This window comes from Aromatoleum evansii, assembly GCF_012910805.1.
Taxonomy (GTDB): Bacteria; Pseudomonadota; Gammaproteobacteria; order Burkholderiales; family Rhodocyclaceae; genus Aromatoleum; species Aromatoleum evansii.
The window spans coordinates 1-55,416 of the sequence record NZ_WTVK01000017.1 but is presented as its reverse complement, the minus strand read 5'-3'; the positions used below and the strand labels follow the sequence as shown (position 1 = coordinate 55,416).

61 protein-coding genes, 1 pseudogene and 1 riboswitch (1 of these 63 only partly in view) are annotated in these 55,416 nt (G+C 66.4%); of the genes and pseudogenes, 19 read left to right on the top strand and 43 right to left on the bottom strand.

The window, feature by feature from the left end:
• From metH to GO615_RS10690, 8 genes are all read right to left on the bottom strand, one after another.
• Window positions 1–1,853: the 5' portion of a methionine synthase gene (gene metH, locus GO615_RS10725; protein ID WP_169127794.1), read on the bottom strand. Its footprint begins 1,882 nt before the window's first position; only the first 1,853 of its 3,735 coding nucleotides appear in the window; the start codon lies at window positions 1,851–1,853; its stop codon lies off the left edge, out of view.
• A gap of 88 nt (window positions 1,854–1,941) precedes the next feature.
• A riboswitch (S-adenosyl-L-homocysteine riboswitch) is annotated at window positions 1,942–2,012 on the bottom strand.
• 56 nt (window positions 2,013–2,068) lie between these two features.
• Complete coding sequence (locus GO615_RS10720) at window positions 2,069–5,260, bottom strand: pilus assembly protein (protein WP_169127784.1); 3,192 nt, start codon at window positions 5,258–5,260, stop codon at window positions 2,069–2,071.
• 31 nt (window positions 5,261–5,291) lie between these two features.
• Window positions 5,292–5,975: a hypothetical protein gene (locus GO615_RS10715; protein WP_169127782.1), complete on the bottom strand. Its 684-nt coding sequence runs from the start codon at window positions 5,973–5,975 to the stop codon at window positions 5,292–5,294.
• Window positions 5,963–7,216 carry a PilW family protein gene (locus GO615_RS10710; protein ID WP_169127780.1) on the bottom strand — a complete coding sequence of 418 codons (1,254 nt, stop codon included), beginning with the start codon at window positions 7,214–7,216 and terminating at the stop codon, window positions 5,963–5,965. The genes GO615_RS10715 and GO615_RS10710 overlap by 13 nt, the downstream gene beginning before the upstream one ends.
• A gap of 2 nt (window positions 7,217–7,218) precedes the next feature.
• Window positions 7,219–7,704, bottom strand: a complete 486-nt coding sequence (locus tag GO615_RS10705; protein ID WP_211167040.1) for a type IV pilus modification PilV family protein — start codon at window positions 7,702–7,704, stop codon at window positions 7,219–7,221.
• Entirely contained in the window at window positions 7,698–8,210 is a 513-nt protein-coding gene (locus GO615_RS10700) for a GspH/FimT family pseudopilin (protein ID WP_169127778.1), read from the bottom strand. Before GO615_RS10700 ends, GO615_RS10705 begins: the two co-directional genes overlap by 7 nt.
• Window positions 8,204–8,683, bottom strand: a complete 480-nt coding sequence (locus tag GO615_RS10695) for a type IV pilin protein (RefSeq protein ID WP_169127776.1) — start codon at window positions 8,681–8,683, stop codon at window positions 8,204–8,206. Before GO615_RS10695 ends, GO615_RS10700 begins: the two co-directional genes overlap by 7 nt.
• 302 nt (window positions 8,684–8,985) lie before the next feature.
• A complete protein-coding gene (locus GO615_RS10690) occupies window positions 8,986–10,071 on the bottom strand; it encodes a c-type cytochrome (protein WP_169127774.1) in 1,086 nt (361 codons plus the stop codon).
• A 394-nt stretch (window positions 10,072–10,465) separates the two neighbouring features.
• Here GO615_RS10690 and GO615_RS10685 point away from each other — a divergent pair, with 394 nt between their 5' ends.
• The gene (locus GO615_RS10685; protein WP_169127772.1) at window positions 10,466–10,834 is read left to right on the top strand and encodes a VOC family protein; all 369 of its coding nucleotides are present in this window, start codon (window positions 10,466–10,468) and stop codon (window positions 10,832–10,834) included.
• A 21-nt stretch (window positions 10,835–10,855) separates the two neighbouring features.
• On the opposite strand, the gene GO615_RS10680 is transcribed toward GO615_RS10685, so the two are convergent.
• The 3 genes from GO615_RS10680 to GO615_RS10670 form a co-directional block, all read right to left on the bottom strand.
• A complete protein-coding gene (locus tag GO615_RS10680; RefSeq protein WP_169127770.1) occupies window positions 10,856–11,692 on the bottom strand; it encodes an alpha/beta fold hydrolase in 837 nt (278 codons plus the stop codon).
• A gap of 73 nt (window positions 11,693–11,765) precedes the next feature.
• Window positions 11,766–12,362, bottom strand: a complete 597-nt coding sequence (gene bamE / locus GO615_RS10675; RefSeq protein ID WP_339380002.1) for an outer membrane protein assembly factor BamE domain-containing protein — start codon at window positions 12,360–12,362, stop codon at window positions 11,766–11,768.
• A 4-nt stretch (window positions 12,363–12,366) separates the two neighbouring features.
• Window positions 12,367–12,852 carry a hypothetical protein gene (locus GO615_RS10670; protein ID WP_169127768.1) on the bottom strand — a complete coding sequence of 162 codons (486 nt, stop codon included), beginning with the start codon at window positions 12,850–12,852 and terminating at the stop codon, window positions 12,367–12,369.
• 162 nt (window positions 12,853–13,014) lie between these two features.
• On the opposite strand from GO615_RS10670, the gene GO615_RS10665 reads away from it, so the two are divergent.
• The 4 genes and pseudogenes from GO615_RS10665 to GO615_RS10650 all read left to right on the top strand — a co-directional run.
• Entirely contained in the window at window positions 13,015–14,127 is a 1,113-nt protein-coding gene (locus GO615_RS10665) for a branched-chain amino acid ABC transporter substrate-binding protein (protein WP_169127766.1), read from the top strand.
• A 514-nt stretch (window positions 14,128–14,641) separates the two neighbouring features.
• A complete protein-coding gene (locus GO615_RS10660; protein ID WP_169127764.1) occupies window positions 14,642–15,757 on the top strand; it encodes a branched-chain amino acid ABC transporter substrate-binding protein in 1,116 nt (371 codons plus the stop codon).
• A gap of 274 nt (window positions 15,758–16,031) precedes the next feature.
• Complete coding sequence (locus GO615_RS10655; protein ID WP_169127762.1) at window positions 16,032–16,964, top strand: branched-chain amino acid ABC transporter permease; 933 nt, start codon at window positions 16,032–16,034, stop codon at window positions 16,962–16,964.
• An 18-nt stretch (window positions 16,965–16,982) separates the two neighbouring features.
• Window positions 16,983–17,870: pseudogene (locus GO615_RS10650) on the top strand (ABC transporter permease subunit); the annotation flags it as partial.
• Window positions 17,871–17,976: 106 nt separating this feature from the next.
• Here the strand turns inward: GO615_RS10650 and GO615_RS10645 are convergent.
• From GO615_RS10645 to GO615_RS10490, 32 genes are all read right to left on the bottom strand, one after another.
• Window positions 17,977–18,201 carry a hypothetical protein gene (locus GO615_RS10645; RefSeq protein WP_169127760.1) on the bottom strand — a complete coding sequence of 75 codons (225 nt, stop codon included), beginning with the start codon at window positions 18,199–18,201 and terminating at the stop codon, window positions 17,977–17,979.
• Entirely contained in the window at window positions 18,182–20,239 is a 2,058-nt protein-coding gene (locus GO615_RS10640; RefSeq protein WP_169127758.1) for a hypothetical protein, read from the bottom strand. The genes GO615_RS10645 and GO615_RS10640 overlap by 20 nt, the downstream gene beginning before the upstream one ends.
• Window positions 20,240–20,242: 3 nt before the next feature.
• A complete protein-coding gene (locus tag GO615_RS10635; RefSeq protein ID WP_169127756.1) occupies window positions 20,243–20,662 on the bottom strand; it encodes a hypothetical protein in 420 nt (139 codons plus the stop codon).
• A gap of 1 nt (window position 20,663) precedes the next feature.
• A complete protein-coding gene (locus GO615_RS10630; protein ID WP_169127754.1) occupies window positions 20,664–20,996 on the bottom strand; it encodes a hypothetical protein in 333 nt (110 codons plus the stop codon).
• The gene (locus GO615_RS10625) at window positions 20,993–22,123 is read right to left on the bottom strand and encodes a hypothetical protein (protein ID WP_169127753.1); all 1,131 of its coding nucleotides are present in this window, start codon (window positions 22,121–22,123) and stop codon (window positions 20,993–20,995) included. Before GO615_RS10625 ends, GO615_RS10630 begins: the two co-directional genes overlap by 4 nt.
• Window positions 22,124–22,138: 15 nt before the next feature.
• The gene (locus GO615_RS10620; RefSeq protein WP_169127751.1) at window positions 22,139–25,654 is read right to left on the bottom strand and encodes a hypothetical protein; all 3,516 of its coding nucleotides are present in this window, start codon (window positions 25,652–25,654) and stop codon (window positions 22,139–22,141) included.
• Window positions 25,655–25,660: 6 nt separating this feature from the next.
• Window positions 25,661–26,065, bottom strand: coding sequence for a hypothetical protein (locus GO615_RS10615; protein ID WP_169127749.1), 405 nt, complete (start codon window positions 26,063–26,065; stop codon window positions 25,661–25,663).
• The gene (locus GO615_RS10610) at window positions 26,062–28,848 is read right to left on the bottom strand and encodes a tape measure protein (RefSeq protein WP_169127748.1); all 2,787 of its coding nucleotides are present in this window, start codon (window positions 28,846–28,848) and stop codon (window positions 26,062–26,064) included. Before GO615_RS10610 ends, GO615_RS10615 begins: the two co-directional genes overlap by 4 nt.
• A gap of 66 nt (window positions 28,849–28,914) precedes the next feature.
• Complete coding sequence (locus GO615_RS10605; RefSeq protein ID WP_169127746.1) at window positions 28,915–29,667, bottom strand: phage tail tube protein; 753 nt, start codon at window positions 29,665–29,667, stop codon at window positions 28,915–28,917.
• Window positions 29,668–29,698: 31 nt separating this feature from the next.
• On the bottom strand, window positions 29,699–30,166 hold the full coding sequence (locus tag GO615_RS10600; protein WP_169127744.1) for a hypothetical protein: 468 nt from the start codon (window positions 30,164–30,166) through the stop codon (window positions 29,699–29,701).
• Window positions 30,163–30,660 (bottom strand): HK97 gp10 family phage protein, encoded by a 498-nt coding sequence (locus tag GO615_RS10595; protein WP_169127742.1) that lies wholly within the window; start codon window positions 30,658–30,660, stop codon window positions 30,163–30,165. The genes GO615_RS10600 and GO615_RS10595 overlap by 4 nt, the downstream gene beginning before the upstream one ends.
• 5 nt (window positions 30,661–30,665) lie before the next feature.
• Complete coding sequence (locus GO615_RS10590; protein ID WP_169127740.1) at window positions 30,666–31,349, bottom strand: hypothetical protein; 684 nt, start codon at window positions 31,347–31,349, stop codon at window positions 30,666–30,668.
• A gap of 185 nt (window positions 31,350–31,534) precedes the next feature.
• A complete protein-coding gene (locus GO615_RS10585; protein WP_169127738.1) occupies window positions 31,535–33,793 on the bottom strand; it encodes a phage major capsid protein in 2,259 nt (752 codons plus the stop codon).
• On the bottom strand, window positions 33,790–34,011 hold the full coding sequence (locus GO615_RS10580; RefSeq protein ID WP_169127736.1) for a hypothetical protein: 222 nt from the start codon (window positions 34,009–34,011) through the stop codon (window positions 33,790–33,792). The genes GO615_RS10585 and GO615_RS10580 overlap by 4 nt, the downstream gene beginning before the upstream one ends.
• Before the next feature lie 128 nt (window positions 34,012–34,139).
• On the bottom strand, window positions 34,140–34,769 hold the full coding sequence (locus tag GO615_RS10575; RefSeq protein ID WP_169127735.1) for a hypothetical protein: 630 nt from the start codon (window positions 34,767–34,769) through the stop codon (window positions 34,140–34,142).
• Window positions 34,770–34,799: 30 nt separating this feature from the next.
• Window positions 34,800–35,603 (bottom strand): putative phage head morphogenesis protein, encoded by an 804-nt coding sequence (locus tag GO615_RS10570; RefSeq protein WP_169127733.1) that lies wholly within the window; start codon window positions 35,601–35,603, stop codon window positions 34,800–34,802.
• Window positions 35,600–37,030 carry a hypothetical protein gene (locus tag GO615_RS10565; RefSeq protein WP_169127731.1) on the bottom strand — a complete coding sequence of 477 codons (1,431 nt, stop codon included), beginning with the start codon at window positions 37,028–37,030 and terminating at the stop codon, window positions 35,600–35,602. The genes GO615_RS10570 and GO615_RS10565 overlap by 4 nt, the downstream gene beginning before the upstream one ends.
• A gap of 135 nt (window positions 37,031–37,165) precedes the next feature.
• Entirely contained in the window at window positions 37,166–38,719 is a 1,554-nt protein-coding gene (locus tag GO615_RS10560; RefSeq protein ID WP_169127729.1) for a terminase large subunit domain-containing protein, read from the bottom strand.
• Window positions 38,706–39,014 (bottom strand): MazG nucleotide pyrophosphohydrolase domain-containing protein, encoded by a 309-nt coding sequence (locus tag GO615_RS10555; protein WP_169127727.1) that lies wholly within the window; start codon window positions 39,012–39,014, stop codon window positions 38,706–38,708. The genes GO615_RS10560 and GO615_RS10555 overlap by 14 nt, the downstream gene beginning before the upstream one ends.
• Complete coding sequence (locus tag GO615_RS10550) at window positions 39,014–39,553, bottom strand: phage protein Gp27 family protein (protein WP_169127725.1); 540 nt, start codon at window positions 39,551–39,553, stop codon at window positions 39,014–39,016. Before GO615_RS10550 ends, GO615_RS10555 begins: the two co-directional genes overlap by 1 nt.
• A gap of 2 nt (window positions 39,554–39,555) precedes the next feature.
• On the bottom strand, window positions 39,556–39,852 hold the full coding sequence (locus tag GO615_RS10545) for a VpaChn25_0724 family phage protein (protein ID WP_169127723.1): 297 nt from the start codon (window positions 39,850–39,852) through the stop codon (window positions 39,556–39,558).
• Complete coding sequence (locus GO615_RS10540) at window positions 39,849–40,310, bottom strand: DUF2730 family protein (RefSeq protein ID WP_169127721.1); 462 nt, start codon at window positions 40,308–40,310, stop codon at window positions 39,849–39,851. Before GO615_RS10540 ends, GO615_RS10545 begins: the two co-directional genes overlap by 4 nt.
• Complete coding sequence (locus GO615_RS10535) at window positions 40,307–40,861, bottom strand: hypothetical protein (protein ID WP_169127720.1); 555 nt, start codon at window positions 40,859–40,861, stop codon at window positions 40,307–40,309. The genes GO615_RS10540 and GO615_RS10535 overlap by 4 nt, the downstream gene beginning before the upstream one ends.
• Window positions 40,858–41,055: a hypothetical protein gene (locus GO615_RS10530; protein ID WP_169127718.1), complete on the bottom strand. Its 198-nt coding sequence runs from the start codon at window positions 41,053–41,055 to the stop codon at window positions 40,858–40,860. The genes GO615_RS10535 and GO615_RS10530 overlap by 4 nt, the downstream gene beginning before the upstream one ends.
• Window positions 41,052–41,255, bottom strand: a complete 204-nt coding sequence (locus GO615_RS10525) for a hypothetical protein (protein WP_169127716.1) — start codon at window positions 41,253–41,255, stop codon at window positions 41,052–41,054. Before GO615_RS10525 ends, GO615_RS10530 begins: the two co-directional genes overlap by 4 nt.
• Complete coding sequence (locus GO615_RS10520; RefSeq protein ID WP_169127714.1) at window positions 41,252–41,761, bottom strand: N-acetylmuramoyl-L-alanine amidase; 510 nt, start codon at window positions 41,759–41,761, stop codon at window positions 41,252–41,254. Before GO615_RS10520 ends, GO615_RS10525 begins: the two co-directional genes overlap by 4 nt.
• 55 nt (window positions 41,762–41,816) lie before the next feature.
• A complete protein-coding gene (locus tag GO615_RS10515; RefSeq protein ID WP_169127712.1) occupies window positions 41,817–42,458 on the bottom strand; it encodes a hypothetical protein in 642 nt (213 codons plus the stop codon).
• On the bottom strand, window positions 42,455–42,847 hold the full coding sequence (locus tag GO615_RS10510; RefSeq protein ID WP_169127710.1) for a hypothetical protein: 393 nt from the start codon (window positions 42,845–42,847) through the stop codon (window positions 42,455–42,457). The genes GO615_RS10515 and GO615_RS10510 overlap by 4 nt, the downstream gene beginning before the upstream one ends.
• A gap of 25 nt (window positions 42,848–42,872) precedes the next feature.
• Window positions 42,873–43,928: a hypothetical protein gene (locus tag GO615_RS10505; protein ID WP_169127708.1), complete on the bottom strand. Its 1,056-nt coding sequence runs from the start codon at window positions 43,926–43,928 to the stop codon at window positions 42,873–42,875.
• A gap of 97 nt (window positions 43,929–44,025) precedes the next feature.
• Complete coding sequence (locus GO615_RS10500; RefSeq protein WP_169127706.1) at window positions 44,026–44,478, bottom strand: DUF4124 domain-containing protein; 453 nt, start codon at window positions 44,476–44,478, stop codon at window positions 44,026–44,028.
• 258 nt (window positions 44,479–44,736) lie between these two features.
• Window positions 44,737–45,327, bottom strand: coding sequence for a hypothetical protein (locus tag GO615_RS10495; protein ID WP_169127704.1), 591 nt, complete (start codon window positions 45,325–45,327; stop codon window positions 44,737–44,739).
• Entirely contained in the window at window positions 45,324–45,830 is a 507-nt protein-coding gene (locus GO615_RS10490; protein ID WP_169127702.1) for a helix-turn-helix domain-containing protein, read from the bottom strand. The genes GO615_RS10495 and GO615_RS10490 overlap by 4 nt, the downstream gene beginning before the upstream one ends.
• A gap of 73 nt (window positions 45,831–45,903) precedes the next feature.
• Here GO615_RS10490 and GO615_RS10485 point away from each other — a divergent pair, with 73 nt between their 5' ends.
• The 14 genes from GO615_RS10485 (at window position 45,904) to GO615_RS10420 (ending at window position 55,322) form a co-directional block, all read left to right on the top strand.
• Window positions 45,904–46,149 carry a DNA-binding protein gene (locus GO615_RS10485; protein WP_169127700.1) on the top strand — a complete coding sequence of 82 codons (246 nt, stop codon included), beginning with the start codon at window positions 45,904–45,906 and terminating at the stop codon, window positions 46,147–46,149.
• Between the two features lie 138 nt (window positions 46,150–46,287).
• A complete protein-coding gene (locus GO615_RS10480) occupies window positions 46,288–46,731 on the top strand; it encodes a hypothetical protein (protein WP_169127698.1) in 444 nt (147 codons plus the stop codon).
• Window positions 46,728–47,036 (top strand): helix-turn-helix domain-containing protein, encoded by a 309-nt coding sequence (locus tag GO615_RS10475; RefSeq protein ID WP_169127696.1) that lies wholly within the window; start codon window positions 46,728–46,730, stop codon window positions 47,034–47,036. Before GO615_RS10480 ends, GO615_RS10475 begins: the two co-directional genes overlap by 4 nt.
• Window positions 47,037–47,038: 2 nt before the next feature.
• Complete coding sequence (locus GO615_RS28860) at window positions 47,039–47,995, top strand: hypothetical protein (RefSeq protein ID WP_246262223.1); 957 nt, start codon at window positions 47,039–47,041, stop codon at window positions 47,993–47,995.
• A 10-nt stretch (window positions 47,996–48,005) separates the two neighbouring features.
• Entirely contained in the window at window positions 48,006–49,772 is a 1,767-nt protein-coding gene (locus GO615_RS10465; protein ID WP_169127694.1) for an integrase, read from the top strand.
• 118 nt (window positions 49,773–49,890) lie between these two features.
• Complete coding sequence (locus tag GO615_RS10460; protein WP_211167039.1) at window positions 49,891–51,153, top strand: ExeA family protein; 1,263 nt, start codon at window positions 49,891–49,893, stop codon at window positions 51,151–51,153.
• 1 nt (window position 51,154) lies between these two features.
• Window positions 51,155–51,502 carry a hypothetical protein gene (locus GO615_RS10455; RefSeq protein ID WP_169127692.1) on the top strand — a complete coding sequence of 116 codons (348 nt, stop codon included), beginning with the start codon at window positions 51,155–51,157 and terminating at the stop codon, window positions 51,500–51,502.
• On the top strand, window positions 51,499–51,870 hold the full coding sequence (locus tag GO615_RS10450) for a hypothetical protein (RefSeq protein WP_169127690.1): 372 nt from the start codon (window positions 51,499–51,501) through the stop codon (window positions 51,868–51,870). The genes GO615_RS10455 and GO615_RS10450 overlap by 4 nt, the downstream gene beginning before the upstream one ends.
• On the top strand, window positions 51,867–52,121 hold the full coding sequence (locus GO615_RS10445; protein ID WP_169127688.1) for a hypothetical protein: 255 nt from the start codon (window positions 51,867–51,869) through the stop codon (window positions 52,119–52,121). The genes GO615_RS10450 and GO615_RS10445 overlap by 4 nt, the downstream gene beginning before the upstream one ends.
• Complete coding sequence (locus GO615_RS10440; RefSeq protein WP_169127686.1) at window positions 52,118–53,140, top strand: hypothetical protein; 1,023 nt, start codon at window positions 52,118–52,120, stop codon at window positions 53,138–53,140. The genes GO615_RS10445 and GO615_RS10440 overlap by 4 nt, the downstream gene beginning before the upstream one ends.
• A gap of 3 nt (window positions 53,141–53,143) precedes the next feature.
• On the top strand, window positions 53,144–53,767 hold the full coding sequence (locus GO615_RS10435; RefSeq protein ID WP_169127684.1) for a DUF3164 family protein: 624 nt from the start codon (window positions 53,144–53,146) through the stop codon (window positions 53,765–53,767).
• Between the two features lie 283 nt (window positions 53,768–54,050).
• On the top strand, window positions 54,051–54,341 hold the full coding sequence (locus GO615_RS10430) for an HU family DNA-binding protein (protein WP_169127682.1): 291 nt from the start codon (window positions 54,051–54,053) through the stop codon (window positions 54,339–54,341).
• Window positions 54,342–54,533: 192 nt separating this feature from the next.
• Window positions 54,534–54,971, top strand: coding sequence for a phage protein GemA/Gp16 family protein (locus tag GO615_RS10425; protein WP_169127680.1), 438 nt, complete (start codon window positions 54,534–54,536; stop codon window positions 54,969–54,971).
• A 3-nt stretch (window positions 54,972–54,974) separates the two neighbouring features.
• Window positions 54,975–55,322 (top strand): Mor transcription activator family protein, encoded by a 348-nt coding sequence (locus GO615_RS10420; protein ID WP_169127678.1) that lies wholly within the window; start codon window positions 54,975–54,977, stop codon window positions 55,320–55,322.
• Window positions 55,323–55,416: the final 94 nt, after the last annotated feature.

The window sequence follows — 55,416 nt, the reverse complement described above, 5'->3', positions numbered from 1 at the left end:
ACCTTGGTGCGCAGCACGGGCTCCAGGTCGTCATACACGCCGAGCATGCCGGCGTTGACGATGCCCATCGCCATGCCGGCCTTGATCGCGTGATACAGGAAGACCGTGTGGATCGCCTCGCGCACCGGGTCGTTGCCGCGGAAGCTGAAGGAAACGTTCGACACGCCGCCCGAGGTCTTCGCGTAGGGCAGGTTCTGCTTGATCCACGCCACGGCATTGATGAAGTCGACCGCGTAGTTGTCGTGCTCCTCGATGCCGGTCGCGATCGCGAAGATGTTCGGATCGAAGATGATGTCCTCGGGCGGGAAGCCGATCCCGACCAGCAGCTCGTAGGCGCGCTTGCAGATCTCGGTCTTGCGCGCATAGGTGTCGGCCTGGCCCTTCTCGTCGAAGGCCATCACGATCACCGCGGCGCCGTAGCGGCGGCACAGGCGCGCCTGGCGCAGGAACTCGGCCTCGCCTTCCTTCATCGAGATCGAATTGACGACGCCCTTGCCCTGGATGCACTTGAGGCCCGCCTCCATCACGCTCCACTTCGACGAGTCGAGCATGATCGGCACGCGCGAGATGTCCGGCTCGGACGCGATGAGCTTGAGGAAGCGCTCCATCGCCGCGAGCGAGTCGAGCATCGCCTCGTCCATGTTGATGTCGATGACCTGGGCGCCGTTCTCGACCTGCTGGCGCGCGACCGCGAGCGCGTCGTCGAAACGGCCTTCGAGGATCATGCGCGCGAAGGCCTTGGAGCCGGTGACGTTGGTGCGCTCGCCCACATTGACGAACAGGCTGTCGGCGCCGACGTTGAAGGGCTCGAGGCCCGACAGGCGGAGCTTCTTCTTGATCTCCGGCACTTGGCGCGGCGCGACATCGGCGACGGCCTGTGCGATCGCGGCGATGTGCGCGGGCGTCGTGCCGCAGCAGCCGCCGACGATGTTCACGAGGCCGGCTTCGGCCCATTCGCGGATCGCCGTCGCGAGCGCTTCCGGCGTCTCGTCGTAGCCGGTCGGCGACAGCGGGTTCGGCAGGCCGGCGTTGGGGTGCGCGGAGACATGGGTATCGCAGACGTGCGACAGCTCCTCGACGTACTGGCGCAGCTCCTTCGCGCCCAGCGCGCAATTGAGGCCGAAGGAAATCGGGCGCGCGTGCGCGAGCGAGTTCCAGAAGGCTTCCGCAGTCTGGCCGGAGAGCGTGCGGCCGGAGGCGTCGGTGATCGTGCCGGAGATCATCACCGGCACGCGGCGATCGAGCTCGTCGAACAGCTTCTCGACCGCGAACACCGCGGCCTTGGCGTTCAGCGTGTCGAAGATCGTCTCGATCAGCAGGATGTCCGCGCCACCTTCGAGGAGGCCGCGCGCGGAGTCGTAGTAGTCATCGACCAGCGCATCGAAGCTGATGTTGCGGAAGCCCGGATCGTTCACGTCCGGCGAGATCGACAGCGTGCGCGAGGTCGGCCCGAGCACGCCGGCGCAGTAGCGCGGCTTGGCCGGATCCTTGGCGGTGTACTCGTCGCACAGCTCGCGCACCAGGCGCGCACCCGCGACGTTGATCTCGAACGCGACGTCCGCCAGCCCATACTCGGCCTGCGACACGCGCGTGCCGTTGAAGGTGTTGGTCTCGATGATGTCCGCGCCGGCGTCGAGATAGGCGCGGTGGATGCCAGCGACGACCTCGGGGCGAGTGAGCACCAGCAGGTCGTTGTTGCCCTTGAGGTCCTTCGGGTGCGCACGGAAACGCTCGCCGCGGTAGTCCGACTCGCCCAGCTTGTGCTGCTGGATCATCGTCCCCATCGCGCCGTCGAGGATCAGGATGCGGCGGGCGAGAAGGTCGCGGAGTTCTTGGCTGCGGTCGGCTTGCATGTTCTACCTCGGTCTGGCGAATTCACAGGCACCGGGCGAAGGCCGCAGGAGCGCACAAAAAGCGAACGGCGCGGCAAACCCCGGTGGTGGTTTGCGAGCGCCGTTGTTCGGTTGCCGAGCCTGGCCCGTCAAGATCGGGTCGCAGCGCTCCTCGGCAAGCGAGTGATTCTATGGAATTTTCCCGCCGATGCCAAGCCGGCGCCACAGCTGCGACCTTACATGAGCGGGCGCCAGTAGATCACGCGCGCTCCCTTCGAGCCACCGCCACCGCCTCCCGGCCGATTGGGCAGCAGATTGGATTTGGTCGTCGCGCCCGTGGTGCGTGTCAGCACGAACTTGCCTTTTGAAGTAACGACGATCACCGGGCGGCTGGAGAGGACGTCGCCAATGAATTGTCCGCTCGCATAGACCTCGCTCGAGGTCGAGTTCTTGGCGATCGCGCCTCCCATGCCGGCGTCGATCATCATGAGCCAGCTGGAGCCCCCTTTGCCGCAGATCTCGCGCACCGGAACGTTCACCGTGAATACGAGGACGCCGGACGGGTCCAGTGCCGGATTGGTGTTAACGCGACCGTACTGCATCGGAATGTCCCAGTACCAGCCGCGGTGCACGCCTGCCTGAAGCGGATTGGTCGTCAGGCTCACAGTCGTCGCGGTCAGGTTGGCCGTGCCCTGGCACACGAAGGCGCCATCGCCACCGTTGTCGCAACGGTTGCCATTGCTGCCGCGGATGTTGGGCAGCGTCGGCGCCGACACGCCAACGTCGTCGATGATGCCGTACATCGACTGAATCTGCGTGGCGTGGGCGTTCTGCCCCGTCCCGGGAACGTCCGTCTCGCCGAGATACTGTCCCGTGCCGACATACACGAAGAACTTGTTCGCATCGCCCGCGACCTGCCCGACCGCGGGTGCGCTCGTGACGGGTTGCGGTGCGCCGCTTCCGTCCCTGAGCTCGGCGATCTTCACCGCCGTCCAGGTGGAGAGGTCGAAGCGCCAGACGTTGCCCAGCAGGTCGCCACCATACACATGGTAGGCGACGTCATCCGCTGCCGCGATGCTGAGACGCGACAGATGGGTGAGTCCTGCCGGGGCGGAGCCCGAACCGACGCCGGTGGCAATGGTTTTCACGATCCGGCCGTCGGCGGGATCCAGCGCCCACACGTAGCCCCTGCCGTCGCTGTTGTTGTAGCCGGAGGTCACGAGCACCAGCCAGCCGTCGTTGGGCGTGCGCACGATCAGCGGCGTGCCGAAGCTGAACCCGCTGCCGGTGGCGGAGGGGACCGTCTCCCATTTCACCATCGCTGCCGCCGCGTCCTGGGTGGCCGGACGGGGATTGGTGACGTTCAGGGCATAGTAGCCGCTGCCGCCCTTGCCCAGCCCGCCGACGAGCAAGGTGCCCGTAAAGCTCGTGGAGCTGACCTGGGCAAGGGCCGGCGTTGCGTCGATGAAATAACGGTGCGCGTAATTCGGGTCGGTCAGGCGGGCAAGATCCCCGTGCAGCATCTTCGGCACATAGGCCCACAGCTCGTCGCCGCCGTCGTTGTTGAGATCGTCGCCTCCGCCGAACGCATGCAACATGCCGTCGTTGGCGGCCTGGAAGACCACCGGCCCGCTGGCGAAGCTGGCATAGACGGGTTCGGCGTTGATGATGTCGCCCAGCAGGTGCTGACGCGAACGGAAGCCCGCTCCCTCCTTGCTGCGGTTACCCCGGAGGAAGTCGATCACGTCCGGCGTCAGGCCGGTCGCCGTGTTTGCAAAATTGCCGGAAGTGAATGCGGCGCCGCTCGATCCCCCGAGCGATACGATCTTGCGGCTCGACGCGGGATTGGTGAGATCGTCGAGCTTCTTCTGCGCCGACCACAGCGGATCGCCGATGGGCAGGCCGGTCGACAGGTCCAGGGAGTGCGCAATGAGGTCGCCCGTCCAGTAGCCGGACTGGTACACCGATTCGTAGCCGATGGTGTTCGCCGCAATGCGCTGGCTCGTCACGGCGACGGCCGCCGCGGCGCTGTCCTGCTGGGAGGCCGCATTGACTGCGCTGGTGAAGGCGCGGGCAAGTTCAGACTGGCTCCCGGCCTTGGCCGACAAGCCGCCGCCCTGCGTCGCGGCCTCCACCAGCAGCGAATCCTTGCGCGGATCCTTCAGCGGATCGGTAAAGGCGTCGCCGAACGCGATCGTGTAGGTGCGGACGTTGTTGGATTTCTTCTCGCCCCGGGGATGTACGATGTCGGGACGCAGGTCCGTCTCGTAGAGCGCCTGGGCGACGTCATCGAGGAAGTCGCTGCCGTTGGTGCCATACAGGTGTGTTTCACCGTTCGGCGCGAGGTGGCCCGTGTGCGGCGTGCCGGTATTCGTCTTTACGTCGAGTTTGTCGCAGGAAGCCGTGGAACTCGTCTCTCCATCGTAGTTACACAGATATTTGTTCAACGAAAGCGCATCGTCCTCGGATGAAATTCCATCGGTCATCACGAAGGCGTGGCTGCGCTGGCACCAGTAGCCGGACTGCACCGGAGCCGCCCCGTCGCGGTCCAGCAGGCCGTGCGGAACCGAGCCGCCCTGGCGGAAGAATTCATTGACGCTCACGGTGCTGCCGGAGCGCAGCGTCAGGGATCCCGTATAGCCCACGCTGAAATACTGGCCGATGTCTGCGAGGGTCTCGGACAGGGGCGCGGCATCGACGCTCGGGGCGGCAGTGATGCCGTTGACGCTCGTATTGAATGCGGCGACGTTCAGCGCCCCCACCGGCCGGACCAGCCTTCCGCCGTCGCTGCCGTTGTAGGTGGCGAGACCGGCCCTGACGCTGCCTCCGACCGATGAGACCGGGATCGCCGCAACGGCGTCCTTGAGCGCGGCCTTCGCGACCTCCAGCCGCGTCCTCGTATTCGGTTTGCGGTCTGACCAGCTCGTCAACGTTCCGTCGCGGAAATACCAGTTGAGATAATGTCCGGAATAGCGCCCCGGCGCATAGACCATCCCGTCGGTGTCGGCCAGCAGGCGGACATTTTCATAGGTTACCGAATCGGCGAAGCAGACCTGACTCGCATTCGTCCCGACTTCACAAGGAGCGACGTCCGTGCAGTTCAAGCTGGACTGCTTGGGGACGATCAGGCGCACCCGCGGCTTGTTGCCCACCACCACGAGATAGACCGCATCCGTGGCCGCAACCTGCTTGTCGGTCGGGCACGGATACGCACCCGAGGTCGCGGAATACGGCGCCTCGGGCACGATGTTGCGCATCGAGCTGGAGTTGTCGAGCACGAACAGGTAGTTCGGCGGCGCCGTATTGCCGACGACCATGGGGAAGTCGGCGAGGTCGGTCTGCGCCGCCAGCGGCGGCGCAACACAGGCGGCGAGGATGGAGAGGCAGGACGAGATGAGCGGTGCGATTCGTCGCATCGGCTTGTACATGAGACTCTGCTCCGGAAGCGACAGCACCCGCTCACGGGCCCGGCTGGGCCTTGGCGGCGAGCATTGCTTCGTAGAAATTCACGCCGCCGCGCGGGCCGCGTGCGCGGATGATGACGCGGTAATAGACATCGAGCTTCGTCGCCTCGATGGGCGGCACGGTGGTGCCGCTCTTCTTCGCGAAGGCGTCTGCCGCGGCCAGCGCGACCGTTTCGGGATCGACGGTGCATTTGCTGCGAATGTCCTCGCCGTCGGTCAGCACGGGGTCGGACTTGCACTGGCGCTCGATGACGTACTGGATGCGGTAATTGCCCGTATCAATCGCACAATTCGTCGCACGGCCGTTCTCGTCGATGCAGGGGACGGCCGTCGATTCCCAGATCGCGTCGGAGGCGATCCGGCCGGCGTCCTTGAAGTTCGGCTTCCCCGCGGCATCCTTGAAGTAGAAGACGCTGCGATAGTACGTGCGCGCGGTGTAGGCGCCCGACTGCAGCTCCTCGACCGCACGGTTGATCGCGATATCACCCGCGTACATCGTCGCCTGGCGGAACGCGAGGTTGCCGGCGACCAAAGTGCCGGTATCGGTCGAGCGGATCACCGACGCGGCGGCGAGACTCATCAGCACGAGGACGATCAGCACGACCAGGAGGACAACGCCGGCCTCGGCGCGGCCGTTGCGCAGGCATGCGGAATGGGGACGTTCGCTCATCGGTTCCATAGCGGATTCCTCAGCGGAACGACCGTCTCATGCACCCGGTAGCGGTAGTGCTGCCAGGTCTTGCCGGCCGGCACGGGGGTGCCGGAGAGGTTCAGGGTGACTGCACCGTCGAATACGATGGGCGCCTGCGCGGTGACCGTTCCGGTATCCGGCTCGCGACTGCGCGCGACCATTGCCAGGCGCACGGCTTTCACGCGCTGCAGCTTCTTCAGGTACTCGTCGCGCTGAGTCGTGCTGAACGCGCTGTACTGGGCCGCGGAGGGGGCACTCTCCCACACCGCGATCTGGTCGCTGCCTTCGGTCGAGATGCCGTACTGGGCCTTCAGCATCACGATGTCCGCGGCCATCGCGAAATTCTTGTAGGTGGCCGGACACGTCGTGCGCAACGCGACCGGATCGACCTTCATGGGGTCATAGCGCAGCAGTGCGCCGCACGCGACGGCATACTGGACGTACTCGAACTCGGGCTTCACCCAGCCCGGCGGCATCTTGAACACCAGCGAACCCACGCCGTAGGACACCGGCCGGGTGTAGGTCGTGTTCGGATTTGTCGGATTGAAATCGTTAACGACGTCGCCCGAAGTACTGCCGAAATGCACGTTGCAGCCCGTCTTGAAACTCGTGCATTGATCGCTTTGCGTCTGCCCGGAGATCTTGGTGACCTTGAAGCGCGTGCACGGAGCTTTCGCTTCGTTCGGCGGCGCCTGGACCACCAGCACCGTGTCGCCGACGTGAATCTGGTCCTCGGACGCGAGATTGGTGTCGCTGATCTTCATGATGTCGGAGGAGCTGGGCATCTCCTTCACGATCGGGAGGATCTCTCCGGAGTAAAAATCCGGCGCCCCTACCATGATCTCGACCATGTCCGACGCCGTGGCCGATGCGCCCGACTCGATCCGGACCGGATAGTGAAGGCTGTACAGATTGCTGTTGTTCGCCGTCACGACCCCTTTGTCATACATGTTGTAGCCGGGGCACAGATTCGCGAACGAACCGTTGAAGAGTGCCGCCCCGGCACCGCGCAGGTCGCGATCGATCAGGGCCACGGCGACCTGCGCCCCCTCCGCCGCGGAGTGCCCGGCGCCGGTGATGCGGAACTGCTTGCCGATGGTCGCCACCGACGAGGTGATCGCAAGCGTGATGATCAGCCCGACGACGAGGCCGATCATCAGCTCGACCAGCGAGATGCCACGGCTGCTGCGGGGTGATGCGGACCGACCCGGACGCGGAGTACGCTGCATGATCACTGCCAGTGGAAGCGGTTGGTGACCTGATGGCGACGCGGGTCGCGCGTGACGACGCTGCCATCCTTGTTCCTGTAGCGCCCCGCCCACTCCAGCGTCACCATCAGCGAGTAGGCCGACACCCCGGCGGGACGCTCGATGATGATGTTCGCGTCGTCGAATTCCGCGCACACCTGCCGCGTCCATGGGTAGGCCGGATGCGTGGTCGAGATGCCGTCCGTGCAAGCGGTGCGCGTCAGCAGGTACTTTTCCGACGGGTCCGGGGTGTCCGCGGTGTCCTTCAGCGCGACCTCGGCAAACAGGCGATTCACGAGCAGGGAGGCGTTGGCGCGGTCGTGCGCTTCGGTGCTCAACTGGACGGCGCGCGCCTGCATCTCGATCAGGCCGAGCGCCCCCACCGAGAAAACGAGCAGGGCGACCAGCCCTTCGATCAGGCTGAAACCGCGCTCGCCGCGCGTGCCCACCCGAGTCGCGCCGGTCAGCATTTTCTCGAATCGCTCCCCGTTGCGGCGGGATCGCACAGCTGCACCAGACCGCCGCCATGCACCTGGACGCGCAGGTTTCTCACGCCCGGCACGCGCGTCGTGAGATCGATATCCTCGATGCGGGGCGCGGCGGTATCGACGAGACCCGAGGGCAGAAAGACGACGTTGGTCTGCGAAGCGTTCGCGGCGACCGCCACCCCGGCCGCGGACGTCCCCTTCGCTTCCTGGATCGTGCTCACCGGGCTCACTGTCGCGACCGACCAGTTGCCGCGGCCGTCGGTCAACGTGAAGCGCACCGCCTGGTTGCGCCGCAAGGCTTCGGCACGCGCCAGTTGCAGCCCGGAGACGAGCCCTTCGGCGGCGACCCGGACGCGAAAGTTGACCAGGGTCGTCTGGAAGCTCGGCGCCGCAAGGGACGCCAATATCGCCAGAACGCCGACGGCCACGAGGGCCTCGACGAGCGTGAAACCCGTCTGTCGCCCGGCGCAGCGCCGAAAATTCAGCACGAATCCCCCGCGCGGAGGAGCCAGCAGTCGCGCGGGAGTGAGCTCGCACCAGGGAAGGCGGTTGTCTGCCGCACGTTGTCGTGGTTGATCGTGAAGGTGAAACCGGCCATGTTGCGCGAAGCCTTGCCTGTGGCCGTCGCAAGGAAGGTCTGGTTGCTGCCGCCGCCGTCGTTGCAGGTGATGGTGAAGGCGTCCGCGGACGGCGCCGCGACGCCGCAGGCCGACCCCGTGGAACCGTAGTTGCGGTTGTCCTGGTAGTACTGCTCGAGGCGCATGCGCAGCGTGGCCAACTCGTTCGTCGCCTCGGAGATGCGGCTGCGCTGGACGTAGCCGGTGTAGGACGGGATGGCGATCGCAGCGAGGATGGCGACGATCGCAACGGCAATCAGGAGCTCGATCAGCGTGAAGCCTGCCCCTGCCCGCCGGGAGTTCTCGCGATGGCCCACGCGGGCGCGGAATGGATCGTAAGTCATACGCGGATGTCCAGCCGGGATAGCCGAGGATTAACCGGGCGGCACGGACCCGGGTGAAATTCCCCGCGCATGCCCGGACAGATTCTTGGCCCATGATACCGGAGGGCGGCAAACCATCGAAATGAATTGTAACAATATGGAAGATCGGGGAAAAGCGCTGCCGGGAGGGTCACAGGATACGCAATCCGGGTAGGAAATGCACCCTTTCCCGCCCGTCACGAGAGGATCTACCCGGTGCGGCCAAAATGCAAAGAGGCCCGGAACTCCGGACCTCTTCGACACACCGCCGAAAAGATGGCGGATCAGTATCCGAGCGACTGGCGCGCCTGGTTGAGGGCGTCCGTGATCGGCTGGAACGGGCCGTAGATGTGCTGGCTGCGCGGGAAGGCGGGCGGATTGGCGGGGTCGATCGACCACGCACCGGCCGCATCCTTGCGCGGCATGGTGAAGTCGTAGCTCGCATCGACCGCGCGCTTGAGCGCGTTCGGCACCCCGTCGGGGCCCACGCCGACCCAGTCCTCGGTGATGTGGCGCGGATTGAAGGGTCGCGGCTTCGACAGCAGGTAGGCGGTGACGTCCCAGGCGTCCTCGGCGGCCATCAGGGTGTTCGGGTCCAGCGCATTCACCTTGTCGTGCGGCATGTTGCTGTACACGAAGGCCGCCGCGGTCTGCAGCCGCCCCATGCCGGCCATCAGCCCGTGGCTGTTCGCCCCCCACAGCGCGGGATAACGGAAGCGCTGCTCGTCGTCGCGCCACACGCCCGAACCGTCCTCCTGGTGACAGCTGCGGCAGCGGTCGTTGTAGATGTTGGCGCCGCGCGTGGGACTGGCGGCACGCGTCAGGGCGGCCGGCTTGCGGGTCTCCTGGCCGGGCACCTGCTGCCAGGTGTAGCCGGGCTGCAGGCCGGTGGACAGGAATTCGACGTAGGCAATCAGATCCTTCATCCACTGGCTGTCGGTGGGGATCATCTCGCCCGCGAGCGAGCGCTCGAAGCAGCCGTTGATGCGGATCGGCAGGTCGCGTGCGACGTTCTCGCGCGCGCTGAACTTCGGATCGGCATATTCGATGGCGGCGACGACGAGCGGCACCGCGTAGGGGCGCGTGCCTTCGTCCATGTGGCAGTTGCCGCAGGCGAGCTTGTTGCCGACATAGGGCTTGCCGTTGGCGGCGACGTTACCGCTTTCGGCGCCGAGGTAGCGGTAGGTGGAGCGGAAGATGTCCTTGCCGCGCGCGGCCGACGCGCCCATCAGGCCGGGGTCCGGGATCTGGTAGGCGGGCGCGTAGAAGGCGTTGTAGTCGGCGGGATCGGTGCCGCTGCCGGCGAGCGCGCCGGCGGCTGCGGCGCCAAGTGCGAGCCCGAAGAGGACGCGCAGGGTGCGGTGTGACATGTCGGTGTTCCTCCGTTTGTCGAACGCTGGAGCCGGGGCCCGCTGCAATCGGCCGCGGCGTGGGTGCTGCCCTATGCACTGCCGCAGGCTACGCGTCCCGATCACGGCAGGAAATCCTGACGATGGAGTGCTGGACTAGATGAATGACTCTATTGACAGGGTCATCGTCGCCTGATCGCGCCATCCGGCGGACGTCATGCAAGGATCATGGCGACAGTGCCGCCCTTGCACTTTCCCGGACGGGTGCTAGCGTGAATGATCGGTGCCCGCACCTGCGGGCAGCGGCGGCCCGCCGGGAGCAATCGTCACGGCGGCTTTGTCACTGGGGGCCAGCCCCGGTACCGGACGCAGAATCCGGAATGAGCTGCAGCCTCCGCTTGGGCAGCAGGACATCATGAACACCCCCCAACTCGGTTTGAAATGCGTGAAGGTCGTCGCGCTCGCGGTACGCGATGTCGCGCGCGCGAACAGGTTCTACGGCGAGACGCTGGGCCTCGCCCCGGCGAGCGAAGGCGGCCGGCAGGTCGGCTTCGAACTCGGCGGCACGGTGCTGATGCTGAAGGACGACTGGTACGGCAGCCCGACCGCGGAGCCGAACCCGCGCATCACCCTGGAATGCGCGGACGCGCCCGCGCTGGAAGCCGCCCTGCGCGGCCTCGACGTGAAGATCTCGGATGCGCTGGAGCTCTACGACGGCAGCCACTACGTCGGTGCCTTCCTCGACAGCGAGGGCAACAAGCTGTGGTTCTGCTCGCCGAAGTAGGGCCCCGTCCGCTGCGGGCGCTCAGTCCGCGGCGTCGATGAAGTCGAGCACGTCGCGCGCGAAGCGCTCGCGCTGCCACAGGTGCGGCGCGTGGTCGACGTCGTCGTAGATGTGCAGCAGCGCGTTGGGGATGTTGTCGCGCACGTAGTGGGCGGTGCGGGCGTGGTAGAAGTTGCTCGCACCGCCATAGACCAGCAGCGCGGGGACGTCGATCTTCTCCAGCACATCGCGGTAGTCGGCCGCGGCGAGGCTGGACCAGCAGTCGATCAGCGGCTGCGGCGTCATCTCGCGCAGGCGCTGGCGCGCGAGCGCCATGCCTTCACCGTTCTCCAGATACTTGCGCCGCGCACGCTCGTTGAGACTCTGCCCGACCAGGCGCAGCACGCCTTCGGCGAAGTCCTCCTGCAGCGAACGCACGAAGGCGGCGTTGCGCCCCGCATCGAAGTCGGTGTAGATGCCCCAGCGCCAGTGCTCGTCGGTGACGAGGCGCGGCGACTGGTCGATGATGACGATCTTGCGCAGGCGGCTGCAGCCGAAGTCGCGGATGTATTGCCACAGCGTCAGCGCGCCCATCGAATGAGCGATGACGACGGCGTCGCGCAGTTTCCAGTGCTCAAGCATCTGCTCGAGGTCGCGCGCCATGCGTGCGGCGCTCACCGGGGTGTCCGTATGCAGGGCATGGCCGCCGTGCCCGCGCGCGTCCCAGCGATAGACGCGATGGTGCGCGGCGAAGGCTTCGATGAACGGGCTCCAGTCGCGATGGCTCGCGGTCCAGCCATGCAGCAGCACCAGCGGCGGCCCCTCGCCCTCGATCTTCACGTGGATGTGTTCGCCGTCGTCTGCCCTGAACCGGATCATCGCGCAACCTTCTGTCAACGTATTGCGACAGTATACCGGCAGAACCCGCCGCCGCCCGGGTACAAGGACGCGGTCAGGACGCGGACACGAGGTGGCGCGGACGCGGGAGGTGAAGCGGAAATGCCGGGAACGGGAAAACGCCGCTGCGCCCGCCCATCTCCGGCCCGTCGTGCGGGAAGATGTAGGTGCGGCTGGTGCGCACGACCTTGCCGTCGATGAAGTGCACGTTGAAGTAGGTGTAGATGCCCGGGCCGTCGTTCTCGATGTTCCAGTCCCACACCTCTTCGCCGCTCAGGCGGAAGATCTCTACGGAGCGGTGGGTGCCGAGCAGGCGCGACACCTGTTCGCGCGTCATGCCGCGCTCGATGCGGGCAAGGTTCTCGAAGGACAGCGCGTTTTCCTGCCGCAGCACCGAGCCGGCGGCGTCGACGGTGACCATCAGCGTCACATGGCCGAAGGGCTGCGTGGGGTACTCCAGCGTGCGCGTGCCGTCCTCGTTGTGCCAGCGCCGCGCGGGCTCGCCATGCACGGCGATGGCCTCGGCCTCGCTCGCCACGGGACGGAAGCCCCCCGTCTGCGCACAGCCCGCGACCAGCGCCGCCACCGCGAGCAGCGTTGCGATACGCCGTCCTACGCGGCGGGATTTGACCTGCGCTGCAACCTGCCTCACGACCTCACCCCCGCTGTTCGACGAAGCGGCTCGTGCGCGCGACACGCGCGTCGTCGTTGAAATGCACCAGGAAGTACACCGGATCGCCCGAAGCCTCCTTGCCGACGCGCCAGCCCCACACCGTTTCCTTCGCGAGTCCGAAACGCTCGCGCGTGCCGGGCGCGCCGAGGATGCGCCGCACCTCGTCACCGGTCATGCCTCTTTGGATGCGCGCGAAGTTGCTTTCGTTCAGCACCTGCTCGACCTTGCGCAGCACGTCGTCGGTGCCGATCGTCATCATGAAGCACTCCGTGCCCATGGGCTGGCGCGTGTATTCCCAGGTCACCGAACCGTCGTCGTTGTGCCACTCCATCTGCGGCGGGCCGAAGCGCTGGCGCACGTCGGCGGCCGTCGACACCCCCGGCTCCAGCTCCTTCAGGTTGAACTGATCGCAGGCGGCAAGCCCCAGCGCCGCGAGCAGGCTGCACAGCAGGGCAAACAGGCGATTCATCGGACGCATCCTCGTCGACGGGGTCTTCACGGGCGGCTGGTATCGCCGACGCATCACATTATGTCGGCGCACCTCGGCCGTGGGCTAGAATCGCACCATACCGGGGCGCGGCACAATCGCGAACCGGCCCCTGTCCGCATACAACGCTCCGGAGAACGGTTCATGAAGAAGACCCTGATCGCCCTCGCACTCGCCACGGCCGGCCTGTCGGCCGCCCATGCCCAGACCGTCGTCAAGATCGGTCACGCCGGCCCGCTCACCGGCCCGATCGCCCACATCGGCAAGGACGGCGAAAACGGCGTGCGCCTCGCCATCGAGGACGCCAACGCCAAGGGCACCACGATCGGTGGCCAGAAGGTCAAGTTCGAGCTCCTCAGCGAGGACGACCAGGCCGACCCGCGCACCGCGACGACCGTCGCGCAACGCCTCACCGACGCGGGCGTTAAGGGCGTGGTGGGCCACGTCACCTCGGGTGCCTCGATCCCCGCCTCGCGCATCTACGAGCAGGCCGGCGTGCCGGTCATCACGCCGTCGTCGACCAACCCGAAGCTCACCCAGCAAGGCTACAAGGTCACCTTCCGCGTCATCGCCAACGACCTGCAGCAGGGCGCGGCGATGGCGACGTACGCGAACAAGCTGGGCGCGAAGAAGGTCGCGATCATCGACGACCGCACCGCCTACGGCCAGGGCCTCGCCGATGCCTTCGCCGAGAGCCTGAAGAAGGAAGGCGTACAGGTCGTGGGCCGCGAGTTCACCAACGACAAGGCCACTGACTTCACCGCCATCCTCACCAAGATCAAGGGCAAGCAGCCCGACGCCGTGTTCTTCGGCGGCATGGACGCGCAGGCCGCCCCGATGCTGCGCCAGATGAAGCAGCTCGGCCTCGGCGCCAAGTTCCTCGGCGGCGACGGCGCCTGCACCGGCGAGATGATCAAGCTCGCGGGCGACGCGATGAGCGGCGACGCCTATTGCACGCAGGCCGGCATCCCGATGGACAAGATGCCGGGCGGCGCCGCGTTCAACAAGCGCTTCAAGGAAGTGTACAAGGGCGACGTGCAGCTCTACGCCCCGTACAGCTACGACGCCGCGATGGCGCTGATCGAGGCGATGAAGGCCGCGGGCTCGGTCGAACCGGGCAAGTACCTGCCGGCACTGCAGAAGCTCAGCGTTCCCGGCGTGACCGGCAAGATCGCCTTCGACAAGAACGGCGACATCCTCGACGGCGGCGTGACGCTGTACCAGTTCAAGGGCGGCAAGTGGGAAGCCCTCAACTGATCGCGTGAAGCGCGCACCGCACCACGAGCGTGCGGCGCGCGGCGGAAAAGAACCGGATCGGGGCGCTGCGGCGCCCCTTTCTTTTGCCTGCGGGGGCCTGGCGGGCGGGAGCCGACTGGCGGCATTAGGGTTTTCCACAATCTGGCACGACTTGTGCAATGCATCATGCGTGCAAAGACAGGTCGATCCGTTCGAAACCCGCACCAGACAATGATCCGGGCCCGCAATGCAGGCTCTCGTCATCGACGAATCACGCCCCCGGCGAGTCCTTGCTGCGCTGCAGAAGCCCGGATCCTGCACAGCACTGTTGCAATTTGCGCATCACGGTCCGTTTTTGGGCAGAATACGCGAACTTTTCAGCCCCCCGGGACCGTTGCGCCGCATCGGTGATAGTCGGGGGCGAACGGAAAGGCGGTATCACGTGCAGTACCCTGGCGGCCCTTCGGCGCTCACGAAGGCCAAAAGTGTCGTTCAGGCCCTCAATCTCACGAATCGATCTCGCTGGAGGAGAAACATGAAGCACACCGTCGTCGCACTCGCGATCATGGGCATCGGCCTGTCCGTCGCCCAGGCGCAGGAAATGGTCGTCAAGCTCGGCAGCGTCGCCCCGCTGACCGGCACCATCTCCCACCTCGGCAAGGACAACGAGAACGGCGCACGCCTCGCCGTCGAGGACGCCAACGCCAAGGGCGTCACCATCGGCGGCAAGAAGGTCAAGTTCGAACTGATGGGCGAAGACGACCAGGCCGACCCGCGCACCGGCACCACGGTCGCACAGCGTCTCGTCGACGCCGGCGTGAAAGGCGTCGTCGGCCACCTGAACTCCGGCACCACGATCCCGGCCTCGCGCATCTACAACCAGGCCGGCGTGCCGATGATCTCGCCCTCGGCCACCAACCCCACCCTCACCCGCCAGGGCTACAAGGGCGTGTTCCGCACCATCGCCAACGATGTCCAGCAGGGCGGCGTTCTCGGCAAGTTCATCGTCGGCCCGCTCGCCGCGAAGACCGTCGCGATCATCGACGACCGCACGGCCTACGGCCAGGGCCTCGCCGACGAGACCGAGAAGGCGGTGAAGGCGGGCGGCGGCAAGATCGTCGCGCGCGAATTCACGACCGACAAGGCGACCGACTTCAACGCGATCCTGACCAAGATCCGCGGCGCCAAGCCCGACGTGATCTTCTTCGGCGGCATGGACGCCCAGGGTGGCCCGATGCTGCGCCAGCTCAAGCAGCTCGGCGTGGAAGCGAAGTTCGTCACCGGCGACGGCGGCTGCAGCCCGGAGATGATCAAGCTCGCGGGCGAGGCGATCGGCGCCAACGCCTACTGCTCGATGGCCGGCCTGCCGATCGAGAAGATGCCGGGCGGCACCGAGTTCCGCAACCGCTACAAGGCGCGCTTCAACGCCGACGTGCAGATCTACTCGCCCTATGCCTATGACGCGGCAACGGCGATGATCAATGCGATGCAGACGGCCAATTCGGTCGAGCCGGCCAAGTACCTGCCCGAGCTGAAGAAGGGCAGCTTCTCCGGCGTGACCGGCACGGTAGCCTTCGACGATCTGGGCGACATCAAGGACGGCGCCATCACGATGTACCAGTTCAAGGCCGGCACCTGGGCACCAATGTAATTCCGGCGGTCATTCCGGCCCGCCAGTCTGGATGACCCGAAGCGGGGGTTGCGATCACGCAGCACGATCGCACCCCCTTTTTTGTGACTCTCGCGACATGTAACCCGATGTATTTTGAGCTTTCCTGCGGTCCGGCGGGCACACCCGCGCCGAACCTCATGCGCGCGCGAACGGCGCGCGCCAAACCAGCGTCCGAACGGCGGACCGGCCTCACGACGGCCACCCCGCATCATTCACCCCTGTGCGGCCCGCACCCGACCTTCCGAGGGTAAACATGGAAATCTTTCTTCAACAGATCGTGAACGGCCTCGTCGTCGGCAGCGTGTATGCGCTCGTCGCCCTCGGCTACACGATGGTGTACGGCATCCTGGGCCTGATCAACTTCGCCCACGGTGACCTGGTGATGGTCGGCGCGCTCACCGCCCTGCAGACCATGATGTTCCTGATGGGGGTGGCCCCCGGCATGTCGCCGATCGCGATGCTGACGCTGTCGCTGCTGGTCGCGATCCCGGTGTGCATGCTGCTCGCCTTCACGATGGAGCGCCTCGCCTACCGCCCGCTGCGCAACGCGCCGCGGCTCGCGCCGCTGATCACCGCGATCGGCGTGTCCTTCCTGCTGCAGACGCTGGCGATGATCATCTGGGGGCGCAACTACCACACCTTCCCGCAGCTCATCTCGACGACGCCGGTGCAGCCGATCGAGGGCGTGTTCATCACCCCGATCCAGATCACGATCGTCATCGTCTCGGCCCTGATGATGGCCGGCCTGGTCCTGCTGGTGACCAAGACCAAGCTCGGCCGCGCGATGCGCGCCACCGCCGAGAACCACCGCGTCGCCGCACTGATGGGCGTCGACACCAACATGATCATCGCGCTCACCTTCGTCATCGGCGCCGCGCTCGCGGCCGTCGCGGGCGTGATGTTCGCGAGCAACTACGGCATCGCGCACTACGGCATGGGCTTCATGCCGGGCCTGAAGGCCTTCACGGCGGCCGTGCTGGGCGGCATCGGCAACCTCGGCGGCGCAATGCTGGGCGGCATCGTGCTGGGCCTGGTCGAATCCTTCGGCGCGGGCTACATCGAGCACCTCACCTTCGGCTTCCTGAACTCGTCCTACCAGGACATCTTCGCCTTCATCATCCTCGGCCTCGTGCTCATCTTCCGGCCCACCGGCCTGCTGGGTGAACGCGTGTCCGACCGGGCATAACGCGGGAGTGACAAGAACATGAACGAACTCGCACTGGCCGTTCCCTGGCTGGGCAAACGCAACCCGCAGGCCGCGCGCTGGCTCGTGATCGCGATCGCGATCGGCGCGCCGCTGGTGGCGATGATGTTCGGCCGCACCTGGGTGCGCGTGCTGGACTTCGCGCTGCTCTACATCCTGCTCGCGCTGGGCCTGAACCTCGTCGTCGGCTTCGCCGGCCTGCTCGACCTGGGCTACATCGCGTTCTACGCGGTGGGCGCCTACACCGCGGCCTTCCTCGCGTCGCCGCACTTCGACCTGCACATGCCGATCTGGATCGTGCTGCCGCTGGCGGCCTTCTTCGCGGCGATGGCGGGCATCACGCTGGGCTTCCCGGTCTTGCGATTGCGAGGGGACTACCTCGCGATCGTGACGCTGGGCTTCGGCGAGATCGTGCGCATCTTCATGAACAACCTGAACTACCCGATCAACATCACGAACGGGCCGCAGGGGATCAACGCGCTGGATCCAATCGTGCTGTTCGGCTGGGACCTGTCGCGCAACGTCCAGGTGACCGAAGAACTCGCGATCAACTCGCTGTTCCTGTACTACTACTTCTTCCTCGCGTGCGTGATCGGCTCGATCATCTTCATCCAGCGCCTGCAGATCTCGCGCGTGGGCCGCGCGTGGGCCGCGATGCGCGACGACGAGCTCGCCGCCAAGGCGATCGGCATCAACACGCGCAACATGAAGCTGCTGGCGTTCTCGCTCGGCGCGACCTTCGGCGGCGTGTCGGGCGTGCTGTTCGGCACGTTCCAGGGCTTCGTGTCGCCCGAGTCGTTCTCGCTGATGGAGTCGATCGCGGTGCTGACGATGGTGGTGTTCGGCGGCATGGGCAACATCGCCGGCGCGATCGTCGGCGCGATCATGTAGCGGCGCGCGATAATTGGCACCGAATTGCGCGAAAATTGACACTCGCTTGAGCTTGGACCCTGCGCAAACGAATTGCGCCTGATCCAATATCCCTACCGGCGCGTTACACCGTCTGATCGACGCCCGTCAGGGCGGGTGCCGGCCCCTCGATCACTCCCGCTCGTACATACACATGTTCGCCGACCGCAGCCTCGCCGCGGACGCGCAGTTGTGCGCCGTCGCTGAGCTGAATCGTGACGCCGTCGGCGTGCGCGGCCACGACCTCGCCAGTGAGGAGTGGCGCGCCGGGGAGGAGCGCGATCAGGCGCTTATATGGGTTCCAGCTCATGGGTTTCCACCTGGATCGTTTGCCAGAGTTGCGGGTAATCGTGGCTGACCTCGAGCGCGCGGCTGAGGCCGAGGCGAGGCGTTCCGGACTCGATGTAGCGGATCAGCTTGCCCGGGGTAATCAGGCCGGTTTCGGGCAGCACGGGCAACCGGAGCGTGATGCGCGCTTGGCGGCCGGTGTCGGAGAGCGCGGCGAGACCACGTTGCCGCGTCATCTCGGGGGCCGTTGCGAGCGAGTCGACGATCTGCGGGGCGACGCGGTCGGCGCCGGTGCCGGTGCGCAGGATGCGGTCGTGGCGGCCACCCGTGGAACCGCCGGTCACATAGACGGCGTTGTACGCAGCCCGATCCGTCCATTCGATCCCTTCGACTTCGACCACGTCCTCGGGCAGCTCGAGGTCGGGCGTGAGCGATGACCACGCCCACGGCGCGGCCGGATAGCGCGGCAGCACGATGAGCGTCTGGTCGGAGGCGTGCCCCTGCACATAGGCGCCACCAGCTTCGGCGATGCGCGTCGCGGCATCCATATAGGTGCCTTGATGGCTCCATGCACCGGCCGGTACGAGCCAATCAGTGATGCGCCAATCCACGGTCCAGCCGATCGACACGCCGTTGATGGTGAGCGCGTCCTCGAGGAGCTGGCGGGCGGTGCGTGCCTGGGCGTTGGTGCGGGTTTCGATCGCGGCGTAAGGATCGGCGAGCCATGCGGCGCGGCCGCGACCGGAGGCCTTGACCCATCCATCGCCGAATCGCCGCTCACGGCCGATGCGCTCGACGACCAGACGCAGGGGGGACCCGTTCAGGGTGGCGATGAGTTCGACCTGTTCGCCCAGCGCCGGCGATCGCACGGTGCCGAACGCGCTGGCGGGGAGTGTCGCGCTCCAGCTCCAGGTCCAGCTGTCGACGTCGATGCTGGCCGAGAACTGACGGGCGGGCACGGGCGCGCCGTTATCGGCCCGCACGAGGGTAACGGTGTTGATCACTAGGTAGAACTCCCGAACGGGGATAACGACGCCAGGCGCCGGCGGCCGGTTACCGAACCGCAGATTCGTCGTGCCGTCATTGAGGCGCCAGAACAGCAGATGAACGGGGCTGCTGTAGGGGTTCGGAACCGGCGGCTCGGTAACGGGGTCGGGGCGCCACATTCCGACCGGCAGCGGTACGGCCTGCTGGTGGCGGATGCTGCGGCGGATAGCGGTGGGCAGGCCGTTGTGGGCACGCGTGCGGGCGGCACGGTCGAGCGGCAGACCCGATTGGTGATCGGCGCGCCGGTGCTGCCGCGTGCGGATCTGCTCCGCATGACGGGGCCGGGAACCGGCAGCGGCGGCGAGTCCGGACTGGTGCCGCTGCCGGAGCGCACGACGGGCGCGCTCATGGTCGGCGTGGCGAGGACGCAGGCCGGACTCAAGCGCGGCGCCGTGTTGGTGGCGCACCCGGGAGGGGCGCTGCGTGGGCAGCATCCCCTGGTCGCGCGGGCGGGTTCCGGTCGCCAGCGGCAGCGCCTGTGCGTGCGGGGCGTCGCCCGGCGTGGGCGCCGGCCGCATTGCCTGTTGGGGCGTCACGAGGCCCGCGGAAATGGCGAGCGACGAGGCGTGACGGGGGGCGGCGCGAGGCCCAACGACGTCGGGGAGCGCGCTGTCGTAGGTCACGGCGACATCGAGCGACAGGGCCGGGATCTGCGGGGCCGGCAACGTCGCCGCGAGGGTGACGGCCTGCAGCTGCTCGCCGAGGGCAGCCAGCTCGAGGGCCGGGAGAATCGGCGCGGGTAGCGTCGCGTCGATCGTGACGCCGACGGGGGCCTCGATGGCTTCCAGCGTGAGCGACAGCGTCGGCAGCGGGAGGCTGGCCGACAGCGTGCCGGTGACCAGGACATAGCTGTCGCCCGTGGCGGCGAGGGCCAGCGCGGGCGGTTGTGCCGCCGGGAGGGTTGCGGCGAGCGAGCCGGTAACGTCGGTCTGCGTGGGGGCGTCGGCGAAGCGGAGCTCGACGGCCCCAGGGGTCGTCGTAACCGCACGCCAGAAACGCAGATCGACGGCCACCGATTACCCCTGCAGGATCGCGGACGTGATGCGCACGAAGGCCCCCACGGCGAGCGTTACCACCTGCAGCTTGATTTCGCCGCTGCCGGCCTCGTCGGAGACCGAGGCGTCGGCCCACCAGGCGCCCGCGCCGTCGTAGATGCGGGCCCACACAGCGCCGCCCGCGACGGCGATCTGCCCTTCGATGGGCACCGTGAGGTCGATGCGAAACAGCGCGCCGTCGACGGTGCCCGGCGGGTTGGACATGGTGACGGTGACGAGCGGCGAGCCACCAGGAGCGGCGCCAGGGGCTGGGCGGACGGTGCCGTAGAGTTCGACGTAGGGTGCGGCGGGGCCGGAGTCGAGGAGATCGAACGAGGCCTGCAGCGCGGGCAAGCGCGCGGCTGCGTTGCGCGCATTGGTGTGAGAAGTGGAGAGGTCCATGTCAGATCACATTCGGCATCGGGGTTGGGGTGAGACCGACTTTTGCGACCGGGTCATTGACGCCGGTGTGGTCATACGTGATCACAGCGAACTTGGCCGCCGCATTGATATAGTCGAAGCGCCACGCTCCCGTAACGGGGTCAGACCACACGGTCCGCGAGAGACGCCCGGGGAACGCCAGTTCTGTCCGAGAACTCGTTTGTACGATCAGATGCACGCGCCGACTTACGGGCGCATCTGGCGTACCGGCAACCTTTGTTGTCCCCTCGAGGTATCCGGTTCCGCCGGCCAATGCATCGGTGGCCACCATGCGACGCAAGATTCGCCCGCTCATCGCCACGGCCCCGTGGTGTCAATCACGAACGCTCCCGGGCCTATATTGGAGTTCGACTTCTGCACCACGAATCGCCGGCCGGGGAGACCTGCGATGCTCGTCTCGAGCGCGCCGTCGGTCAATTGAGACTGCGAATGCAGCGGCCCGTATACCCCCGGCAGCACCCCCCGAATCACGGCGCCGTTCTCCCATATTTCAATGGGGGTTACATATAAAAGTCCACTTCCGGGGGCCGGATAATCGAGTCCGCCAAAGCCAACGCCGCTCCCCGTCAACGGGTGTGCGAATTCGCGAGCCCTGACCGCCCCCGCTGCTTGCGAATAGGCTCGCGGCATGAAACGGCCGGCATTGTTGTTCACCGTCAGCAGATTGCCCATCGCAGAAAGAGACGTGTTTTCGCCGCACGTAAGCAGCACAGCGGCCTCATCGGTTGGCGATTCGCGCAGCAAATCCCCGAACCAATGCGTCTGCCAGGTCGTTCCGTCGTATTGGACAGAGATTTCAAACCCGCCCGCATCGGCTCGAATGCGCCACGTCCGTGCGGTCCCGCTCGCCGCACTGCTCTTTCCCCAATACCCGCCGCCCGCCACCAGGGCTTCTGTCGGGAACGGGCCCGTGCCGGTGTCGACATCCGACATCGTTTCGTAGCCGATCACCCGAGCGTAGGTCGCGATAGAGTCATCGACCCGGAGAAGCTTGCCGGTCGCCGTCACATCCCCCGACTTGAATGCCGCCTTGTTTGTCGCAGAAAAGGCCTGGACCCAGCCCGCCGGGGCGCGCAGCGCGGTCATCGTGCCGGCAGCGCTCCCGTCCGGCATGCTGCCGACGTCGAACGTGAAGGTCGTTGCAGCGCCTGAACTCAGACGCCAATCGCCATTGAGCGCCGACAGCGCTCCGGTCACCCCGGCGATGCGGATCACGTCGTTTGCGGCGAATGGGTTACCCGCGCTGATCGTCGCCGTGGCGATGCCGCCCGAGACTGAGATGCTATTGACCGACCGGGGGTCGAATCCGTCCACCAAACACGCCTTCAGCAGCGCGACAAGTGAGCCGGCTGTACCCGCTAGCTGCGGACCATTGGGCATGGTGCTGTTGTACGAGCGCACCGCGTTATTGATGATTGCCATTGCTGCAGGCCTCCCTTACGGCCGATCGATGTTGCCGAGCGCGTAAATCTCGCACCCGTCGGCGCCATCTCCGGCGGGCATGTCCGATTGCTGAATCGAGCGCGCGAGCCACATGTCAGCGAGCGCGCCCACGGTGTTGATGCGCACGACGTTGCCGGCGCTCCAGCCGCCGCCGTTGGCCGCGACGGGGATGGTGAGATAGGGCACGCCGCCCGAGCCGTCCGGGTTGCGCGTGCGCGGGTTGATGGGGGCGATGTCGCTGGTGAATGCGCCGCTATAGACGAGGCCGCGCGTCTCGCCGATGAGTTCGACGTTCGTGGTGTTGGTCCAGCGCAGCAGCCAGCGCTCGGTCTCGGCACCCTCGTTCGTCACGGTGATGGGGTGCGCGATGGTGTCGAGCGTCGCCGTCGCCGCCGAGCCGACGATGTTGTCGACCCAGGTGTTGTCCCACGTCGCCTGGTCCCACACGGCCGACACGCGGGCGCGGCGGTCACCGTGGATGAGGCACGAGGCGACGAGCGTGCCCTCGACCGGATACGTGTGCGTGAGCGCGCGGGCGAGCGTGAGCTGGCCGCTGATCTGTGCATCGGTGATCTGGCGCAGGTCGCCCACGGTGTGGCGTACCGTCACGGGCATGACGATGCCGGTGACGTCGGTGAAGGTGACGATACCGGTGTCGCGGTTCAGCGTGTAGCCGGCGGTCACCGTTGCGCCGTTGGCGTCGATGACGCGCACCCAGGCGATACGGGTCCGCCCGCAGTCGATGGTGCCGCCGTTGGCGACGGTGGCCGGCGCGGTGTCGGCGACGTTCATCACCATCACGACATCGCCGGGGCGGTAGATCGGCACCCGGCCGTCGGGTGGCAGGCGCACGGGGTCGATGCCGAGGATGTCCGCGTTGAGCGGCAGGTAGGTGTAGCCGACGGCGTTGTAGCGGATGGTCGCGGGGATCACGTCGCGCGGCGTCCAGACGGTCGCGACCAGCTCGCCGAATTCGAGCCACGCCGTGCCGAACTCGTAGTTCACCTCGCCGCGCACCAGGGCGCCGCTGATGTTGCCGTCGCCGTCGGAGGTGGCCGAGATCAGCGTGCCGTCGGCGGCCGTGGCGGTGATGCTGACGGAGGTCGGCTTCAGCGGCGCGATCGGGGCGCGGAACGATGCCGCGACGGCGGTGAACTCGCCGTACTGGGTCAGGCAGCTAATGACCTGCAGGCCGAGCGCGGTGTTGTTCGCCCAGCTGGTGATCTTTGCGCGGCCGGTCGAGTAGTCGATGCTGCCGGCGGCAAGGCCGGAGCCGGTCGTGACGCTGGGGTCCTTGTACAGCACGCCGCCGCGGTCCACGTAGATGCTGCCGGCGATCGACAGCATCACCGACGAGGCGACCGTGGCGTCGCCGACGGTGGTCGTCAGGTCCAGATCGAGGCCGGCGGTGCTCAGTGCAACCACCTCGCCCGTGATGGCGTTGGGGTCGAACGCAGCGGTATCGCGCTCGACGGCGATCGACGACACGCCCGCGAGTGAGGCCGACTCGACCGGGCCTTCCCACGACTTTATGTTCTCGGTCCACATCATGACCATCACCGACAGCGAGGCCGTGAGGGTGACGACGCCCGTCGCGGCATCGAAGGTGCCGACGGGCTGCTCTGACCATGACACGCGGTAGGTCTGCAGCGTTGCCCCGCCGGCTTTCACGCGCACCTGCCCGCCGGTGGTGATGAACGCCGACGCGCTCACGTTGCCCTTGCTCGTCACCACGTTGAACAGCATCGTGCCGCCGTTGCGGAACGGCGCCGTGCCGGGAACGGTGAATTGCCCGCCGGAGATGGTGGCAGTGGTGCCGCTCATCAGCCCCGTGCCATTCCGCCAGGTGTAGGCGTTCGTCACGCTCGCGCCCGAGTCCGGCGGCGCCGTGAATTCCAGCGCGACCGCCCCCGTGGCGTAATCAATGGTGCCCGTGACGCCCGTGCCGCTGATCGAGCCGTTGGCCGATGCGTCGGTGGCGTTGCGCGACACCCCGCCGACCGGGTAGCTCGCGGTGTAGCTGCCCGGCACAACGGGGTGCTGCGCCAACGTGAATTCGAGCCGCAGCGTTGCGGCGGCGTCTTCCGTTGCCCCGGCCCGCACCACGTAATGAACCGGCGAGCCCCACGTGTACAGGATCTGCGAGCCGGCATCCGGCAGCGCGCCGAGCGTGATCGAAACGGCGCCCGTCACATAGCTGATCGTGCCCGCCCCATACGACGCCTCGGCTCCGACGATCCCGCCCGCGCCGTCGTCCGTGAGCAGATACCAATTGCCCTGCGCCATGTAGGCGATCTGCAGCGAGCCCGGCGCGGGGATGGGCGCGAGCGTCAGCACCCAGTTGAGCGCGCGGTTCTCGACCGTGACCGACTGCGTGCGCGTGTGCGCCTGGTTGGCGGCTGCCACGCCCGGTCGATACGTGATGTTCGCGGTGCCCGAGGCGGCCGGCGCGTTGCTCGAGAACGCGATCTCGCCCGTGGCATGGCTGATGGTGCCGATGATCGTCGTGCCCGACAGGACATTGCCCGCGCGGTCGTCGGTCACCGTCACGGCGCCCACCGTCACCGACACCGTGCCCGGCATCGCCCCGCCACGCAGCACGAGGCGCAGGTTCGGGCCGATGGCAGCGCCCACCGCGGTGTAGGTGAGATCCGCCGCGGACGACGCGATCATCGGCGCCACCCCGTCGGCCAAGGTGCGCGACACGAGCGGGGTTTCGGTCTGCGCGCTCGGCACCAGCTGCGCGAACATCGACGCGGCACGCACCTGCAGATCGCCGATCGCCGCCGCGAGCTGCAGCGGCTGCGCGCCGTAGTAGCGCGTCGCGTCGGCGACCGAGGTGTCGCGGATACGCGCTTTGCCGATGTAGGAGTACGCGGATTCAACCCGCGCGATCGAATGGCCATTGAAGTTGTAGCGCAGCGCGTCGGAGATGGTCAGGGTGACAATCCAGCGCGTGTAATCGCCGACGCCATCGGTGAAGGTCGCCTCGACGAACCCAACGCCCGTGACGCGCACGTACTGCTCCGTCTCGGTGGCGAGGCCCTCGTCCTGGACGATGCAAAGCGTTTTACCGATGGCGGGCAGCTGCGAGCCGACGCGCTGAATCAGCGAGATCGTCTGCATGCCGCTGATGTGGTTTTCGTTCAGGTAGCCGGGCCAGGTCGTCCCTTTGAACAGATACGCCTGCACGCGGCTGGCCGCCTCGGTACGGGTGTCGAACGGGTCGTTCGTCGCGAACAGCGTGTAGCTGAGGGCGGGATCGGTCGGCAGCGCGGTGATGACGGTTTTCGCGCCGGCATAGAGGCTCGTGCCGAGCTCGCGCACGGCGATGAAGATCTTGCGCAGGTTGAACCGGCCGTAGGCGCGGTCGAGGTCGCTGATGTCCTCGAAGACGTTGTTCATGGCGCCGTCGACGATGACGGTGCCCGTCGCCGCGCCGCCGCCTTCGGGGACGTCGGCCATCACCTGGGAGGCGACGAAGACGATGTTGTTTTCCTGAATTGCCATCGGGCGTTACTCGGTAACAGTCATAAATCGAAGCGTCGCCAGCACCCAGTCGGCGGGCTGTGGGTCGGCGTAATGGACGAGCGGGCGGGCCTCGAAGGGGCCGCCGTCGTGGTGGCGGAACACGACCAGGCGCGCGACGCCGCGCAGCGTGAGCGTCAGGCGCAGGTCGGGCGTGTCGGCCCAGGCCTGCAGCTGCGCCATGTCGGCGCGGGTCATCCAGGCGCTCGAGTCGTCCTCGTTGCGCAGCGTGATCGGGCGGCCGGCTTGGCGCAGGGCGGCCTGGATGATCGGCTTGCCGGTGAGGCCGCGCGTGAAACTCTGTTCGGTCGCGGCCCAGGCGAATTCGTCGTCCCAGAGGAGATCGGGGTCGAGGGCGAGCGTTGTGGCGCCGGCGGTCAGGGTGATGGTCATGAGGATCTCGACATCTCGCGCTCGAGCTGCTCGAAGAACGAGTTCAGGGCCGCGGCGTCGTCTGCGCCTGCGACATTGACCTTGCGCTGCAAGTAGCCGGAGCGAAGGGTCACTTCGTAGCGGTTCGTACGGACGCCGGTGCGCTCTTCCTCGGCGCGCTGCTTGTTCACGAAGTCCGCGGCCGCTGTCAGCGCCGCGTTGTTGGCAAGGTTGAGCTTGCGAAAGTAGTCGTCCGTTGAAAGCGGACGCATCTGCGCGAGCTGCTGGTTGTAGAACGCGTTGTAGGCTTCGCGGAACTGGTTGCCGAGCATTGGATCTTCAACGAGCCCGCGCCGCATGGCTTCCTGGAACGAATCGCCGCCGCCGACGGTACGCATCCCGCCGTCGGTTGAACGCGACGAGGTCGCATCGGACGCGGCGTTTGCGCTGCTGGCCGCCTCCTCTGCAGCAGCTCCGATCTCACCGAACTTCGCGGCGGCCTCTTCTGCCGCGTCGCCGAGCGCGGCGGTTGCCGCTCTGCCTTCGCCCATTGCCCGCACGACCGTCCTGCCTGCGGTGTCCGCCTCGAGGCTCAGGCCGTGCTGTGCCGCTTGAGCCTTGAGGGCCGCATCGGCGACGCCACCGTTCGCGGCGATCGCACGCTCGGCGTAGGCGCGAAACGCCTGCTGCAGTTCGCGGGCCGAGGCCGTGCCGGACGAACGGATCTGCTCGAACGCCGTGCGCGCCCGCGCGGCCGCTTCGCCCAAGGTCGCATCGGTGACGACGCCCAATTCCTTGAACGCTTCCGTCACACCGTTGACGCCGGGCGTCGCCTCATCCGCCTTGCGACGGATCGCATCCAGGGCAGCAACCACGGCGGACTCGGCCAGCTTGCCTTCCTCGCCCAGTCGCTGCACGGTCGTTGCGAGGTTGTCCAGCTCGGCTCGGTTCGCGGCCGCCTTGATCGCCCCGTCGATCGACTGCTGCAGGACGGCGCCGGCATCGACGCCGGACGCCTGCAGGCGGTCGAACTGGCCGGCCAGAACTTGCACCGCCCCATCGGCCTCGCGGAACTTCGCGGACATCCCGGTCAGGGCAGCATCGGCATCTACACCGAGGCGCTGGAGCGCGGCGCGCGCCTGGGAATCGAGCGCGACGCCGAGCTGCTGCGCGGACAAGGATCCGCGGTTGAAGGCCATTTCCGCCTGGATGCCGAAGTCGCGCAGGTCGGCCACGCTCAGCTTGCGCAGGCGCTGCGAGAGCGCGATCTCGATCTGCTCGCCCGTCACTTGTGCGCCGGCGCGCAGTTGGTCGAGGCCGGTTACCAGGGCGGCGATGCCGTCCATGCTCGTGAGGTTGGCCGTCTTGACGACCGAATCGAGGGCGCCAGCAGCATCCTGCCCCTTCGCCCGCAGCTCCCCGAAAACCTTTTCCATTTCGGTGAGCTTGAAGCGTGCTGCCTCGGCGTTCGTCGCGACGAGCTCGATTTCCTTCGCCGCGTTGTTCGTCGGCGTGCTCTCGAGCATCTTGCGGACCGCCTCGTCGGCCTCTTCGGCGGCGGACTTGGCGCGGAAAAACTCGGTCACCAGAGACACGACGCCGGCGACAACGCCGACGACAGCGAGCGCCGGCAGGGCGCGCCCGAGCGTTAGCATCGCACCGGTCGCGGCACGGCCGGCGGCGGCCAGGCCTGTGAGCGCTGCGGCCTGCGCCGTGGTGGCTGCGGTGCTCGCGGCGGTCAGGGTGATGTAGCCGCGCAGGGCCGCAGCGGCCTTGACGGCTAGCGCCGCGGTCACGAGCTCGCCCGCTTTGACTGCAGCGTCGGCGATGTTGTCGAGGTTCGCGGCGACCATGTTCAGACCGGCGGCGACCGTGTCGGACGCGCCCGTCGTCTTGTCCAGCTGACCAATGAACACCTGCCACTCGTTCGCCAGGCGCTGAGTCGCCTGGCCGACCGTGTCCGGCAATTTGCCGAACTCGGCCTCGATGGCGGCCGACTGCGACTTCAGCGCGGCGACGACGACTTCGGCGGTTAGCTTGCCGTCTTCGGCCATGCCGCGGAGCTCGCCGCGCGCGACGCCGAGGCCGTCCGCGAGCGCCTGCATCAATCGCGGGGCGGCCTCATTGACGCTGTTGAATTCATCGCCGCGCAGGGCCCCACTCGCGAAAGCCTGCCCCAGCTGGGTGATGGCGCCAGCCGCCGCGGCGCCGGCCGTGCCAGAGACGGCGAAGGCTTTGTTGATCGTGTCGGTGAGCTGCGCGACGTCGGCCTGGCTGGTGCCCAGCTCGCGCGTCGATTGCGCGAGACTGCCGTAGAGGCCGCCGATGGCGTTGATGTCGGCGCCGGTCTCGTTCGCGCTGGTGCGCACCGATTCCATTGCCCCGGCAAGGTTCCCCGTGGCTCCGACCGCCAGACCCAGCCGGGCCTCGAGCAACTTCGCTGCATCGGATACCGGAGAGAGTGCAGCGGCGAAGTTCGCAACTTGCGAGACGGCGAACGCACCGCCGATCAGACCGGCGATCGGCCCCAGCCGTGCGGGCAGGGTTGCGAGAGCGCCGTCGAGGGCACCGACTCCGGTCGCGGAAGCTGTCGCTGCGCGTCCCAGATCTCCAAGCTGCTGCGCCTGACGTCCGACACCTGCCTCGCGGCCGATGCGCTGGATGCCGTCTGCGACTGGAGTCAGAGTCGGGGCGGCGCGCTGGCTCTCGGCGCCAATCCGCCTGACGTTGTCGGCAACGGCCGAAAGGCTTTCGCTGCCTTCGGTCTTGACGATGACACGGGCGGATGCGGTGAGTTTCGACATGGGGGTCTGGGCGGCCGGAGTGCGGTAAGAGTGGCGGCCCTATCCTGATGACAGGGCCGCCCGCGATCAGTCGCGATACTCCAGGGTGAAGGGCGGCAGGCCGGCGCCGGGGATCTCCAGGCGTCCCTTGAGCGGCACGTCGGTCAGCTCGCCGCTGAGGAAGTCCCACGCGTCCTGGCTCGACACCGTCGCCTGCCCGGCGCGCAGGATCATGTCCTTGCGGGTGACCAGGTTGATACCGTCGAGCTCGAACTTGAAGGTGCTGTTGTAGTTGCGCGCGCCGAGCAGCTTCTGGCCTGCGATCGCATCCTTCGCGCCCGACACGTGCACCGCACCGGCGGCGATCGCGCCCGTGGAAAGGGCTTTCAGGAAGCCGAGCCGGCGATTCAGCTCGTAGTCGGTCCCTTCCACGTAGGTCACGGTGCCGGCCGCGTTCTTCACCGTGATACCGGTTGCGGCGAGGTTCTCGTGGCCGATCTCGACCCACGCGTCGAGCACCGCGGTGACGGCGACGTCGGTCAGCGTTCCGGAGGCGACGGTCAGCGTCTCGATGACGGCGGAGAGCTGCATCGCGAAGATCTCGCGCGTGATCTCGGAGAGCGTCAGCTCGAACTCGGTGGGCTGCGGCACGCCGAAGCTCACGAAGGCGTTTCCGTAGGTGTCGCGGCCCTTGGAGATCTTTTCCTTGATCTCGCTCGGCGTGGCGATCGACAGGGCGTCGCACTCCAGGCGCTGGCGGGCCGAATAGAGGCCGGTGGCGTTGTCCTTGAAGGCGAGGTACAGGTCGCCGGCGAAGAGTAGTGCGTTGGTTTCGGCCATTTTCAGGGCTCCTTGCGGTGGGATGGCTGTGTCACTCGGTGTGACGGGTCTGCAGGCGCAGGGTGGCGGCGTGGCACAGCACGCCGGCGAACATCACCGGAGCGCTATCCACCAGGGTGACCCCGGCGCCGTCGTCTAGAATCGTGGTCGTGACGGCGCCGGAGAGGTCGGGGTTGTCGTGGAAGACCTGCGCGATGGCGTCGATCAGGGCATCGAAATCCAGCTCGGTCTCGGCCTCGTCGGCGATCGCCATGTAGCCGACGATCTCCCACGAGGTCGTGATCGTGCGACGGGTCGCCCCGGTACGCGTGGAGGTGAAGGAACGGCGGCGGACGAACCAGCCGCGCAGTTGCTCGGCGCCGGCGATGGTGGCCACGTACAGGGTGCGCATGCGCGTGCGGTCGGCGGCATAGCGCTCGAATCCATGGGTGCGGCCGACGTCCTGCACGTTCGCCAGCGTCGCGAGGATCGCGGCGCGAATCGCGGGAATCCGGCTCATACGGCCCCCACAATGCGTGCATCGATACGTGCCAGGCACTCGTCGAGGCCGTCGCGGATCTGCACCTGGTTGGCCTCGAAGGCGTCGCGGAACATGTGCGCGCCTTCGGTGCCGACGCGCGCGATCTTGCGGGCGATCGCCCAGGCCGCGCGATCTGCCTCGCGGCCCGTCACGCCCAGCTTCTGGCGTGCCCAGGCGGCAAGCGGCGCGACCGGTGGCATGTGCGGACGGGTGCCGTCCTCGACGGCCGGCGCATACGAGAGTGACGTGCCGACGACCCCCTCGACGCCGATGCCCGGCAGGCGGCGCACGTCGCCGATGATCGAACCGCGCAGGGTTCCGTGAGTCGTCGGAGTGCGGTCCTGCACCTCGGCCTGCAGGTGCGCGGTGGCGGCGGCGACGAAGCGCTCCACTTCCTCGTCGACGATCTGCGGGGCGCGCTCGAACGCGGCGGCAAGGCGCTGCAGCTGGGAGAGGTCGAAGTCGATCCGCATCGCGCTCACCTCCGGTACAGGCGGCCGCGGCCGTGGGTGGTCGGCAGCTCGAGACCCACGACCACGCCGGCAGCCTCCATGCGCGGCTGCTCGACGCCCTGGGCGTTGATCTCGATGCCCAGCGTGGCGAAGTAGCGGTTGCGGTAGCTCTTGGCGCGGGCAGCCCATTCGCGGGCCGGATGCGCCTGATCGACGCGGTCGGCGGCGATCGTGGGGTCTGCGGCGTTCGCATGCACGGTCGCGACCTGTTCGGCGAGCAGCGACGCGGTGTAGCAGGCCACTGCCTCGCGGTGAGCGGGCGGGATGGTGTCTTCGGTGGCGGAGAGCTGGTGCGGGGCGGTGAAGGTCAGCCGCGCGACATCGCCCGCAACCAGGCTGCGTGCCAGGCGGATCTCCTCGGCGAGCGGGCCGCGGTAGATCGCCCATTGCGACGACACCAGGAGAGCAGGTGGGATCTGACCGACGGGGGTTTCGACCCCTTCCAACGCGCTTGCGCCAGACACCCAGCCGGTCGGGAGCGGCAGCGCTTGGCCGCCCGAACTCGTCACATCGGCGACCAGCTGGCGCGGGCGATCGGTGCTGTAGCGACTCAGCGCCAGCCCGATCGCGCGCTCGCGCTGCCCGGGCGTTACCCACTGCGCGCTGTCGCGCACCAGGTCATCAACAAGGGTCTGAAAGTCGGAAAGCATGGCGGCTCCGGATGGACTGCCGACATGCTGCCGCACGCGCGCGGGGCGCCGCGGTTAAAGGGTTTTGGTAATGCGGAGGGGAGTGGGGAGGGTTTTGGCGCGGGGCTTCCCACGCGGGCCAGTGACGGAGGCCTCCCCGACTCCACCGGCCCGCGGGATCAGCGCCCCTTCGGGGGGATATCCCGTTACACGACCACGTGCTTGCGCAGGCCGCGGAAGTCCATCACGCCGCCGCTGTAGATGTGGCGGATCTTGTACGTGATCTTGTCGTTGCTGAACAGGCTGCCCACATTCGGCGTGTCCTGCACGAACAGCTCCGGTTCCTCGCGGCCGTCCAGGAAGCCGACCTCGATGGTCGGAATGCGGCGCGGATCGGCCACGGCAGCCCAGTCGTTCGCATCCGTCCAGTACGAAACCGGGATCACCTCGGGGTTGATGGTCTGGACGAACGTCTTGTCCAGATTCTGGCCCCGCACGAACAGGTTGTAGGCGGCCTCCTGCAGCTCGAACGGCACCAGCACCGTCGCCGGACCGATGTTCAGGCGCTTCGACGAGCCCGCGCGCACTTGCTGGATCATAGCGAGGCGGGCCGCAGCGAAGCTCGTCGCGTCCAGCGCGGTCGTGCCGAGGTTGGCGTGGTCGGCGTGGAACAAGGCCTTGGCATCGTAGATCGTCGGGTTCGTGCGGACGAAGTCGAAGACGAATTCGTACAGCGTGTTCGCCGCGGCCAGCGCCAGCTCGGTCGGCAGGCGACGGATCGCGCCGACGTCGTCGTTGCGGATCATCTCGAGGGTCAGATCCTCGGTGCCGCCGCGCTTGGTGACCGCATAGGTCGCCTTCTCGTCACCCGGGCTGGTCAGCGCAGCGTACGGATCACCTTGGGCCACCGCCGGCAGATTGCCGTAGCCGCCCAGGCGGGTGCGTTCCTGCGTGCGGAAGTCCGACACGGGCACGACGCTGGCGATCTTGCGCCACGCCTGCAGGTCGGTCTCCTGCGCGTACTCGGCGAGCATCCGGCGAGTGATCGAATCGCCCAGCACATTGGCCCACGAAGCCGAGGTCAGCGACTCGACGAAGCGATCGCCGATGGATTCGCGCAGGCGCGAGACGTCGCACTGGCGCAGATCGCCAGAGAGCGACTTGTCGCCGGTGATCTCGATGTAGCACTCCTTGAAGGAATGCACACGATCCTTGCCGGCGAAGAAGTTGTCGAGCATCTCGCCGACCTTCACCGAACGGTCTTCGACCTGTGCGGCTTCGTCGAAGGGGATGATCGGCTTGCCCGATTCGGTAAAGCGGGCGAGGTAGGCGCGCTCGTCGTCGATCGCCTTGGTGACGTCGGCCGCGGTGAACGGTGCGGTCGCCTCGGTGAAGCGGGTGAGCAGGCGGTCCTTCGCCGGCTGCGGCAGCTTGGCGGCGCCGATCGTCTCGCGGGCGGTCATGCGGGCCTCGACCAGGCGCAGCTGCGCCAGCGCCTGCGCGCCGGCATCGCTCTGGCCGGACGTGCGCGGGGCAATGGCCTCGCGGAAAGCGGTTTCGATCTGCTCGTCCGTGGCGTTCGCGCCGTCGAACTGCGGGTTGTGGGCCTGAATGGCCTCGATCATGCGTTGGCGCAATGCCATGTCACGGTCCTCCTCGGACGGGTCAGTGTCGGATTGAGCCTCGACGATGCGCAGCAGGCGTCCGCCGGCGCCGGGCTCGATGATCAGATCCACGCTGTGGATCTTGGTGATGCGGGTGGCCTCGCGGATGCGGTGCCCGTTGCGGGTGGTGAGCTTGGCGGTCGCGTCGGCGTCGATCGAAAAGCCGAACAGGTCGTGCATGCCGCGCTGGTACGCCTCGCGGATCTTCACGGCGACATCGCCGTCGGGCTGGATCAGCTGCAGCTCGCCCTCGATGCTGCCGGTGTCGGGCGCGGCCCCCTCGACGAAGCGGGCGTTTGATACGCGGCCGATCAGGTTGCGCACGTCCTTGCCCTTCGTCTTCAGGTGTTCCTCGTCGCTCTTGGCGAACACCCGCGCACCCTCGACCAGGCGCACCGCGTCGCGCAGCACGGAATCGGGGTAATAGTTTCGGTTGCCGGACTCGCCGGCCTCGATCACGCGGATCATCCACTTGCCGGCGTCGGGCTCGCCGACGGATTCCAGGAACACGGCCCCGCCGGCGCGGGCTTCGGCCATCCGAACCGGCGTGTAACCCTCGACCACCTCGAAGGGGGTGCCGAGCTGCACCTGGTTATCGTCGCTCAGCGTGTAGGGGTAAGCCATGTAGCGGCCGTCCTGGCGCACGATCATGCGATCGGCGAACACTGCCTCGATCGGCACGTACTCGCGACCGAGCGCGCGGCAGACGGCGGCGCGCACCAGCTCGACAATGGCCAGAATTTCGGTCGCAGCGGCCTCGATCAGCCGTGCGCCGATGATGCCCTGCGGCGGGATCTTCACTTCTCGGCCTTCACCGGCAGATTGCCGGTCAGCTTCTCGCCGGAGGTGGTGATCACGGTCACCGCCGTATCGCGCACGCGGCAGGCAAAGACTTCAGCGGCGGCGATCGGCTTGCGCTCGGTCTTTCCGGTCGCCTTGCCTTCCTTGTCGAGAACGGGGACTTCGCGCCCCACGAGCTTGGCCGCTGCGGCCGGTTCCAGGTCCATCGTGTTTTCCATCGCGGGCTCCGTCGGTGATCTGTCGATCGGTGAATGACGGGGCGATGATGGGGGCTCGCGCGAGGCGGCCTCGTTTAAAACATTTTGGAACTCGCTATGTTCGGCGCTTGAGGACGAGTCTCGTAGGACTAATAAGCGGTCAACAAAACGATGAGCTTTCCCGTGATCTGCGAGAACCGTAGCGCCTGTCCGTATGTTGGCTGACCAACACTAAGGACACCCAAGGAAGCCAAGCCAGCAACAATTAATTCGTCGCGCGATCCGGGCTGAACATAGAGTGTCTCGGCAGCAGGGGGAACAGACTGATCGCTAATCAGAACGAATCTGTTGGAAAAATGTTCGACCACGAACTGCGCCTCTTCGGCCGTGATGTCTCGAATGATTCGAGACAGCATGATTGCTTCTTGGGGCTCCACATCGTGGGCAACAAGCGAACGTCGCACAACCGTTCGCAAGATTTCGAGCTTCTCAGCCTGTGTGGTCTGCAGGAAAGCAAGGACGGCTTCATTGAGCAGTTTGTATTGAGCGTCCGAGAGATTCCGAAGTGCCTCCCGCTGCTCCTGCAGTTCGCGCGACACCTCGGTCAGATGCGCTTCAATGCGCCTGCGGAGACGCTCACCGGCAAGCGAGTTTGAAAGCACTGGCAGAAGTGCCGCCAATGGACCACCTGCGATCGCTGCTATGATTGTTGCCACACCCTCGACCGGCAAGCTTCCTGCGGTCTTCTCTAGCCGGGTGGGTCCAGGCAATTTCTTCATCGCAAATGCCCCATCTGAATAAGCGGAAGCCTAAGTCGTTGTTCGTCTGAACCCAGGCACTACCGGGACGGCCACGCAGCCGCAGTTGATGGTATGTCGGGCCGGAGCGCTTGGATCATGAGGGTACATCATCTTCACTGCACCGCCCTCCAGCAGGAATGGGGCCCCGACAAGTTGTTCCTGGCCATGAATCACAGCGTGAGACAACCGCGGGTGAAGTTTCCCTGACTTCACCCAGCGCTTTTTCATCCCCGGCACCAGCTTCGCCGTCTGCTCCATGCGCGCCTGGTTGGCGGTGGAGTAGGCGCGAGCGAGCTCGGTATGCACGATCGTGGTCGCGCGGCGCTGCGTGTCCGCCTTCAGGATGCTGGAAACCTGTTTCACGGCATCGAAAGGTGTCTGCGCCCCGATCGTCACCAGTCCGAGCTGGGCATTGATCGCGTTGGCCGCCTCAAGCGTCACACCCTTGATCTTCTCGGTCAGAAAGCCGCGCATCGCTGTGAGCTGCTGCACGTCGAGCTGTGGCAGCGCGGACCGGACGCCCGCGGCCGCGACCACATCATCGACCAGGGTCGAGCCGGCACGCCAAGCAGCCTGCTGGCCGAGATCCACGGCCGATGCGGCCTCGCCGCCTGTTACAGCGAGCGCACGGCGGATCTCCGCCTGCAGCTGTGGCAGGAGCCACTGCTGATAGTCGCTCGGCGCTGCCGCGAGGATCGCGGCAATCTGCCGGTCCGCCTGCGCGAGGAGCTTGCGAACCTCGCCGGCCGTATCGTTGATGAGGCGAGTGCGGCCTCGTAGGGCCTTGCGCGCCGCTTCGGCGGGGGTAGTCATTCGTCGCCCAGCTCGGGCTCAGGGTCGACCGACGGCGGGAACACGTCCTCAGCCCGCCTCGCCGCCCGGGCCGCCTGCGCCGCGACGAGCTCCGCCTTCGGGTCGATCTCGACCCCCAGCCGGCCGGCGACGGTCGCGATCAGCGCAACACCGGTCTCCTCGGTCATCAAGCCGGCGTCGATCGCCGCTGCCACGGCCGTCACGACCTGGACGATCGCGGCGGCGTACTTTGTCGTGTCGCGTGCCGTCATCTCCGGGAACACGGCTTCCACTGCGAGCCGCTCGTCGTCCCAGTCCGGCTCCGCACTCTTCGCCATAATCGCCTGACGGATCACGTAACGGCCCATCGACTCCAGGATGTGCTTCACCAGGCGCTGGCGCATGCTGAAGGCCTTGAATGTTGGCTCGCCCATGCTTTCGCCCGTCGCGCGATTCACGTCGCCGCCGCCGCCGAACCAATGCTCGGGGATCGTTGCTCCGCCCAGGACGTGATTACGGAAAAGCCGCGCCCCTTCGGTCGTGTCGCCGGCCTTCACATCGGGGGTCACCGCCTCCCACTTCTCGCTGTCGTTATGCACCCGCACGCTGCCGGGCTTCGGCGCCGTGATCTTCCGCGCGCGCTCCTCCACCTTCTCGGGCGTCGCTCCGGACAGCGTTACGTCCCACATGAAGGCGCGCAGGAAGTTGTAGCGCTCGATCTCGCCGAACAGGAACTGGTCGTACGCATCCACCCAGTCCGCCGGCGCGCGCAGATCGGAGCGGCCGCGGCTCGACACCGACAGGTCATTCACCGTGAAGAAGAAGGCCTCGCCGTCAGTGAAGGTCTCGCGGATCTGCTGCGTGCGCTCGGTGAACACCGACTCCGGGCCGTTCACGATCACGCGGAAGCGGCGCGCGACGCCCTTGCGGTCCTTCGTCGTCACGATCCCGATCGGCTGCTCGGGGTTGTCCGGGTCGAGCACCACGGTCGCGATCAGCGCAGGGTCCAGGTAGCCCAGGCGCACGTGGCCGTCGTGCTCATTCACGAACGTCGGCCAGCACTGCTCGCCGAAGATCGCCAGCTCGCGCACCTTCTTTGGCAGCTTCACGTCCATCTGGTTGACGGGGTCGGACCAGAAGCGCGTGAGCACCGCCTGCATGCCCTCATCGTCCGCGCGCAGCTCCACGCCCTCGGCGAGCAGGTAGGCCAGCGGCAGCTCGATGATGCGATTCGCGAGCAGGTTGGCGTCCCACAGGTACAGCGCCGTCTCGCGCATGCGGTCCTGGGCGAGCGGCGACAGGTCGCGCGTCACGTCGCCCGAGAGACGGCGCCAGCCGTTCTCGTCGTCGGCGTCGATCGTCTTGCCGGCGGCCTCGACCAGGCGCTCGGACTCCTCGGCCGCGGGGGTGGCCCTGAGCCATTTTCGGAAGGTTGCGCGAAAGCCCATGGTTCTCTCAGTCGGAAATTGATTTGTAACGCGTGTTACGGGTGTTACAAGGCCCGTAGAGGGGGAAGCGACAGCCATCGGGGCCACCAGAGCCCTCCAAAGGCGCCAGAGGCCGGATTTTCGAGTCCGGGTTTTTCATGCCCGACGACGTCCAATGAACCCGCCGCCGAGCCCGCCGAAGCGAGGGCGCTCGGCGCGATAGGTCTCGCTTTCGGCCTCGACCGTCTCGCCCGCGGCCGGCGGCACCTCGGCACGGCTTGCTGCGTGCGCCAGCAGGTACATCACACCCGCGTCGCCGTGGCGCTGCTGCCCGTCGGCACCCTTCGTGCGCGCATCGGGAATCATTGGGATGCCCTTCATCACCTGGAAGGCGCGCAGGTCGTCGAGGTGGTCCGCGTCGCGCGGCACCTCGATCGTGCCGTCCTCGAACGCCGCCTTGAACGGCGCCGTGTTCTCGCGGTACCAGGTCTGCGACAGCATCACGGCCTCGATCAGATCCGGGCCCCACTTCTGCACCGCCTTCTCGGCCAGGTACTGGCCATTGCCGCGCGCGTCCAGCTTGCCGGCCATCAGGTTCGGCAGGCGGTCGCCGACGTAGAAAACCACCTCGCGCTGCTGGTCGAACGGGCAGTTCGCCAGCTCGATCGCAAACGGGAAGCGGCGCGTCAAGTTCTGCTTGATCTGGAAGGCGCCCAGCACGGAAAGGTCACCCGAGCGCCCGAAATCCATGCCGAAGCCGCTGCGCAGGTTCGGGTCGAGATCCAGGAGCAGATGGCGCAGGTTCCGGTCCAGCCAGTCGCGCATCTCGGCCGTGCGCTGCAGCTCGGGCCACAGTGCGAAGTCCTCGGTCGGCGGCTTCCACCGCAGCACCGGGGCGTCGATCATGCGCGCCTCGATCAGCGCCCGGTTCAGCCAGGCGCCGCCCGAATTCTTCGGGACGCAGTCCAGCTCCTCGGCCGCATTGTCGCGGTACTGCGCGCGGATGCCGGCGACCCACGCCGCCTTGTCCTCGTCGGTCGGCGTCTTGCCGGTGCGCAGACACACGCGCTCGTAAAGCCCTTCCGCGACCGCGTCGTCGAAGGTCACCCGATGCAGCGAGTACGGCACCTTGCCGGCGCGGATGTCCTGCACCAGGTCGTTGAACGGATTCTCGGCGCCGTCGTGCGTCGAGATCACATGCACCTCGCCGCCCCAGATCAGCAGCGCAAGCGCCGCCTTCAGCAGCTCGCCGAGTGCCGTGTGGAACGCCGCCTCGTCAATGATCACGCGCCCCTGCTTGCCGCGCAGGTTCCGCGGACTGGACGACAGCGCCGTGATGCGCCAGCCCGAGGCGAAGCGGATCGTGAAGGTCAGGATGGATTTCTGCTCGTCGCCATCGATGAAGACCTCCTCGCCTTCCTCGATCTCGCCGGCCGCGAGGCCGTAGGAGCGCGCCCAGTCCGCGCAGTCGCGGATGAACTCCTCGGCCATGTCCTTCGTGTAGCCGATGTACCAGGCATCCATGCCGGACGTCGACGCCGCGAGCAGTGCCGTGTCCGCCGCCTCGCCCCAGGAGAGGCCGATCCGGCGAGATTTCTCGATGACCTTCACCTGCGCCTTATCTGCACACCAGCGCTGCTGGTAGGGCAGCAGCGCCATGGGGGTGCGGGCGTCGCGAGGTTCGGGGACTCTGCCCTCAGGATGCGACATCGCCGCTGCCTTGGTGGTGCAAGTACTGACCGACCCGGTCCTTCTTTCGCGTCATCGCGATGGAGATGGCAAAAGGATTGAGGTCGCCAGCATCGGAAAGCATGTCCATTGCCGCATAGACGTCCCCGAGTTCACGCTCCAGGGCTTCGCGATTCGTTGCCCCGGCCGGCGACCTGCTTTCATATCCGTGCCGCAGGATCTTCCCGATTGCCTGAACTGCTTCACCAAGCTCCTCTGCCAGTACGGCGAGGCGCTCGGCCTGTGCGGGCGTGAGTCCATTGAAATGGCCATCCATCACACCACCCCCAGAATCTTCTGCCGGATCAACTCCGCCGCCTCGTCGCTCAGCCCCTGCGCCTTCGCCGTCTTCACCGCCTCGACGGCCGCCTTCTTCGCCGTCTCCTCGCGGATCTTCAGGATGCGCTGCGTGGTCAGCACGTCGGCGCTGGCCAGGTCCTTCATCGCCTTCGCCAGGAACATCACCTCCTGGGCCTCGGCCGACTCCTCGCGCTCGCCCATGTTGCCCAGCGTCTGGAACGCCACCGAGCGCAGCATCTCGGGCAGCAGTCGCGCGACGTCGCCGTCGGGCTCGCTCTCGAACTTCGCGACCCACACCTTCGCCACTTCCTGCGCCTCGCGGTACCGGCGCATCTGCTCCTCGGCGCGCTGCGCATAGCGCCCCAGGGCGGAGCGCGAGACCGGCGGCTCGCCGCCGTTCAGCTGCGCAAGGTGCGCGAGGATGTCGTCGAGCGTGAAGCGCCCCTCGCGGATCAGTGTGTCGATCGCATCGCGCAGGCGCGGGTCGAGCTGCTGGATGCTGCTCTTGCGGGCCACGGTCAGGCTCCCGGCAACGGGCGCTTGACGCCCGGCACGGTGGCGCGGCCGTGCGCGACATCGGCGCCGCGGGGCGTGAGCTGCGCGATGCTCACCCCGGCGACCGTCGTCAGCTTCGCGAGGCCCTGCTCGTCGAGCCAGGCGAGATCCGTCTGCAGGCGGTCCAGGCCCACGCTGTGGCCGAAGTCCGGCAGGGCGCTGTGCAGCAGGTAGGCGTTGCCGCAATAGTCCGGCGCCTGCTCGAGCAAACGCAGGATCACGAGGCGACGATCTTCGGTGAGGTGCTGGGCGAAAGTCATTCGCGTCCCTTCAGCATGTAGGAGTGAATCAAATGCAGGGTGTGGTTGGCGCCGGTGAACTGGCCTTCAAGTCCTTTCAGGGTCCCGGCGACACTGTCGATGCGCTCATGCAGGCGCTTCATGTCGTCGTCGGTCGGCGCGTGCATCACGTCCTGCTCCACCCGCGCCAGGCGGTCGCCCATCGCCACGATGCGCAGGTCCAGCGCACTGCGGTACGCGTCGAAGCCGCGGTCGATCTCGCGCACTTCCTCCATGCGCTTCATCTCGTCGGCCGCGTGTCGCGCCAGCATTTCGCGGTAAGTCGTCAGATCCTGCTGGCGCGCTTCGTCCGCCGCCTTGAACCGCGTCTCCAGCCGGCGATCGATCTGGGCAAACAGCAGCTTCGCGCCCGCGAACACGAAGCCGAGAAACGACAGCAGCAAACCGACCAGCTGCCAGAATTCAACCTGCACAGTCATTGCGCGTCTCCGTGCCAGTCGATCAGGGTGCCGAGACGGCGGCGGCACTCGTCGTACTGGCGCCCGGCGCGGGCGATCCAGAGGGCGACGTCGGTGTCGGTGCTGACCAGCTCGCCGGCAGCGGCGGTAGCGGTTCCATCCGTTGCATCAGCGCGGCCGGCGGGCGCGGGCACTCCGAGATTGATACCGTGGGCGCCGTTGAGCAGGCGCAAAGCAGGCTCGCGCAGACAAGGGCGGCCAGTGGTCGCGCGACGGATCGCGTCATCGAGGTTCTCCTGCAGCCGCATCGCGGCACGGTTGGCGGTTTCGAGTTGGGTAGTCAGCGCGTCGCCGCGCTCTTGGGCATCGAGCAGGCGCCGGCTGGCGTGCTCGGCAATCGCTGCCTGATCGCGGGCAGCCGCTTCGCGCACTTGTGCGAGCTCGATCTGGGACGATGCGGCACCGATCTCGAAGCCGGCCCAGAGGCCGCTGACCAGGAGCGCGATCGCCATGAACAGCCCGCCGATGAAGTCGCCGCTGAACTGGCCGATGTAGCGCGCGAGCGGCGTCACAGGCGCACCCCCTGATTCGTCACCACGCGCAGCACCGCATTCACGACCGGTAGGGCCACGGCGATCGCGCTGTAGAAGTTCACCGGCAGCAAGGGCTGCAGCAGGCCGAACGACGCCTCGAACGCGACCAGCGCGGCGGCGATCGCATTCACTCGCAGCGTCTTGCTGCGCCACCAGGGCTTACGGTTGTTCATACGCGCAGCGGCCCCAGTTCGCGCACCACCAGCACATCGTCGGAGCGCAGATCCACGGCCACGGCCGAACCCGGATCGACGTGGTTCGCCCGCACGGGGATGTCGCTTAACGCCCCGCCGGGCCCGACGCGGAACACCTCGACGACCAGCGTCGCCGGGTGGTCGGCGTCATCATGCGTAACGGAAACACGGACCGTCATTTCGGCAGCTCCATCAGGTGGTCGCGCAGCGGAAGCATGTCGTTCGCGAGCCAGTCGGCGACCTCGAAGCCCGGGCAGGCCTTATTCACGCCGGCAAGCTCGTGATGCCCGCACACGCCCCGATAGCCATTCGTCGCGTCGGCGGGCCGCAGGGGGATGTGATGGGTGTTCGCGAGGTGGCGCACCTGGTCGAGCAGGGCGCCCCATTGCGGGTAGGTGAAGCGGTCGGTGCCAACCAGGCAGATCCCGAGCGACCGAGAATTGACCCCGCGCGCATGCGCACCGACCTCGGACGGATGCCGCCCGTTGGCACGGGCGCCGTTCGGGTAGATCACCCAGTGATAGCCGATGCTGCGAAGGTCGGGGTTGAAGCGGGCAGCCGCCGAAGGATCGCGGCGGAATCCACGCTCAGCGTGCCAGTGGTCGATGTCCAGCGTGCTCGTCCAGCGCCCGTTGGGCGTGGCGGAGCAGTGGATGACGATGAGATCGAGCGGTCGGGTAGCCATGCGCGCAGTTTCGCGCGCGCGTGGAGTAGTCCTCGGTTAAAGGACTTTGGTTATGTCAGCGACGATCTTCAGGATTGAAATGAAGGACAACTCCAATATGGCGCACGGTATATGGAAGCCCTGACGTCTTGTGAGTGTGGCATGAGAAGAACGACAAGCCTGGGCGCCGCGAACAGTCTCGGTGAGCGAATTCTTCCAATCCCGCCCCAGTAAGCTTGGACCGCCACGTTGACACCACCGAGGAGGCCTTCGGTTGTCTGATGTAAATGATCAACCCACCTTGGGGAGAGTCGGGGGTGCCGCGTGCATATCGGGTACATAGCTGATCGAAGCCCTGGCGCAGGTATCCATAGTCGTTCTTGTGAACTTTGGCCTCACCAAGCCAACGAAATGACTGTCGCCGGTGCTTCACTACAAGATCGCAGTGCCCCCCGATCTTCTCGTCGTGGGTAACGTCGTAACCGCGCCCCGTTAAGAACGTCAGGAGGTCGGCCGTAAGTCGATCTTCGCCGTCATTGATCCTTACGCCTGGATCGTCCTCCATGAGGCGCACGCCTTGGTCTATGTCCTGATTCAGTGCGTCGACAAACTGGTCGAACGTTGTCGCCAGAGTGAGTTTTGCGAAGGCAGCCAAGTCAGGAGCCCACTGCTCCATTTCAGCCAGTTCCGCCAGTGACATTTCTTCGGGCAGCTTCACCGGCACGTCGTCAAACCTTTGCCTTCTTCGCTCAAGGAGAAGTGCATGAAGATTTTCGTAGCGAAGTCGGCCACCTGCTCGCCCGATTCCGGATGATAGAAAATGCCGGATCCCCGTGCCTCTGCCACCTCGGTTGTCGATAAGGGTTCGATGAACTCCCCGTCAATGAACTCGAACTGGGGGTCAAGCAACGGAAGCGCTGCGCCAGTCAGGTAGCGGATAGCCGGCATGATCTCAGCAAGCGAAGTTGTTCCCGCCATGCGCCCAAGAGCACCGAAGGTAATGTGCTGCAGGTTCTGCACCGGCTGACCGGCGAGATAGTCGACGATGGCAATACAGGCAGCACGCACGCTGGGATCCCGCCCCAGGTCGTGGTTAATCTGTCGCATTGCCGACTCTCGGTTCATGTTCTTGCTAGTTCAGCTTCGCCAATATCGTTTCGAAGTCTTCGCGTGTCGCACACCCCTCGACGATGACATGGGGCACGTGTGCGTTAATCGCACCTGCGATCGAGAAATGCCCTGGGATCGTCACCGTAGGCCGACCGATACTGCCATCAACACTCCATGCCTTCATGATGGAGAATGCGTCGGTGTGACCGATGGCGCGGATACCTTCTTTGTGAAACAACTCTTCCCTCAGGTCAAGTGACCTTTGGCGCATCTTCTCCTCTTTGACTGACTTGGTGCCAGTTGCATGCCCGAGGCTGATGACGTTCCCGTCTGGCGTGTTGTAGAGCGTTGAAATTAGAGGGAAGAAATTCTTCGGCAACCCGAAACCTGCACTCCAGCCGTCGAGATCTCCGATCAGCGGGGAAATGCGCTCCATGTACCAACTTCTTGCGCGAGACAAATCCTCGGCAACCATCGGACAACATAGGTCGATGTGGATCTCCAGACGATTCAGGTCGCTGCGAAGCACGATGAAGTCAAACGCCTGAACGATCCCCATCTTGACCCCAAACACCTCGTCGTAGCCGGATAGCGCTGTTTGGGCCGATTCTTCCAGTGCGCTCATTTCGATCGGTTCGCGCGCCTTATAAAAGCGCTTGCATGAACTGATTATGCGGACGTTGTCACCGTCTCGTTCGACAGAGACGAGGACTGGGTCGAACGAGCACTGCCTCAACGTCGCCTCGTCGACGGGCATTGGGTAGCGCGCCGCGAAGGGTGACGTGTTGTCGACTAGGTCCGCCAAGCCTACTGTAAGACGCTGAATTACAGCCTCATCAGCGGCATAGATCGAAACTGCCTTTCTGCCATAGAAGAGTTGGCGGCTATAGATATCCTTGAAGTGCTCCGTCAACTCATTGCGTTCCTCGGCTGCACCAGGGAGGGTGGCGTAACGCTGCAACAGCCCATCCCATCCCGACGCTGCTGCAAGACCTTTGGCTCGTAGCTCCGACTGCAGCATTCGAAATGAAATGGATCTGGATCGCAAGGCATTCAGGTAATCGTGGGGATGGCTCATCGTATTGAACTGATGTCTAATAAATTTGGGATGGAGGCCGGCGCCTGCGCTCCAGCACTATCTCGGGGTTGGCCTCTGCGGGAGACTCTCGACGCAGTTACTTGCACTCCCTCTCAAACTGCTGCTCCGCGGCGACCTTCTCGGCCTTGTAGTACCTGCGTGTGTTCTCGTAGTTGCGCTCCTGGAGATGCGCGTCATACCGGTCGATGCGTGCCCGGATGTCGTTGCAGCGTCGGGCCTGCTGCTTCCGGTCGATCTCCGCGAGCCGCTTCGCGCGATCCTCCTCGGCGTAGCGCTGGCTGCGCGCGGCGTCCTCGCGTTGCTCCTTCTCTCGCAGGTACTCCATGTTTCTCTGGAGCCGCGCCGACGATGAGTTGTACCCGGATCGGTCGCCTTCGCCTGTGGCCGGGCTGGCGTCTATCACCTTGGCGCCGGCACCGCACGGCCGGTCCGAAAACACCGTCTTTCCGCCTTCCTGGCACTTGAAGACTTGCGCGTGCGCCGGCAGCCAGACGGCCGCGACAAACGCGACCAGGATCATCTTGAGCATGTCTGGATGCGCTCCCGGATTACCGCTTGGACTGCGCGAAAACGATCAGCTTCCAGCGGATTGCTCCCTGATTCGGGGCGTGTTGGTGGTGGTTCTGAGGTGGGAATGGGTTGCCCTTGTTTGAGGCAATCTCGTCTCCACAACCCTCACACCTGTAGATCCCCGAATCTGGGCAAATCAGGCCAGGAGCATGCGATACGTCGTATGCGGCATGATCTAATTGATTCAGGAAGTGCGGGTACTTGTACTGAGCCATAGCTATGCCCTCCGTGATTCTGAGTGATACGTCGATCTGCGAGCCAATGCCCTACGGACTCGCATGGCGACTCGTCTCGGCCACAAGATGAAGCGGGCTACCATCCAGGCGGAGCCCAGATACATCACTACGCCAGCCGCAAAAGCTGTCATGTTCTCGAGTCCGCCTTTCGCGAAGATGAGCGGCACCGCTTGGGTCAGAAAGTAGATCAGCATTACGCCGACCATCGCCCATCCTGAGACAGCTTCGAGCATGGGAACGACGATGCTTACCTTCTTGGCCTCGTCCTCCCATCTGAGCGAGTTCGCGCGCCAACTGACCGCCAGCTCTCGTGCTGTAAAGGCATTGTTCTTCATCAGATCCTCGAACAATTCACGAGCCTCGCGCGGACACCAGATCCCCGTATGGCGGTAAAACTCGGCCTGTAGTTGCGACTCCGGGGCTTGTGATACGGGTTCGATGGGGCCGTGGATGATCTGTCCGACTGAAGCATTACCGCTCAGGTTGATTCCACGCACGGAACTCGGAGTTTCGTAGACGACATCCCGCCCGGCGACATCGCCGTGAACCGGCCCATTGAACTCCTGCGTCATTCCTTCCGCTTCCTTCCTGTCTTCAGGATGTCCCGGCCTGCCACATCGCCCACGGGTCCGTTGAATACCTGCTTGGATCCCTCGTAGCGCTCTACCGGGGCCACCGCCGCCGCAGCTGGGCGGACCTCCGCCGCCAGAAGCTTCACCACGGCCGCAGCCAGCTGGGCCGCATCGATCTTCTTTTCCAGCGAGAGTAGATCGACCGCATTCAATACCGCCTGCTGAACCGCCGGTAGGCCAATCCCTTCTCCGCGCCGCGTCCCCGTGACGATGTACTGGACATCGGCGCCCGCGGTGGCGATCGCGGCGAGCTGCTCGGCCGTTGGCGATGACGCCCCCTTTTCCCAATCGATCTGAGTCCGTTTCGCCGCACCGGCAAGGGCGGCGAATTCGGTCTGATTCAGGCCGAGGCGCTGGCGTTCTTCCTTGATTCGCTCCCCGATCACGCGGATACCTGCACAAAAAAAGTGTTGACTGGTGCAGTTTTCTGCACCATCATTCATTCACACCGTCCAACCACGAACGGCAACTTAGACGGCACTTTCCAGAGCGCCGCCAGCCCCCGAAGGAGCACCCATGAAACTACGTACCGCTGAAGAAGCCCGCGCCGAACTTCAGGCGAAGGGCATCTCCATCACTCAGTGGGCGATCGCCAACAAGTTCTCGCCCAATCTCGTCTTCGAAGTCCTCGGCGGCCGCAAAAAGTGCGTGCGTGGTCAGGCTCACGAGATCGCCATCAAGCTGGGCCTCAAGGACGGCGAGATCTGCACCGATCCGGCCAAGGCGCTCGCGCCTACCCGTGGCCACCGCTACGCAGCCTGAACCGCAGTTGCGGCCCTCAACTATTCGACGCTACGAATTTTAACAACTCGCAAAGCCGTTTTGCCCATTCCAAACAGGTTTTGTTTTAGCGCAATGTGATTTCGCCCGATTCCAATGAGCCCCAGACCTTCGAAACCCATGCCCACCAGCCTGCGCGCCGCGTTCGAAATGGACAAGGCGACCGCGCTGAGCAAGCACCGCCGCAACGTCGAGCGACTTGCCGAGCTGATGAGCACCACGCCGGCCACCCTCTACAAGTGGCTCGAAACAGACGGCATGCCGGCCAACCGCCTGCTCGCCTGGGAACACCTGACCGGCTCCGACGCCGTGGTGCGCTACCTCGCTGCCGCGGCCCACAAGGTGGTGATCGAGATCCCCACTGGCCGCAAGACCGACCCCGACGACGTGCACGTGCTTCAGGCCACCCTGCACGGCGCCGTCGGCGCGCTGCTCGCCTTCATGGCTGGGGAGATGAACCGCGACGACTGCCTGGCCAAGCTCGGCACCGGCCTCGAATCCCTTTCCTGGCATCGCGAGAACGTGCGCAAGGCCGATCAACCCGAACTGGAGTTTCCTGAATGAGCAGGGAGAACTACGACAGCCCCGCCCAACAGCGCATCTTGCGTGCGCTCCTGGTGCTGGCCGGTAACGAATTCCAGGGCCTTGCGCCCGGCGAGCTGGCGAAGGCGCTCGGGGTGAACCCGAGCACCGCGACGCGCGACCTGCACAACCTGCGCGAGGTCGGTTTTGCCGAGCAGATCCAGGAGACCGGCCGCTGGCGGTTGGGGCCGAAGCCCATTCAGCTTTCGCTGGCGTTTTCGACCGCGCTGACTCGCGCGCGGTCACGCCTCGATGAGATCACAAACCGCTATTCCAGGGAGATTTGACGATGGCCCGTAAAGCACATGAAACCGCGCTGCCTGCGGAAGTGCTCCCCGATCAACAGGAAGTGCGTTCCGATTTGCAGGCGCTTGATGGACTCGCGGTGGCGCATCGGCAGCAGGAAGCGACCACGCGTGCCCTTGCGGTTCAGCTCGGCTACCTGCTACCCGCCGACTCGACTGATCCGGACCTGATCCAACGCGACATCGCGGCCAACATGCGGCGCAGTGTGGAGGCGTGCCTCGAGGTCGGGCGCGGTCTCACGGTGCTGAAGTCGGCGTGCCCGCATGGCAATTTCATCGCACGACTTGATGTGCTTGGGATCGAGCAGAGCGTCGCACAGCGCTTCATGCAGACCGCTCGCAAGTTCTCAAATACTGCGTCGACGCAGCTTTTGAAGGCTGCCGGGAGTCAGACCAAGCTATTCGAAATGCTGGTCCTCGACGACGAGCAGATCGAGGAACTGGAGCTGACCGGCCAGACCGGCGAGCTTTCCCTCGACGACGTCGCGACGATGAGCGTCAAGGAGCTGCGCACCGCGGTGCGCGAGATGCGCGAGCAGAAGAAGGCCACGGAACGGTTGCTTGCCGACAAGAACGCGAAGATCGACGAACTTTCGACCCGCGACGCGACGGCGCCGCGAAAACCGGTCGTTGATCCCTGGGACGAAAAGGTCGGCGCGTTCAAGGCCGAGATCTCTGGCGGGTTCGACGTGCTCGATGACGCCGTCGGCAAGCTCTACCTGATGCATTCCGTGATCCTGCAGCAGGACGTCCAATGGGGCGGCAACGAAGAGGCGGAGCGCATCATCCTGCGCCAGCTCGCCACGCTGTACGGCGATCGCCTGGACCGCCTCGCGCAGCAGCTCGCGGAGCTGCAGGGGCACTACGAGGCGACGCTGGCCGGTTGGCGCGGCGAGCTGGAAGGTCGCGTCCTGGACGTTCCGGCAGGCAAAGCGGACTGAGGGGGCGATCATGGTCATTGCCACCGATCCGACCCGCGACTACCTGTGCGAACTGGCCGGCAGGCTGGAATCCGCAGCGCACGGCAGGAAGGGCGCCCTGCTGGACGAGGCGCAAGCGCTGTACGGCTGGAGCCGCTCCAAGCTGTACGCCGAGCTCGAGCGCCAAGCCGGCTGGACCAGCGGTCGCAAGGTTCGCGCCGACAAGGGCCGCACCAGCGTCGCGCCGGAAACGCTCTCGTTCGTCGCGGCGTTGGAGCGCGGCAGCGTGCGCCAGAACGGCAAGCAAACACTGTTCACGCCGGTTGCCGGCAGCATCGCTGCAGTCAATGGACATGACCTGGGGGTATCAGCTGGGCATATGAACCGGCTGATCCGCACGCGCCGCCTCGGCGTGAAGCAGCAGTCCGAAGCACGCGCGCCGACCACGCTGCGCAGCCTGCACCCGAACCACGTGCATCAGGTCGATCCGAGCCTGTGCCTGGTGTATTACCTGCGCGGCGAGCAGCGCATCATCCGCGACGACGAGTTCTACAAGAACAAGCTGGAAAAGCTCGCGAAGGTCCAGTTCAAGTGCTGGCGCTATGTCATTTACGACCACGCCAGCGGGCTGTTCATGCCGTGGTACGTGGAGGCCGCGGGCGAGTCGCCGCTGAACCTGTACCGCTTCCTCATGTTCGCGTGGGGCCGGCAGGAAGGGCGCCGCTTCCACGGCGTGCCGAAGATCCTGATGTGGGACAAGGGCAGCGCCAACACGGCCACGCCGGTGCAGAACCTGCTGCGCGCGCTGGAAGTCGAGAGCATCACCCACGCCGCCGGCAACGCCCGTGCCAAGGGCGGCGTCGAGAATTCGAACAACCTGACCGAGACCCAGTTCGAAAGCCGCCTGCGCTTCGATCCGGTGCACAGCGTGGCCGAGCTGAATGCCGCCGCCGCGGCATGGGCCGAGGCCTATGGCGCCAACGCGATCCCCGGGCAGGACACCCGGCTGCGCCGCGACGGCATGGCCCCGACTGCGCGTTACGACCTGTGGATGCGGATCCGCGAGGACGAGCTGCGCCTGCTGCCGCCCGAGGAGGTGTGCCAGGCGTTTCTGGAAGGCCGCGTCGAGACCCGCAAGGTCGCGCGCAATCTCACGATCAGCTACGCCCACCCGCGCGCCGAACGTCCCTGCACCTATGACGTTGCCGGCCTGCCCGGCGTGTGTGCGGGCGATCGCCTGGAGATCTCGCCGCTGCTCTTCGGCCAGTGCGCCATCAGCATGCGGGTGCCGCGCTTCGACGGCGAAGACATCACTTACCGCCTCGAGCCGCGCGCCGACGAATTCGACACCTGGGGCCGTCCGATGTCCGCACCGGTCATCGGCGAGCAGTACGCGTCGCGCCCGGAGAGCGATGCCGACCGCAGCGCCAAGCAACTCGACGCGCTGCTGTTCCCCGGCATGACGACCGAGGAGATGGCCAAGGCTCGCCGCAGCAATGCCGCGTTGATGGGCGGCGCGGTCGACGCCGTGCGCCACCTCTCCGGCATCGAGATCCCGGTGGCGCTCCCGCGCCGCGGCACGGACATCGCCATCCAGGCCAGCACCTTCGAGACGCCCCCGCTTTCCACCACCGAAGCCGCCCAGGCGCTGCGCGGGCTGGGGGTGGAACGCCAGGACCTGTACGCGTGGCTGTCGTCGCGCTACCCGGACGGAGTGAAGGACGCAGACCTGCCAAGCATCGCGGCGCGACTGAAGGGCGAGAACACCGGTGCGCGCCTGCAGGCGGTGGGTGCCTGAAAAGGAAACGGCCCGGCGGGGGGCAACCCGACGGGCCGAGGATGGGGTGGTGAGACACCCCGGTACAGCAAACAGCAAGGGAGATTGTAGCGATGGACACGACTGGAAGGGGGCGCGCATGAAAGCCCCGAAAGACGCGCCGGCAGCGGACAGCCCGGAGCCGATGCCGATCAAGTTGAAGGCGGTGCTGCTGCGGCATGGCATTCGCCAGGATGAACTCGCCGATTGCTTGCCGCAGAGCGGCACCGGCTATGCCGGCCGCAAGACGCTGTCGCGCGCTGCCGTGGTGCGGATGCTCAACAACGGTTGGCGGCCGGCGAAGACGCCGTGGGCCGATATCCAGAAGGCAACCGAGGAGTTCCTGGTCGCGCGCGGCGTTCCTCCCGAGCAGCTCGCCGAGATCTGGGACGAGGACGTAGTCATTCACCACAGCATCAAACCGTTGGGCACGCGGATCGGTGAGACCCGCAGCCCGAAACCGGAACAAAACGACACCATCGACATAGGGACCGAAATGCTTTCTGCGCAAGCCAAACGACACTTCAGCCTGTTCCGCGACCCCTTCGTCGATGACGTCCAGGGGCCCGAGGATCTGTTCCTCTCTGCGGACCAGCGCTATGTACGCGAGGCCATGTACCAGGCAGCGAAGACGGGCGGGTGGTTCATCGCCGTGGTCGGCGAATCCGGCAGCGGCAAGACCACCCTGCGTCGCGAGACGATCGACCGCATCGGCCGCGAGGGTTTGCCGGTGGCCGTCGTGCAACCGAAGTCCTTCGACAAGACTGCGCTGAAGTCCGCGCACATCTGCCAGGCCATCCTCGCCGACGTCAAACCCAACGAGCACGCGAAGCGCAGCCTCGAGGCGCTGGCGCGGCAGGTCGAACGCGCCCTCGTCGAGTCCGGCCGCAGCGGTCAGAGCCACGTGCTCATCATCGAGGAGGCGCACGACCTGTCGATCCAGACGCTGAAGTACCTGAAGCGTTTCTGGGAGATGGAGGACGGCTTCAAGAAGCTGCTCTCCATCGTGCTGATCGGCCAGCCCGAGCTGAAGGAAAAGCTCAATGAACGCCAGTATTTCGAGGCGCGCGAAGTCATCCGGCGCTGCGAAGTGGTAGAGCTGCTGCCGCTCGACAACCAGGTCGGCGACTACCTCGCGCTCAAGTTCAAGCGTCATGGGCGCAGCACGACCGAGATCCTCGACGAGTCCGCCTTCGACGCGATCCGCGCTCGCCTCACGCTGGTCGGGCGCGGCCCGCAGCGCAACGCGACGGTCTCCATGACCTATCCGCTGGTGGTCAACAACCTGGTCACCAAGGCCATGAACCTAGCCGCCGAGCTGGGCGCGGCGAAGGTGACGGCGGACATCGTAAAGGGGTGCTGACATGGCCGCACAACTCCATCTGGTGTCGCACTGCGGTGCGGATCTGCCCGCGGCCACACCTCCGCGCGTCCTCTCCCGCGACACGCTCGACCGGCTGATCACGCTCAACGCGGCCGTTCGGGCGCTGCGCGACATGGGCCTGCAGGTGCTCGAGCAGCATCTGCGCGGCGAATTCCCGGCGCGCGGCGAGCCGACCGTCCACATCAATCGCGATCCCGCGCAGAGCATCGCTCCGCTGCTCGACGCCGCCGGCCCGCGCCGCTGGATGCCCCGCCGGCACGACGGAGCAGTGGCGACCGCGTTCGCGCCGTTCCGTGGCGTGATCGTCATCTGGGAGGAACGGGTATGAACTGCTCGATCCCGATCCCGCTCGTGGCCCAGGTGTCCGCGCTGAGCGCCGACTGGCGCGAATGGTTGGACGCCCGCAGTGCCGCGGCGCGCGCCATGAGCGAACGGCAAACTCGGGTGCTGGAGCCGCATATCGGCCTGTGGCTGGCCGAGCTGGCCGCAGCGTCCGAGCCGCTGGGCATGTGCCACATGCGTGCCCGGCATGGCGTGGCGGGCGTGACGAAGAGCCAGCTGACGCGCTCCATCGCCGTCGCGCTAGACCGAGGCCACGTGAAGGTCGCGCGCCGCGGGCCGAAGAATGCCGCGTTTTACGTCATCACCGCAGCGGGTCGGGCAGTGGTGGCCGACCGGAAGGGGGCTGCGGAATGAAGGCCGATCAGACCGGTACGCCGACCGAGCAGGCCCGGTACCGCATGGCCTGGGTGACGCCGACCGAGCGCAAGAAGGCTGGTCGCGAGCAGCGCTGCGCGACCTGCAACCGCTTCTTCATGGAGTCGTACGCCAAGGGCGATGAGGGGCGCGGCGTGAAGCTTCGCTGCGGCCACCCGATGGCCTCCGGCGAGACGGGCATGGCGACGACCGAAAACGCTGTCTGCGACAAGTGGGAGCGCAAGGCATGAGCATCGATCTGCCCGAGCGCATCCTCGCCAAGATCGCCAAGGCGACCGGTCAGCGACCGGCGCGCGCACCCGACGTGCTGGCGATGGTCGGCGGCGCCGAGCCCGCCTTCTGGGCCGCGGTGGAGCAGCTGTACCGCGAGCGGCGCATCAACACCGCGCACATCCAGAAGACGGGCGAGCCGGAACCGTGGTTGGCGCTCTGGCCGACCGGGCTGACGCCGAGCAGCGCCGGCTGGACGAGCAACAGTCATACCGCGCTGTTCGTGAAGCCGCGGGCGGACGACCTGTTCCAGGCCTTCGCCCCGCGCAGCGCCCCGAAACCCGCCGTTGCGCCGAAGCCGGCGCCGGCCAAGAAAACCGAAACCAAGAAGGAGCCCGTTATGGATATGCCCACCAACGCCCGCCGCGCGCATGGAACGCTGCAGGCCGAGCTCGCGAAACACATGTCCGGCGTGTGCAAGGCCGACGCGTGGCGGGTTGCGCAGCTTGCGGAAAAGCTGTTCGACGAGCCGCAGAACATCCGCTTCGCCCTGAAGGCTTTGGTCGCCAAGGGAGAACTGGCCGTGATCGAGGTCCAGAACGGCGGCCGGACGGCGGCGGCGTACTACGACCCCGCGACGGAGCCGGCCCCTGCCTCACTGACCGAGAAGCCGGTACCGGCTGCCGTCGTCACTGCTGCAGCCGAGGCGCTGACGGCGATCGCCGATGCGAGCACCGCTGCCGCCGAGGCTCCCGAGGTTGCCGCGCCGACCGTCGATCGCCGTGCGCCCAAGCCACTGTATCGAGAGGGCGATCTCACCGTCGCCGAAATCCCGCTGCCTGTCGTTACCGACCGCTGGGCGTGCGCGCCCCGGGCTGCCGAACCCGAGCGCGACATCGAGTTTGCACTGTGGTCCGACGGGCGCCTCGACATCGTCGACGGCGACGAGCTGTTCCAGATTCCCCCCGGCGCCACCAAGCGCCTTGCCCTGCTCCTCGGCGTGCCGGGCGCCCCCATTTTTCCCCAGACCGGAGCCTGAACGATGAGCACCACCGATACCGCCGTCCCCGACGGCTACATGCGCAACGCCGCCGGCCACCTCGTGCCGCGCGACCAGGTGCGCGAACAGGATCTGCTGCGCGACGAGATCGCCCGCGAACTGTCCGGACTGGCGGTCGCGCTGAACCAACAGTTGGCCGCGTTCAAGGCCCGCGCCCTGAACGATATCGCCGACCTGGTGAAGATCGCCGGCGAGCGCTACGAGGTCACCCTGGGCGGCAAGAAGGGCAACGTCAGCATCACGACCTACGACGGCCGCTTCAAGGTGCAGCGCTCGGTGGCCGAGCGCATCACCTTCACCGAGGAGCTGGAGGCGGCGAAGGCGCTGATCAACGCCTGCATCGAGCGCTGGAGCCAGGGCGCCAACCCGCACATCCGGGCCCTGGTCGATCGTGCGTTCCGCACCGACTCCAAGGGCCAGATCAAGACGGCCGCGGTGCTCGAGCTGCTGCGGTTGGAGATCGACGACGACGAGTGGCTGCGTGCGATGGACGCCATCAAGGATTCGATCCAGAGCACCGGTACCGCGACCTACGTGCGGGTGTACGAGCGCATCGGCGACTCGGACCAGTACCGGGCGATTCCGCTGGATCTGGCGGCGGTTTGACATGACCACAGGCCAATTCCTGGTGTCCCTCTCGGTGCTGCTCGCGCTTCTCATCGGCGGCGTGCTGTGGCTTGCGCGATCGGGCGCGGATGACTGCAAACGGTGGTTGAACGATGAGTGAGCAGACCGACGGCTGAGCCCCCCCCACGAATTTGCGAACCGCAGGAAACCGTCGGGCACATAACGGAACCAGCCGGTACGGAAAAAGCAAAGAGCCGCCAGGGGCAACCCGAAAAGGCAGCCGGGAGCCGGCAACCCGTACAAACTTTGGAGCATTCGAAGCATGAACAAAGCTCAACTGATCGACGACATCGCCGCCTACACCAATCTGCCGAAGGTGGCAGTCGAGTCCATTCTCGACGCCCAGGGCAAGGTCATCGCCAAGCACTTCGCGGCGGCCGATCCCCTCAACGATGCGGAAGTCACGCTGCCCGGCCTGGGCAAGCTGAAGACCAGCACGCGCGCCGCGCGCACGGGACGCAATCCGCAGACCGGCGCGGAGATCCAGATCCCCGAGCGCATCGCCGTCAAGTTCTCGGCCGGCAAGGCGCTGGACGACGCCCTCAACCCCTGACCCGGCTGGTTCGATGGCCTCGTTACAACGGGGCCATCCGGCGAGACGAGTAACGCCAACGGAGGCCGATATGCCGCTGATTGCCTATGTGCTGCTGATCCCCGCTGCGGGGATCGTGGATGGCCCCCTGGGGCTGCTGATGTTCATCGTTGCGGCGATCGGTATCGCCACCCTGAAACCCGGAGATTGACCATGGCCGCATCCGCCCCCCTCGCTGCCCAGATCGCCGCCCGCCGGCGCGCGGTGTTCGCAGCCTGCAAGGCCAATGGCCTGGACAACGACGCGCGCCGCGAGATCGTGAGGAACCTGACCGGCTGCGCGAGCCTTTCCGACTGCACGATGGGCCAGTTGTCCGAGGTGCTGAACCACCTGAACCGCGGCAAGAGCGGCTACGCCGGGCGCAAGCGCACGACGCCGACGGCCGACCGGGCGCCGCTGTTGGCGAAGATCGACGCGCTGCTCGCGGAGCTGCATCGCGTGACGGGCGAGGTGCACACCCTCAAGTACGCGGACGCGATCGCGAAGCGCAACGGCTGGGCGGAGTGCGTCGACTTTGCCGACTCGGTGGCGCTGAAGCACATCGTCGGTGCGCTGCACCGCACGCTGCAGTTCAAGCTGGCGGGGCGCTGAACTGTGTCACTGATCCTCGACGACGAATACCCCGAGGCGCTCGGCCTGATCGCCCACGCCGCCTATCGCTGGCTGACCAAGCACCTGAAGCTCGACCACCAACCCGCGGCCGAGGCGGCCATGGCGATTGCCGAGGAAGCCCGTCGCGAGCTCGGCGGCGGTCACATCTACATCGCCAAGGGCCAGGAGTGGGAGCTGTCGATCCGCGATCGCGAGATCTACGGCAAGTTCCGCGGCGACAACTACGCCCAGCTCGCCCGCGAGTACAACCTCACCGAAATGCGCATCCGCCAGATCGTCACCCGCTGCCGACTGGCCGATATCAAGTCCCGCCAGGGCGGTCTCTTCTGAAACGAAATCGGGGCCCGACGCGGCCCCGAAGTGCTTTCACCCCTTCCAAACGCTTTTCACGGGCCGTCCCGTTTCCTCCCCCTGGGTCCCGCCC

Coding starts and splice junctions, on each gene's coding strand:
- GO615_RS10720 (WP_169127784.1), bottom strand. CDS start 5,260: ATGTACAAGCCGATGCGACGAATCGCACCGCTCATCTCGTCCTGCCTC.
- GO615_RS10715 (WP_169127782.1), bottom strand. CDS start 5,975: ATGGAACCGATGAGCGAACGTCCCCATTCCGCATGCCTGCGCAACGGC.
- GO615_RS10710 (WP_169127780.1), bottom strand. CDS start 7,216: ATGCAGCGTACTCCGCGTCCGGGTCGGTCCGCATCACCCCGCAGCAGC.
- GO615_RS10705 (WP_211167040.1), bottom strand. CDS start 7,704: ATGCTGACCGGCGCGACTCGGGTGGGCACGCGCGGCGAGCGCGGTTTC.
- GO615_RS10695 (WP_169127776.1), bottom strand. CDS start 8,683: ATGACTTACGATCCATTCCGCGCCCGCGTGGGCCATCGCGAGAACTCC.
- GO615_RS10690 (WP_169127774.1), bottom strand. CDS start 10,071: ATGTCACACCGCACCCTGCGCGTCCTCTTCGGGCTCGCACTTGGCGCC.
- GO615_RS10685 (WP_169127772.1), top strand. CDS start 10,466: ATGAACACCCCCCAACTCGGTTTGAAATGCGTGAAGGTCGTCGCGCTC.
- GO615_RS10680 (WP_169127770.1), bottom strand. CDS start 11,692: ATGATCCGGTTCAGGGCAGACGACGGCGAACACATCCACGTGAAGATC.
- GO615_RS10670 (WP_169127768.1), bottom strand. CDS start 12,852: ATGAATCGCCTGTTTGCCCTGCTGTGCAGCCTGCTCGCGGCGCTGGGG.
- GO615_RS10665 (WP_169127766.1), top strand. CDS start 13,015: ATGAAGAAGACCCTGATCGCCCTCGCACTCGCCACGGCCGGCCTGTCG.
- GO615_RS10660 (WP_169127764.1), top strand. CDS start 14,642: ATGAAGCACACCGTCGTCGCACTCGCGATCATGGGCATCGGCCTGTCC.
- GO615_RS10655 (WP_169127762.1), top strand. CDS start 16,032: ATGGAAATCTTTCTTCAACAGATCGTGAACGGCCTCGTCGTCGGCAGC.
- GO615_RS10645 (WP_169127760.1), bottom strand. CDS start 18,201: ATGAGCTGGAACCCATATAAGCGCCTGATCGCGCTCCTCCCCGGCGCG.
- GO615_RS10635 (WP_169127756.1), bottom strand. CDS start 20,662: ATGGACCTCTCCACTTCTCACACCAATGCGCGCAACGCAGCCGCGCGC.
- GO615_RS10630 (WP_169127754.1), bottom strand. CDS start 20,996: ATGAGCGGGCGAATCTTGCGTCGCATGGTGGCCACCGATGCATTGGCC.
- GO615_RS10625 (WP_169127753.1), bottom strand. CDS start 22,123: ATGGCAATCATCAATAACGCGGTGCGCTCGTACAACAGCACCATGCCC.
- GO615_RS10620 (WP_169127751.1), bottom strand. CDS start 25,654: ATGGCAATTCAGGAAAACAACATCGTCTTCGTCGCCTCCCAGGTGATG.
- GO615_RS10615 (WP_169127749.1), bottom strand. CDS start 26,065: ATGACCATCACCCTGACCGCCGGCGCCACAACGCTCGCCCTCGACCCC.
- GO615_RS10610 (WP_169127748.1), bottom strand. CDS start 28,848: ATGTCGAAACTCACCGCATCCGCCCGTGTCATCGTCAAGACCGAAGGC.
- GO615_RS10605 (WP_169127746.1), bottom strand. CDS start 29,667: ATGGCCGAAACCAACGCACTACTCTTCGCCGGCGACCTGTACCTCGCC.
- GO615_RS10600 (WP_169127744.1), bottom strand. CDS start 30,166: ATGAGCCGGATTCCCGCGATTCGCGCCGCGATCCTCGCGACGCTGGCG.
- GO615_RS10595 (WP_169127742.1), bottom strand. CDS start 30,660: ATGCGGATCGACTTCGACCTCTCCCAGCTGCAGCGCCTTGCCGCCGCG.
- GO615_RS10590 (WP_169127740.1), bottom strand. CDS start 31,349: ATGCTTTCCGACTTTCAGACCCTTGTTGATGACCTGGTGCGCGACAGC.
- GO615_RS10580 (WP_169127736.1), bottom strand. CDS start 34,011: ATGGAAAACACGATGGACCTGGAACCGGCCGCAGCGGCCAAGCTCGTG.
- GO615_RS10575 (WP_169127735.1), bottom strand. CDS start 34,769: ATGAAGAAATTGCCTGGACCCACCCGGCTAGAGAAGACCGCAGGAAGC.
- GO615_RS10570 (WP_169127733.1), bottom strand. CDS start 35,603: ATGACTACCCCCGCCGAAGCGGCGCGCAAGGCCCTACGAGGCCGCACT.
- GO615_RS10565 (WP_169127731.1), bottom strand. CDS start 37,030: ATGGGCTTTCGCGCAACCTTCCGAAAATGGCTCAGGGCCACCCCCGCG.
- GO615_RS10560 (WP_169127729.1), bottom strand. CDS start 38,719: ATGTCGCATCCTGAGGGCAGAGTCCCCGAACCTCGCGACGCCCGCACC.
- GO615_RS10555 (WP_169127727.1), bottom strand. CDS start 39,014: ATGGATGGCCATTTCAATGGACTCACGCCCGCACAGGCCGAGCGCCTC.
- GO615_RS10545 (WP_169127723.1), bottom strand. CDS start 39,852: ATGACTTTCGCCCAGCACCTCACCGAAGATCGTCGCCTCGTGATCCTG.
- GO615_RS10540 (WP_169127721.1), bottom strand. CDS start 40,310: ATGACTGTGCAGGTTGAATTCTGGCAGCTGGTCGGTTTGCTGCTGTCG.
- GO615_RS10530 (WP_169127718.1), bottom strand. CDS start 41,055: ATGAACAACCGTAAGCCCTGGTGGCGCAGCAAGACGCTGCGAGTGAAT.
- GO615_RS10525 (WP_169127716.1), bottom strand. CDS start 41,255: ATGACGGTCCGTGTTTCCGTTACGCATGATGACGCCGACCACCCGGCG.
- GO615_RS10520 (WP_169127714.1), bottom strand. CDS start 41,761: ATGGCTACCCGACCGCTCGATCTCATCGTCATCCACTGCTCCGCCACG.
- GO615_RS10510 (WP_169127710.1), bottom strand. CDS start 42,847: ATGCGACAGATTAACCACGACCTGGGGCGGGATCCCAGCGTGCGTGCT.
- GO615_RS10505 (WP_169127708.1), bottom strand. CDS start 43,928: ATGAGCCATCCCCACGATTACCTGAATGCCTTGCGATCCAGATCCATT.
- GO615_RS10500 (WP_169127706.1), bottom strand. CDS start 44,478: ATGCTCAAGATGATCCTGGTCGCGTTTGTCGCGGCCGTCTGGCTGCCG.
- GO615_RS10495 (WP_169127704.1), bottom strand. CDS start 45,327: ATGACGCAGGAGTTCAATGGGCCGGTTCACGGCGATGTCGCCGGGCGG.
- GO615_RS10490 (WP_169127702.1), bottom strand. CDS start 45,830: ATGAATGATGGTGCAGAAAACTGCACCAGTCAACACTTTTTTTGTGCA.
- GO615_RS10485 (WP_169127700.1), top strand. CDS start 45,904: ATGAAACTACGTACCGCTGAAGAAGCCCGCGCCGAACTTCAGGCGAAG.
- GO615_RS10480 (WP_169127698.1), top strand. CDS start 46,288: ATGCCCACCAGCCTGCGCGCCGCGTTCGAAATGGACAAGGCGACCGCG.
- GO615_RS10475 (WP_169127696.1), top strand. CDS start 46,728: ATGAGCAGGGAGAACTACGACAGCCCCGCCCAACAGCGCATCTTGCGT.
- GO615_RS28860 (WP_246262223.1), top strand. CDS start 47,039: ATGGCCCGTAAAGCACATGAAACCGCGCTGCCTGCGGAAGTGCTCCCC.
- GO615_RS10465 (WP_169127694.1), top strand. CDS start 48,006: ATGGTCATTGCCACCGATCCGACCCGCGACTACCTGTGCGAACTGGCC.
- GO615_RS10460 (WP_211167039.1), top strand. CDS start 49,891: ATGAAAGCCCCGAAAGACGCGCCGGCAGCGGACAGCCCGGAGCCGATG.
- GO615_RS10455 (WP_169127692.1), top strand. CDS start 51,155: ATGGCCGCACAACTCCATCTGGTGTCGCACTGCGGTGCGGATCTGCCC.
- GO615_RS10450 (WP_169127690.1), top strand. CDS start 51,499: ATGAACTGCTCGATCCCGATCCCGCTCGTGGCCCAGGTGTCCGCGCTG.
- GO615_RS10445 (WP_169127688.1), top strand. CDS start 51,867: ATGAAGGCCGATCAGACCGGTACGCCGACCGAGCAGGCCCGGTACCGC.
- GO615_RS10440 (WP_169127686.1), top strand. CDS start 52,118: ATGAGCATCGATCTGCCCGAGCGCATCCTCGCCAAGATCGCCAAGGCG.
- GO615_RS10435 (WP_169127684.1), top strand. CDS start 53,144: ATGAGCACCACCGATACCGCCGTCCCCGACGGCTACATGCGCAACGCC.
- GO615_RS10430 (WP_169127682.1), top strand. CDS start 54,051: ATGAACAAAGCTCAACTGATCGACGACATCGCCGCCTACACCAATCTG.
- GO615_RS10425 (WP_169127680.1), top strand. CDS start 54,534: ATGGCCGCATCCGCCCCCCTCGCTGCCCAGATCGCCGCCCGCCGGCGC.